Below are 57,671 nucleotides of genomic sequence, written 5' to 3' on the forward strand. Positions count from 1 at the left end.
CCCATATAAATTCCATTTTTTCATTTTTAAAGGCTTTCTCCTGAATAGATTTAGCTGCCCTTAATTCATCTCTTCTATGAACAACTATTACTTTTCTGGCAAATTTTGTTAAATATATTGCTTCTTCAATTGCTGAGTCTCCTCCACCAATTACAAACACCTCAAGGTCAGTAAAGAAATCCGCATCACATGTAGCACAATATGATACTCCCTTACCAGTTAATTTTTCTTCTCCAGGTACCCCTAATTTTCTTGGAGTCGCTCCTGTTGCAATTATAACTGCCTTACCCTTATACTCTCCATTTTCACATTTTACTACTTTAATTTTTCCATTTAAATCAACTGAAACCACAGCATCGTTTTTTCTCTCTGCACCAAACTCTTCGGCTTGCTCTACCATCCTTGCAATAAGGGTTGGTCCAGTTGCTTCTTTAATTGAACCAGGATAATTTGCCACTTCATTGGTAGTAACAATTTGTCCTCCTGTTTTTCCCTTTTCCAAAATAAGGGTTTTCATTTTAGCCCTTGCAGAGTATAAACCTGCAGCAAGACCCGCTGGTCCACATCCAACTATTATAACATCATATACATTTTCCATTTTAAAAACCTCCCTAGCATTTAGTTAATAATGAATAATTAATAGTAAATAATTTTTATTAATTATTAACTGTTAATTATTAATTAGTAGAACTGATCCATGCTTTCTATAGCTCCATCAATCAGATATAAATCAATAATTCTAAAATCATCTAATATTTTTGGATTCCAATTTGGCGTTTTCTTCTCTTTAATAAATTTGTTAGCTACCATAATACTTTCTTCAATTATTTGAAGAGATTCTAAATCAAGTTTCCCTTTATTAAGTTCAATTGCAGTAGTCTTAAAGGGAGTTTCATTTGGTTTTACACTTCCTGATAAAGGATGGGTTAAAAGCTTATATCCTTCATGGATTTTATCCCTAGTAAATTTTAGAACCTCTAAATAACTATCTCCTTCTAAATAGATTGTATCCATTTTCTCGTTATATTTATCATGTACTAAATTGTTATTAGTTATTATCATTTTTTTCAATTTTTTCACCTCTATAGGTTTTATTAAAAATAACACAATTATTAAGCTGATTTAAGATGGTATTACACAAGGAAAACGTTTTCACAAATTAACTGTTATTGTCCTTTTTTCTAGATATTTTAGCCTATTTCCAAAATATATACAAAATAAATTTGTGAAATTATAGATATTTTTTCTAATCTTATACTTATATCTATGAACTTTTCCCCTAAATTTCATGTATGTAAAAAGGAGCAAATGACAAATAGTGTTTGCCAATTGCTCCTCTGTCTTTCACCTGAGAGATTCTTCCAAAATTGAAATTGCTCCTTCGGTGCCATAAGGCTTTCCAGAGTACTGTCTGGGTACGGTCCTTTTGCCTGAGAATTTAGCTGTAGCAGGCATCGCTACAATTTATACCTTCGGCGGTTAACAGTGAACTCTCTCCCGAACCCTTCATCCAGTAATATATAAATTTTAAAAATGCATTGATCTTTTATATTATTTTTATCTATACCCATTATATAACATTGTCAAAAATTTTACAATAGATTTTTATTTAAATTTTGTTATATTATTTTAATATTACTCAGCAATAAAATAAATAGCTAAAACTCCAGATCCAGTATGAGTCCCAATAGTACACCCAACCTCTGTTTCGATAATCTCAGATGGGCTAATTTCTTCTTCTATCAGGCTTCTCAGCGTGGAAAGTCCTTCCCTATTGGCTGCATGCCCTAAGCCTATTTTGGCTCCTTTCTGCAATCCTTTTTCTTTACAAACCTCAATTAATCTCTTATATAATTTTTTATTTCCCCTTACTTTATCAATGGGCTCTACCTTTCCTTCAATAATGGCTAAAATTGGTTTTACATTCAATAGCGTCCCAAGAGCCATTTTTCCTGTACTAAGTCTGCCATTTTTATGTAAATACTTCAGTGTATCCACAGAAAATATTTGTTGAGATCCATCTATCATTTTTTCTATTTTTTCTAAAATTTCACCTAAAGGTCTAAAATCATGGGCCATCTTTGCAGCTTCTACAACAATCATTCCACATCCATAAGCTAATGCTGTAGAATCAAAGACATAAATACTTTCCCTATTTATTTCCTCTTTTGCTATTACTGCAGATTGGTGGGTTCCACTTACTTGTCCAGAACCATTAATAATAATTACACTATCATATCCCTTATCAAATGCTTCTAGGATAGCCCCTTTGAATTCCACCGGTGTGACTTGAGAAGTTTTGGGCATTTCTTCTACTTCTTCAAGCTTTTTATAAAACTCTTCTGTTGTTAAATCTATTCCATCTTTATATTCCTTTGTGCCAAATCGAACCGTTAGAGGCATTACAGAAATATCATATTTAACTGCAATATCTTTAGGGATATCCGATAAGCTATCAGTAATAACTTTAATTTTATCCATAAACAACACTCCCTTTCATACTTTTAGCTTTATAGGGTTTGCATAGTAAAACTCAATTTATACACGTGCAAACATTCAGAGTTTTTGGAAGCTTTGAACATATATAAATTGAAGTCTTTACTTAAATCCCTATACTATCTTTTAGAAACAATTATATATCATTCTAAGTCACAAAAGCTATAGCAATACACCCTGGCCCAGCATGAGTTCCTACTACTGCTCCTGTCTTAGATTCAATAATTTCATTAATATCATTATTCTTTACTACTTCTTCTCTCAAATCCATTAAAAATTCATAATTATCAGAATGAAATAATCCTACAGTTGTTTCCTTTAAATTATAATTATTCTTCCTAATCCAATTTATTACCCACTTTATTGCTTTTTTCTTACCTCTAACCTTATCTTCATATATCAAGCTTCCATTATTCATAGTAAGAATAGGTTTTATATTTAATAGCTTACCAATCAACGCCTGACTGGGAGTAAGTCTTCCCCCTTTTTTAAGATACTCTATATCATCTATTATAAATTTACATTTCATATTTTCTCTCATATAAAGTACTTTGTCTATTATCTCAGTTTCGCCATAACCTTTTAAGACCATTCTTGCAGCTTCTACTACCAATAGTCCTTGGGGAAATGTTACTAATTTAGAATCTATTATTGTAATATTTTTTCCTTTTAAATAATCCTTTGCAGCTATGGCAGAATTATATGTTCCACTGAGTTTAGATGACATCAAAATAGCAATTATATAATCACCATCATCTACCAAAGGCCTAAATACTTCTATGAAATCTCCAGGAGAAATTTGAGACGTCGTGGGCAGCTTTTTACATCTGGAAAGTTTTTCATAAAATTCCTCTTTAGTAATATCAATTCCGTCTTTAAATGACCCATCTTCAAAATTTACAGTCAAAGGCAATACTTTAATACCTAATTTATTGACAATTTCTTTTGGTATATCAGCCACACTATCAGTTATTATCTTTATTCCCATTTTTATCACCTTTCAAAACCATTATATTTTATCCTTAGCCTCACTGTCAATATTTGTTAATTATTTTTTCATATTGAGTACCTTATGTTGAAAAATATAGCAATTTTTACATATAAAAATAATACAACTAATTTTAAATTTTTACAAGTGAGCAAATTGCATAATCACCTTCTCAAAAACTAAATACTACATATTATTTTGAAATCTTCGAAGTCATACTGTATATATTATGTAATTTTAGAATAATGTGGATATTTATATGAATTTTATGATATTTACTAAGAACAGATAGGTTTAATTGTTATTAGTAGAGACAAAAAGGGGTTATATAAGAAAGGTTTAAAAAACTTAGCAGATACCTTCATTTCTAAAGTTTTAGAAGAAAAAAGACAAAGAACTTTTCTATAAACTTCTTTGTCTTCTTAAGTAATTTTTATTTGCTATAATCCAATACTGCTAACGCTATGTTAGATGCATGATCTGCAATTCTTTCAAGATTACTAATTATATCTAAAAATACAACACCAGAACCTGGTATACATTGCTGTTTATTTAGTCTCCCTATATGGTTTGCCCTAAGGGTCTTCTCCATAAGGTCTATTTCCCCTTCTCTTTCAATAACTCTTTTAGCCGTTTGATGATTCCCGGTTTTTAAAGCTGTTAAAGCTTCTTTGTATGATTTAGTCACTCTTTCATACATAATTCTTAATTCTTCTAATGCCTCTTCAGAAAACTTCAACTTATTTTCTATCCTATATACAGATAACTCTGCTAAATTATCTGCATGATCCCCTACTCTTTCTATATCATTTATAGTATTAAATAAACCATCTATTATTTCTCTTTGTTTACTAGAAATTTCAGTATTAGATACCTTTAATAAATATCCCCCAATTTCTTTCTCCATATTATTAAGGACTTTTTCGATTTTAAAGGTTTCATGGGCAAACTTTTCACTTTTCTCAAAAAACGCCTTAATAGATGAATTGTATGATTCCAACGCAATATTTCCCATGTGTAATACTTCTTTCATAACCTGTCCAAGAGCTATTGATGGAGTTTCTAATATTCTGTCATCAATATATTTAATGCCTTGAATTTCCTTTTCCTCATTGGGATCATAAGGTATAATTCTATTGACAATTCTTACTAATATAGGAGCAAAAGGAAGTAAAATTAAGGTGTTTGTGATATTAAACAGTGTATGAGCATTTGCCAATTGTCTTTCTGCAATATTAGAAGCTTGCATAACAAACCATAAAGTCGGTTTCGCAAATAGTATAATAAATAAAACAGTACCTATTAAATTAAACAATAAGTGCACAAGTGCCGCTCTTTTTGCAGTTTTATTAGCTCCAACACTTGATATCATAGCTGTTACACAGGTACCAATATTAGTTCCTAATAATATTGGAAAAGCTGATTCTATAGGTAATAACCCCTGACTAGCTAGTGCAATAAGTAAACTGGTTGTAGCACTACTGCTTTGTAAAATAGCTGTTATCCCAAATCCCGTTAAAATTGCTAAAGTCTTGTCAAAAATATTATCATTTCCAAAGCTCCTAAGAAGATTTGTAAATCCCTCATATTCCCTTAATGGCTTTACAGCCTCCTTCATCATATCCATACCTAAAAATAATATACCAAATCCTATTATGATTTCTGCGAAGGTCTTTACCTTTCTATTAGAAGAAAAAAGCCATATTCCAACACCTATTCCTACTGCAATAGGAGCAATTTGAGTTAATTTAAATGAAACTAATTGAGCAGTAATGGTTGTCCCAATATTAGCTCCCATTATAACGCCTACTGCTTGAGTCAATTTCATTACTCCTGCGTTAACAAAGCCTACAACCATTACAGTAGTTGCACTACTACTTTGGACAACTACCGTCACCATAGCTCCAACAATTACCCCCATAATACGGTTGCTGGTTAAAACCTCAATGAATCTTTTCAAATTATCGCCAGCAGATTTTTCCAAACCCCCTGCCATTACATTCATTCCATAGAGAAATAAGCCCAATCCTCCAATGAGGCCAAAAGCTATTCCCATATACTAACCGCCCCTTCCTCCCCTTCTATATATGTCCATTTTATTTACAGGTCCGCTAAAAGACCCATTATATATAATACAATATTCTTCACACAGTTTTGTTAAATCTATGTTAAATGTTAAGAATAGGTTAATTTTATGTTAATTTAAACTAGGAAACCCAAGCTGTCTTAAAGCTTCATATACTATTATAGAAACAGAATTGGAAAGGTTTAATGATCTAGCTTTTCTATCTTTAATCATGGGTATTTTTATACGCCTATCTTTAAATCTATCATGTATTTCTTCAGGAAGCCCTGCGGTTTCTTTACCAAATATTATAAAACATTCATCTTCATATTTTACATCGGTATAGTTTCTATTTCCCTTTGTAGTTGAAATATAAAAATTACCATTACGATGTTTTGCAAAAAATTCTTCTCTATTTTCATATATACTTATATCTAAAAGATGCCAATAATCCAAACCAGCTCTTTTCAAATGTTTATCATCAACTGAAAAACCCAAGGGCTTTATCAAGTGCAATCTAGTCCCAGTTATAGCACATGTTCTAGCAATATTCCCTGTATTTTGGGGAATATCCGGCTGGTAAAGCACTATATTTATAGACATGAAAATTACTCCTTTACAAATATATTAAGTTCAATTTTTTCTTCATTTGCTTCTAAGGGTACACTTATTACCTTCATTTGATCTGATGAAATAGACAAGTTATCTCCAATCATTAAAGTTGGCGGTGTTATATCAATCTTTATTCCAGCATTAAATAGAAGGGTAGCAGAATTGCCCAAAATCATATTTCCTAGTTCTGATAATGCACTTTTACTGATATCATTTAATTCTGCTATTTCCATTCCCCCCATCATATTTGAAACAACATTTAAAGCCACAGACTTATTCAAATTTATCATTGCTTGTCCTTTAATATCGCCTGTTATACCTATTAATATAACTATATTATTAGCATTACAAGGAGAAGATTTGAGAGTGGGTTTGCCTACTTTATATTCTACATGGGTCATTTGTGTTAATATATCCTTACTTGCTTTTATAAATGGATTTATATATTCTGCCTTCAATTCATATCCCTCCAGTAAATTAGTATGATACTTTTTAAATAAATATACCCAAATAAAATTTAAAAAGCATAATTAAAAATTTTGTCTAATTTTGTTGTATTGTATGTTATTATACCATAAAATAGTTAAAACAGTAAAACCTTCAATTAATCTAGTGAAAATAAACTATATTAATTAAAGTTCTATAGTCTTGCCAATAGCTTCATAATTATTGGCCGATAAATATCAACTGCTTTTACTGGACAAAGCTCTTGACAGCAGAAACATCTTATACATCCATTTAAATCTACTACAGGTTTCTTACTAGTCATATCTATTACATGAGGGGGACAATTTTTAGCACAATCACCACAGCCAATACATCTTTCATGAATAAATTTTGGCTTGGGTTGCATTAATCCATTCACTATATTCCTTACAAATTTAGGTAGTTTACCTTCCAATAAATCCAGGCTTCTTATGTTGGGAACAATAAAATCGTTAATTATGAATTTTTCTATTCCCTCTCCCTTTAATTCTATATCTTCTAAATTCCCCTTGCATAGTCCTCTTTCTACACATCTTTGAATAGTTGGTACTTTAGTTGGCTCTAAGCCTATTATGGATGTTGCTACTACATCCAAATGGTATGGACTTGTTGAAGCAATAACAGCGCCTATCTTTCTTGGATCACCGGCACTTGGTCCAGCACCCTCCATCCCTATTATACCATCCATAAAAGACAAAACTGGATTAGCTGCTAGACATATGTCAACCAATGTATTTGAAAAATCTTCTATCTTAGGCATTCTCACATGGTATTCTGCCTTTTCCAATCCTGCAACTATGCCAAACATATTCTTAACTGCTCCAGTAAACATCATCATTCCATGGGTTTTCAATTTTGATACAGATATAACCTTGTCTACTTTATTTAAAACTTCAATAGTCGTTATTCTCTTTAAAATTAATCCCTTTTTATTTTTTATGTTTACCGAATTGGTATTATAATTTAGTTTAATATTTAATTCCTCAGCAATTTTTTCAATACCACAAGCCCTGTAAACACCTTTTAAAGCTGAAGTATTAAAGGGGCCTCCAGGGCTATCAGCAATTATGACATCAGCTCCATATCTTATTAATATTTCTGCCAATGCCTTTGCAAATATAGGATGGGTAGTTGTAGCTTCCTCCGGTCTTTTCTTCATAAGTAAATTGAGCTTAAGAAGAACCTTATCTCCATATTTAATATATTTTTCAACTCCACCAAGATTCTGAAAGCTTCTTTCAATCGCATTTTTAACTAAATCATATTCATAATCATGACATTTTACCAAAGAAACCTTTTGCATATATACACCTCATTTGATTTCAGTTAAGGTTTAAGGATTATAAAATAAATCCAATTGTTATATAATACATAACATTATGCCACCAATAAAACTACTACTCCAAGAATTATTCTATAATATGCAAAGGGAGATAGATTTCTTTTTCTTATATAATTCATAAAAAAAGCAATTACAAAATATGCCACTATAAAAGATATAAAAGTCCCTATTCCCAATATAAACCATTCATAATTTGTAAAATCTAATCCCATCTTATATATTTTTAGCACTGCGGCTCCAATTAATGTAGGAATAGCTAAAAAGAAAGAAAACTCTGCTGCAACCTTCCTGGAAAATCCTATAAATAAACCTCCAATAATTGTTGATGCTGAACGTGACATTCCTGGCCAAAGAGCCATGCATTGTGCCACACCTACTACAAATGCTTGCTTATATGTAATATGATTTTCTGATACAACTTTAACTTTCTTTTGACTCTTTTCTCCTAAAAGCAAAAGAACTGCACCGAAAATTAAAGCCATAGCAACCGTAGTTGGATTAAAGAAATGTTCGTCAATATAATCATCAAAAAGCAATCCTAAAATTACTGCTGGAATCACGCCAACAGCAACCTTTGTCCATAACGAAAAATATTCTTTCATTCTTCTTTTATTATTAAACTTTGGAAAAACTTTGTCTTTAAAATAAAGAACCACTGCAAATATAGCTCCAACCTGAATAATAACTGCAAAGGAATTTGCAAAATCCCCTGTGAAGTTTAAATACTTATTTGCAATAATCAAATGTCCCGTAGAAGAAACCGGTAAAAACTCCGTTAGCCCTTCAATGATTCCAAGAATAATTGCCTTAATTATCATCTAATACCTCCATATAATGTTTAGTCTTAAAGACCTTTATTTATTAACAATCTGCTAATATATTTTAGTTAAATCTTTAAGGCTACAAATTTAAAATTATGTAATTTCCCCACTTAGCTATTATATTGCGTAAAGGCAATTTTTTCAACTAACAAAAATGTCATAATACTATTTATCTAATCCTCTTTAGTGCATTATAATTAGCTTTAATTGTCTTTTCTATATCTTTTATAGTATGTTCAGCTGAAATGAATGAGGTTTCAAATTGGGATGGAGCTAAATAAATTCTCTGCTTTAACCAATAAGCTATCAGAATGTCCATGAAAATTTCCAACAAACTTAACAATCAAATTCCTTGCCATTTTTTATAAATGGAGGATTAACTGTCTTCAATCTATTTTTCTAAAATCCATCTTGCTATATCCTTTGCAAAATATGTTATTATTATATCTGCACCAGCCCTTTTAATGCTAGTTAATATCTCTGTTACAACGGCTTTTTCATCTACTAATCCTGCCTTGCTAGCTGCTTTAATCATTGAGTATTCACCGCTAACATTATAAGCAGCAATTGGATAATTAAAATTATCCTTAAATCTTCTTATAATGTCCATATATGATAATGCAGGCTTCACCATTATTACATCAGCACCTTCTGTAATATCAAGCTTTGCTTCTCTTATTGCTTCATCAGAATTTCCCCAATCCATTTGATATGTTCTTCTATCACCAAACTGAGGAGTTGAATTGGCTGCTGCCCTAAAGGGACCATAAAATGCTGAAGAATATTTTGCACTATAGGCCATAATAGCTATGTTTTCAAATCCATTATTATCAAGCTTTTTTCTTATTGCTCCAACTCTACCATCCATCATATCCGAAGGAGCAACCATATCTGCCCCCGCCTTAGCATGAGATAAAGCAGTTCTGGATATATATTCTAGGCTTAAATCGTTATCAACATGTCCATCTTTAATTATTCCACAATGGCCATGGTCTGTATATTGACACATACATACATCAGTAATGACCAACAAATCCTTTGTGATCTCCTTTATCCTTCTTATTCCTCTTTGAACTATTCCATCTTCGGCATAGGCCTCACTACCTAATTCATCTTTTTTATTAGGTAATCCAAATAACATTACCGCTTTTATTCCTAAATCAATTAATTCCTCAATTTCTTCCTTAAGCATGTCTACAGAGAAATGATAGTTATTTGGCAATGCAGAAATTTCTTTTTTTATATTATTACCCTCAACTAAAAAAATAGGATAAATCAAATCATTGACATTAACCTGTGCTTCTCTAACAAGACTTCTAATATGTTCATTTGCTCTAAGTCTTCTTGGTCTATTTACTAACATTCTTGCACCTCCATAAATTTTTATCTTCCTTTTATATTTTTCTTTGCAATTAAAGTAGAAAGATAGTTATTTTTTATTTCTCTTCTTTTTTCTATATTGTTTTCTATAACTTCATCATCTAATCCAAGTCTTGAAACAAACACAGAACCTTCTTTATGACCAGTCTCTTCAAGTTTATCTATCAATTTATCAATATTACCACTTGCCTTCATAAAAACTACATTATTAACACTATCAAGTATTTTATTTAACTTCTCATCTCCCTTTTCATAATAAACAGAAGGAACTATAGCTATTGTTTCTTCATTTTCTCCAAGGGGGATTCCTGCCCTGCTGGCAATAGCGCAAAAAGATGTTATTCCTGGTACAGTTTCTATTTCAATATCCTTATCCTTTAATCTTTCAAAAAGATAAATATATGTACTATAAACCATAGGATCACCAAGGGTTAAAAAAGCAACCTTATTGCCTCTATCTACAAGATCTTTAATTAATTTTGCAATCTCATCATAAGACTTATTTAAAACCTCTATATCGTAAGTCATTGGAAATTTTCTTTCAATAATTTTAATGTTCTCATTTAAATGGGGCTTGGCTATATTTAATGCAGTGCTTCCCTTTCCTGTTTTGGTTTCAGGTGCAAGAATAATATCAACTTCATCAAGTATTTTTTTTGCCTTAATAGTTATTAAATCAGGATCTCCCGGTCCAACGCCTATACCATAAAATTTACCCTTCATAATTTATCCCCCTAATATTTTAAATTTTTATCGTAATAGTAATTGATAATAGCTTCAACTAATCCATCAATTGTATATTCTTTAGCCTCTATTTCAACATTCATCCCCAGTTCCTTTGCTGTCTTGGCAGTTATTGGTCCAATAGCAGCTATATTTATATTATCCAGTAGATTTAAATTTTCTTTACCTAGTATCTTAAAAAAATTTCTAGCTGTAGATGAGCTAGTGAATGTTATTATATCTATTATTTTATTCTTTAAAATATTTGCAAGCTCTCCCCTTTCATACCGGGGAATTATTGTATTGTACACAGCCACATTGTCCACATTAGCTCCCAGCTTTATTAATTTTTCTTCTAAAACTTTCCTTGCTATATCAGCCCTGGGAAGAAGAATATTATCACCTTCTTCTATTCTATCCTTTAATATTTCTATCAACCCTTCAGCTTTATATTCTTCAGGTATATATTCCACTAAAAATCCCATTTCATTTAATTTACCAGCAGTAGCTGGACCAATAGCGCAAATCTTTGCACCTTTTATCGTCCTCACATCAACTCTTAACTTTTTCATTCTATTTAAAAAATACTTTACACCATTTACACTTGTAAATATAATCCATTTATATTTTCCTATTTCGCCTATTGCCTTATCCAGTTTCGTATAATCATCATTTGGTGTTATTTCAATAGTAGGAAATTCTATGGCTTCCCCACCCAGAGCTTCAATTTTTTCAGATAGTTTACTGACTTGCAGGCGTGTACGGGTTACTAAAACCCTCTTGCCAAACAACACTCTTTTATCGATCCAGCTAAGACACTTTGATAAGTTTACTACATCACCAACAACAATTATAGCAGGATTTTTTAAATTCTTTTCCTTCACCCTGTCAGCAATATTTTTTAAATTGCCAGTTACTATTTCCTGCTCAGTCGTAGTTCCCTTTCTAATTACTGCTACTGGCCTCTTTGGTGATTGACCATTTTTTATTAGATTTTCACATATATTTTCAATATTCTTTACTCCCATTAAAAAAATAAGGGTTCCCTTTAATTTGCCTAAAGTTTCATAATTTAATGAAGATCTTTCCTTTTCAGGGTCTTCATGGCCAGTTATTACATGAAAGGAAGAACTTATATTTCTATGGGTAACAGGAATTCCTGCATAGGCAGGGACAGAAATTGCTGATGTTATTCCAGGAACGATTTCAAAATTTACATTATTTTCAGCAAGTAATAGAGCTTCTTCTCCACCTCTACCAAAAACAAAGGGGTCTCCTCCCTTTAATCTTGTAACCACATTTCCTTCAAGGGCTTTATCAAGAATAAGCTGACTTATCTCCTCCTGAGAATAGGAATGGGCATTAGGGGCTTTACCAGCATAGATGATTTCAGCCTTTTTCTTTGCATATTTTAAAAGCTTAGGATTAATAAGCCTGTCATATAAGATCACATCAGCTTTTTCAATACATTCCAATCCCTTTAAAGTTATGAGCTTATAATCTCCAGGTCCCGCACCAACTAAATATACCTTGCCACTCATTTATTCACCATCCTCTAATGCTTTTAATATTTCTCTTCCGCCTTTATTCAACACTTTAACAGCTATTTCCTCTGCCAGTTTTTCATAGTTTTTGATATCATCTTCATCATAAGCCTTTATTATTTCCTTTCCATCAATGGATGCAACAACACCTTCCATCTTAACCTTACCATCCTCTATAAAGGCATATGCTCCAATTGGAACATGACAACCTCCATTTAATACCTTCATAAATATTCTTTCGGCCTTAACAGCAATTTCGGTGTGTTTATCATTTATTTTAGATACTATTTCTTTGATTAAGCTATCATCTACTCTAGTCTCAAGTCCCAATGCTCCCTGACCAACAGCAGGTACAATATCCCTTTCATTAAAAAAATATGATATTTTATTTTCCAATCCAGTTCTAATAAGACCTGCAGCGGCTAAAACAACGCCATCTAAATTCATTTCCTTCATTTTTCTAATTCTAGTCTGAACATTGCCCCTAATAGGAACAATTTCTACATCACTTCTAATACTCCTTAATTGTGCTCCTCTTCTTAAGCTGCTTGTTCCAATTACAGCTCCTTCCTTTAAATCAAAAAGACTTTTATCTTCCTTTGTTATTAGTACATCTCTAACATCTGCTCTCTTAGTTATTGCAGAAATCTCTAGACTTTGAGGAAATTTACTAGGTACATCTTTCATACTATGGACAGCAATATCTATTTCTCCTTTTAACAAAGCAGATTCTATTTCCTTTACAAAAAGCCCCTTACCACCAATTTTACTAAGGGTTTTATCAAGTATCTTATCTCCAATAGTTTTTATTTCCCTTATTTTGAAATTTGTTTCAGGATAATATTTTTTAAGTTCATCTATGACAATATTAGTTTGAATAAGTGCCAATTTACTTCCTCTACTGCCTATTGTTATTTCCCTTCTTCCCATTTATATCAGCTCCTTGCAGTCCATAATTATAAAAATACATATCATATAAAGCCTTTTTTAAATCCGTCAATTCTCCAATTAAATATCTTTTAAATACATCAGAATAGACCAAATCATGAAATATTTCTCTCCGTTTACTAATATCCTTTATTTCTTCCTTTACTTTTTCCCTAATCTCTCCTATAATTTCTAAATATTCTTTATATTCTTCTGGAAATATTTTTTCAAGTTCTATTCTAATTTTTTTAGAGAGCATTGGACTTTTTCCATTTGTAGAAATACTTATATTTAAATCTCCTCTTCTAATATTTGCCGGCACTATAAAATCACACATATTAGGCTGATCTGCAACATTAAGAAGTATTTCATTATCCCTACATTCCTTTATACAAATTTCATTTATTTCCTCGTTATCAGTGGCAGCATAAACCAAGTAACCGCCTTTCAAATCCCCATATTTATAATTTCTTTGTACTAATTTAATTTTACCTTTTTTATAATACTTAAAGAGCTTATCACTAACAAATGGACTAATAACCTCTACAATAGCTCCACACTCCAGTAAAGATGTTACTTTTCTTTCAGCAACCCTTCCTCCACCTATCACCTTACATTTTTTATTCTTTATATCTAACATAATTGGATAATATTTATCCATCTATTTCACACACCTTATCTACCAGCTTATCAATATCATCAAAAACTACCTCTCCGGTTATTTCAGGCCTTAATATTATCATTACAGGTATATTCATTTCCTTTGCCGCTTCAATTTTTTCAATCGTTCCACCGGCTTTACCGCTATCCTTTGTTACAAGTATGTCTATATTATATTTTTTTATTAATTCAATATTCATCTCCTTAGTAAAGGGCCCTTGCATTGCTATTAGATTAGAAGGTTTAAATCCAAGATCTTCACATTTTTTTAAAATACTGCTTGTAGGAAGTATTCTTGAATATAATCTTTCAGGTGATATTTTACTTGTAAAAACATTTAGAGTTTTACTGCCAGTGGTTAATAAAATATTTCCTTTGGTTTTATACAACTTCATGGCAGCATCTGCATATCCACTTACCCATTGAACCCTATAATTTAGTTCATCTATGCTACTTTTCTTTCTTTGATACCTAATACAGGGAATTTCCGTATCATTACATGCCCTTGAAATATTGTGGCTAACCTTATCTGCATAAGGGTGGGTGGCATCAATCACAAGGCTTATTGAGTTTTCTTTTATTACTTTTACCATTTCATTATAATCAAGTCTTTGACTAATAACCTTTAGTCCCTTGTCCTCATTATAAAGGGATTTTCCGTATTCTGTTGCAGTGGTAACAATTAAGTCAAAGTCCCTGTCTCTAAGCTTATAAACTATTTCCCTTCCATCCTTTGTACCACTTAGAACTAATATCATTTAAAATAACCCCTAGGTGTTATCATCATATTATTGCTTTCATATGTATTGGAATTTCCTATAATAACTATGGTGAACATATCTATATTATGCTCAAGCATCCTTTCAAGGTTTGTAATTTTAACCTGTTCTCCTTCTCTTTTGGCATTTCTAACTATACCAACGGTAGTTGAAGGTTTTCTATACTTCATAATTATTTCCCTTGCATCTTCAATCTGTGTTATTCTACCTTTGCTTTTGGGATTATAAAGGGTAATTATAAAATCACCAGCTGCAGCACAATCAATTCTTTTTTTTATAACTTCCCAGTCTGTAAGCAAATCACTAAGGGAAATCACGGCATAATCGTGCATAAGTGGTGCACCTAAAGAAGCTGCTGCTGCATTTGCAGCAGTAATTCCCGGTACTATTTCTACTTCTACATCACTGTTTCTTTTATTAACCAGTTCTAAAACAGCGCCAGCCATGCCATATACTCCCGGATCTCCACTACTTACTATTGAAACAATTTTCCCTTTTTCTGCTTCATCTATTGTAATTTCACATCTTTCTACTTCCTTTTTCATACCAGAGTTTATAATTTCTTTTTCTTTAATAAGATCCTCTATTATATTTATATAGGTTTTATACCCTACTATAACCTCTGATTCTTTAATTGCCTTTAACGACATTAAGCTCATTTGCTCCCTATCACCTGGTCCAATTCCAATTACATATATTTTCCCTTTATTTTTCATTTTTTCACCTACTTTTAGCTTTTTTTACAGGAAGCATCCATTAGTCCAAAAAGTTCTTTTGCAATTTTGGCATACTTTTCTCCCTGTCTATCTTCACCTGCTCTTTTTAGCTCATGTATCGGGGGTTTAAATAATTTCTCAACTAAACTTTTCTATATTTTTTTATCTAGATAAAAAAATTTTTCTATAGATAAGTCAAACTACAACGATATCCATTTAAGCTCCACCCTCTTCTGCAATAGCTATTGTGATACCATTATATTTTGTTTTTTTCATAATCAGCCTGCCTTCATTAGATGACAATACTGAAACTGGCTCAGCTACAGCGCCAACACCTATAGTTCTTTTGACAAAATCCGAAGCTTCAAATTTTTTTTCTATTTTTAACACTTTTTCTCTTTCAATAATTACTAATGGAACATTATAATAATTAGCAGCATCTACTATTCCCTTTTCATTCCTTTTAACGTCAATAGTTGCTATATGCTTTATAGATAAATGGCTTCGCTCTATTTTATCCAGTGAAACACTTATAGCTTCTACTATCTCTTCTCTTGTCTTGCCTTTTTTACAGCCAACACCTATAATAATATTTTTAGGTCTTAAAACTACTGTGTCTATCAGGGATCTTGTAATTATCTTTTTATTTGTAATTATGATAATTCCCTTAAATCCATCAGTAGTTTTGTTATTATCTAAAAGAATCATATTATCAGGTAAATTAATATTTAAATGTATTTTACTTACTATTCCAACTATTTCCTTATTGACTATATGGGCAGTTACTTTTGTGGCATCCTTAAGATTTTCAATTGCACACCCAGTTTTCATGGCCAATGTATCCACAGCTAAGGTATTATTTATATCAGAGGCAGTAGTAATAACGGGATTACCATTTAATTTTTTAGCAATATCCAAAGTTATTTCATTTGCGCCTCCCAAATGTCCCGATAATAAAGAAATGATATTTTTTCCCTTTTCATCCATTACAACTACAGCTGGATCCAATGCTTTATTTTTTAAATAGGAAGCTATAGCTCTTACAACTATACCTGTGGCCATAATAAATATTAAGCACTCATATTGTTGAAATATTGCCCCTGTTAACTTATTTATGCCTTCTTCAATCTTTTTTACCCTTTCATGGTTAATATCAAATTTTCTATTTACATATAAAACTGAATCTTCATATTGATCCAAAAGCTTTAGTCCCAGCTTTATACCACCTTTAGTAAGGGTAATTATTGCTTTATTCACTTTTTGCCCTTCTATATTCGTGACTGAAGTTTTTATCATATAATTTTGATAATTCATATTCATCACCTAAAAAGTCTCCCACCAATATTTGTGCTGTTTTTGTTATTCCAGCTTCCTTTACCTTTTCAGCTATATTATCCAAGGTTCCAATAACAATTTTTTCGTCCTTCCAAGATGCCTTTTGAATAACACAGACGGGGGTATTTTTAGGATAAGAGATAATAAGTCTTTCCACCAGCTTTTCTATCATATGAACAGATAGGAATATACACATTGTTGCTCTATGCTTTGCCAAAGATTCTATACTTTCATCCTTAGGCACAGGTGTTCTTCCTTCCATCCTAGTAAGTATTACTGTCTGGGAAACCCCAGGCAAAGTAAATTCTTTTTTTATGGCAGCCGCTGAAGCCACAAATGAACTTACTCCAGGTATTACTTCATAATCAATTTTCTTTTTATCTAAAATATCCATCTGCTCCCTTATTGCTCCATAAATACTAGGATCTCCTGTATGAACCCTTGCAATAATTTTTTTATGCCTGATTCCCTTATCTATAACTTCTATAACTTCATCCAATGTCATTGATGCACTATTGCAAACCACAGCATTTCTTTTTCTTGTATCAATAACTTCCTTATTAACCAGTGAACCCGCATAGATGATTATATCAGCTTGTGCTATTATCTTTGCACCCTTTACAGTAATCAATTCTGGATCACCTGGCCCAGCCCCTATAAAATACACCTTCATTTTATCCCTCATTTCTTATTTTTGCCACTTATTATATATATTGGATTTAAACCTTCCATCATTGTATACCTGCCAACACTTTTACCCTTTGCAACAGATATTGAAGTCACATCGATATCACAATATGATAATTCCTCTAATATCTTTATAGATTTATATAAGGTTTCTATTGTTATGGAATTTATAACCACAATACCTTCATCAGTCATCTTTTCCCTACAAAGTTTTAATATTTCCTCAAGCTGTCCTCCACTTCCACCTATAAAAGCCCTATGGAAAAATTTAATGTCTCTTAAAGCTTCTACAGCTTCACTATGAATTACTTCAATATTATTAACATTGAATTTTCTTGCATTTTCAATTATAAGTCTACTTCCTTCAATATTCTTCTCTATAGCTGTAACTTTGCCACAGCTGCAAATCAACCCAATTTCCACTGACACTGAACCAGTTCCAGCGCCTATATCAACTACGTGAAAATCTTCTTTTAATCTCATCTTTGATATGGAAAGAGCCCTTATTTCTTCCTTAGTCATAGGAACCTTTCCCCTCACAAACATATTATCGGGAATACCAGATGTCTTATAATTCCAACCTTTCATAACTCTCAATCACCACCACCGACATACTGAAGTTCTTTATTTTTGCAATCCTTTCTGGTGTATCAATAATAATTCTTTCATTTTCATAGGATAGATTTTCTCCTATTATTATCCTTTTGTTCTTAATTTCTGATTTAATTAAAAGATCAGCAATCCTTGAAGGAGAATTATTATTATCAGTAAGTAAAATAACACTGTCATACTTTTTTACAATATTGATAATATCAAGCTCTCTTCCATGAACACTACCTACAAAAGAATTATGCCATGATTTTTTAAGCCTGCCCATTAGATATTGATATGAGCTAATACCAGGAATAACTTCAATTTCACGATCTTCAAAATGTTTTTTCAGATAATTAAGCATACTATAAAATCCTGTATCTCCCGATAACAACAGAGATATTTTTTTCTTATTCTTATTATCTTTTATATATTCAATAATTTTACTTAGTTTGCTATCTATATATATTAATTCTTGTTTCCCATCCTTAAAATCAGCTAGAATTCTTTTGCCACCTATTAAAACATCACTTTCTTCTATGATTTTTGAAGTAATTGGAAACACATAATCCATATGTCCTGGACCCATGCCTAAAACATAAATTTTACTCATTAGAACTCCTCCAAAATTTCTTTGGCTTTATCCCCTATTGCTAAAAGCCCCTTTTCCATAGAAAACATTACAACTCCTATTTCAAGGTTTTCATGGGTATAGCTTATACACCTTTCTTCTGCCTTCCTACATAATATCCCATATACTTCATGGTATTTGTATTCCTCTATAAGATTAACTGCCCCTTCCGTTGTAACACACTGAAAAACTTTTTTAATAACTTCTTTAGAAGCACCTATTAAAGCTAAATTGGCTGCAATAATCTCCAGTCTTCCATCTGCAACTCTACTATGGGTATTAAATATACCCCCTGCAAGCTTAACAAGCTTACCAATATGTCCGATTAATAAGACTTTTTTTATTTTTTTCTCAATACATTTATCAAGTATAAATCCAATAAAATTACTAATCTTTATTATATTAGCTTTATCTATACCAAATAACTTCTGGGCATTTTCTTCTCCATAATTTCCAGGAACTAATACTAATCTATCAAGTCCATTATTTACAGCCATATTAAGCTCAATAATAATTGATTCTTTAAATGCTTCATCAGACATGGGCTCTACGATTCCACTTGTACCTAAAATAGATATTCCTCCCTGTATACCTAACTTGGGATTAAATGTTTTTTTTGCAATTTTCTCACCTTCAGGTACTATAATAGTAATAATTGCACCCTTATTATCAGGTAAAACCTTTAAAACTTCACTTCTGATCATTTCCAGGGGAGCAGGATTAATGGCCGGCTGTCCTACAGGAAGGTACAAACCTGGTTTAGTAATTTTTCCAACCCCTTCCCCTCCTTTAATAATAATATCAGGTGTATCAATTATTTCTACATCAGCTCCTATTAAAATCCCATGGGTTATGTCGGGATCATCTCCCGCATCCTTCTTTATAAAACAAAATGCCGATTGCCCTTTTATTTTAATGGCTGGCTCAATTACATCCAATGTTAAAATCCAGCCCTTAGGAGTTTCTATATTTATTTTATCTATAATCTTATTTTTCAATGCCATATATGCAGCAGCCTTTGCTGCAGCTGCAGCACAGGAACCAGTTGTATATCCATATTTCATTTTCTTACCATTTTTAACAACATATTTATCAAGCATTGTATTCCCTCGTTTCGATGGTACAAAAGCATCTGGCGACACATTTGTAGTTCTAAGTGATAAGTTCTAAGATTCATATCATTCTATTATGTCTTTTCTCAAAAATTAAGAAAGGAAGTAGACTCTGAGGTTTCCTTCCCCGCGATTTTTATAACACATAGGAAATTATAAACTTATGAAATTATAATAATACATATATATCTAATTAATCATATAAAGAATGGCATTAATTATAGCCGCAGCCACATTGCTTCCACCTTTTCTACCCCTCGTAAGTATATATGGTACATCAAGCTTTAAAAGCTCTTCCTTTGACTCAGCAGCCCCTACAAAACCTACAGGAACTCCTACTATCAGAGATGGGTTAACATTACCTCCTCTTATTTGATTTATTAGCTCAAATAAAGCAGTAGGAGCATTTCCAATAACAAATATTCCATTGGGATTTTCCTCTACAGCCTTCCTCATGGCTATTATAGATCGGGTAACTCCTTCTTCCTTAGCCTTTAAAGCAATGTCTTGATCTGAAACAAAGTTTAAAACCTTTCCTCCAAATTCAGATAATCTTTTTTTATTTATTCCAGACATAGCCATTTTTGTATCCGTGTAAATATTTTTCCCAGACTTTATCCCCTCTTTAGCCTGCTGTATAGCCCCTTTACTTATAATAGTAATATCAGCAAAACTAAAGTCAGCTGTAGTATGTATAATTCTTTTAACTACTTTACCTATATCCTGGGGAAAAGTCCTATCTCCTAATTCTTTAGTAATAATTTCAAAGCTCTTCTCTTCAATTGCATAGGGATTCTTTATATAATTATTCATAAAACCCATCCTTTTCTATTTTATGATTCTAACTCCACCCTTTATCATATTTGCAGAATATATTTTAGTATAATACTTAGTAATTTTTCTTTTTCCAATAATGTATTTAAACTCATTTATGTCCATTTGACTTTCATCATATAATATGCCTATTACCGTACCACTATGGGCCACATTTACACCGTAAGCCCCTAATTTTATAGAAATATCTAAAATCTCATCAAGCTTTGGCTTGTATAATATTTCCTGATTCATTAAGGAACTAATAGTAACAGCCTTTCCTAGAAGCCTCTTATCCTTCATTTTACAACCCGACGAAAAAATTCTATAGGCCTTCTCAATTTGATTTTTATTTTTAATTCTAACATCTGAATAGTCAGTTCTTCTAAATTCCTCAGTATTCACAATTCTATCCATTTCCAGGATTAACACCTTGATTTTAGGATTCCAATCATATTCCTCAATAATCCTTCCATTTATATGATCAAACAATGTTAACCTTTGAAATATAGTACTATCTGTAGGCTCAATTTCACAGCACAACTCACCAAGCTCCTTAAAACTAATTTCTTTTCCTAAAAATCTAGCGGTAGCAATTACAGTAGCCGCTATATCTGCTGTACTACTAGCCATCCCCTTAGCTATAGGTATACTGGAATCTAGGGATAAAGATATATTTTCCATATATTTTTTAGAGATATGGAAATATTTGAAGGTTTTTTCCAGTGCCAATCTCATTTTCACTTTCTTTGTTTCCAATTTTGGCTCTTTAGTTTCACACAAGGTAACCTGCGAATAAATATCAATAGGAAGGGATATAAGTTTCTCACCGTCTCCTACTAAACCTTGAATTAGTTCGCCGCAGGAGGCGGGACATTTCACCTTAATTATCATATAGTACCTCTTTTAAGCCTTCAATTAATTTTTTGTTGGAATCTCTATCCTTAATAGCCACTCTAAAAAAAGAACCATCTAAATTCACATAATCAATACATTGTCTAATTAATAATTTCCTTTGAATTAGTTCTTCCTTTAAATCTATATCTTTACTTATCAATTTAAAAAATACATAATTGGCATAGGGTTTAAATACTTTTATGTTTCTTATTTTTTGAAGTTCTTCATACATATATTTTCTTTCTAATTCAAAAAACTCTTTACTTTTTTCAATATATTCTTTATCTTCAAGTAAAGCCTCTCCAGAAATAGCGGCAAAGCCATTTATGGTCCAAGGCTCTTTTCCATCTATAATTTTTCCCTTTATCCCCTGATTTGATATAAGTCCATAGCCTATTCTAAGACCAGGTATTGCAAAAAATTTAGTTAATGCCCTTATTATAAACAAATTATCAAAATCATATAAAGAACCAATCAGACTATGGTTTTTTTCATCTTTTACAAATTCAATAAAAGCCTCATCAATCATAAAATTTATTTTTCTTTTCTTACACTCTATTAATATTTCTTTTAATATATTCTGCCCAATAATTTGACCAGTAGGATTATTGGGATTGCATAATACTATAAAGTCTATATTATCCTTTAGTTTTTCTAATAATACATTTTTATCTACATTAAATTGAGTATCTTCATCTAGTAGATAGTACACTACATCACTACCAACGCTTTTTAATGCTCTTTCATATTCTGAAAATGTTGGGGCTAGTAAAAGGGTTTTTTTAGGCTTTATTGCTTGTACTATTTTAAAGATTATTTCTGTCGCTCCATTTCCAGGAATTACAAAATCTTCATGGATATTGTTGTATTCAGCTATGGCTAATACTAACCGTTTATAATCTGGATCGGGATAATTCTCTATTGTTTCAATATTGGAAATTATAGTCTCTTTAAGCTTATATGGAATTCCAAGGGGATTAATATTTGCACTGAAATCAATAATATCCTGTTCACTGATTCCATATTTTTTTGCCGTCTCATATATATTTCCACCATGCTTTGCTCTCAATCTTATCCCTCCTTTTAATCAAAAATGTCTAAGAATACTTTATAGTTATAGGTTGATATTTAAAGTTAATGCATTTCTTTAAGTATATTGATATCTGTTGAAATTCCTAGATTATATAATTAAGGTTAAGCTTTAACTTTAATTTGTTTAAATTAACTCGTTGTGCCAGTTCTTATAATGAAATATTAAAACCATCTAAATCCTATTTAAAATTAAATATTTAATAATTCCTAATAAGCAAACTCCCAAAAATGATGTTACATACATTATTTTTATTGTTCTATTTATATCTTCAATTTCTATATTTCGTAAATCATCTCCAATTGTAGGCTTATAAACTGACTTTCCAAAGTAAATACTCGTTCCTCCAAGCCTAATATTAAGAGCACCTGCAACAGCTGCTTCAGGATAACCTGCATTTGGGCTACTGTGTTCTTTTTTATCTCTTAGCAATATTTTTATGGAATTCTTTATGTCATATCTCAAAAATACAGTTGATAGTACAATCAATAATCCCGTTATTCTAGCAGGTATAAAATTCACTATATCATCAATTTTTGCCGACGCCCACCCAAGATCTTTGTATTTATCATTCTTATAACCAACCATTGAGTCCAATGTATTTACAGCTTTATAGGCCATCCCCAAAGGGGCTCCTCCAATAAAAATATATAATAATGGGGCTATAATACCATCAGAAATATTTTCTGCAATGGTTTCAACGGTGGCCCTTGTTATTTCTTGCTTATGTAAATTATTAGTGTCTCTACCTACTATATAAGATAAGAACTTCCTTGCCTTGAAAATATTCCCCTCCATCAGTGGATAGTAAACCTTTCTGCTTTCCTTTGCAAGGCTATTGGATGCCAATATTTGAAAAATCATAAAGATTTGGACAACCTTTCCCAATCTGTGGTCAATTCTGTTCAAAATAAATAAAGTAGAAAAGGTTATTAAATATGTGGCACCTATAATCCCAATAGCTAATAATATCCCACCAGACTTTAGCTTTGATTCTTGGCTAAAGATTTTTCTTATGTAATTTTCAAATTTACTAATTCCTTTGCCTATAAATCTAATAGGATGAGGAATCCAATTAGGATCACCGAATAATAAATCTAAACAATATCCTATAAAAATAAGCTCCATATCTAATCACCATTTACAATTTCATATATTTTTTTCATATCAATATTATTTCTGACTATTTTAGCAAGCTTTTTATATTCTATTTCTTTGAACTCATTAAAACTCTCTACACTACTTTCTATTTTCTCAAGACCCTTTTCCTCTCTGACTCTGTTTAAAATATCCCTTGTAAAACTAATATTGTCAAAAATACCATGTATATATGTTCCAAATACATTTCCTTTTTCATTTACTCCACCATCAAAAACTTCTACCTTATCATTGAGTCGTTTATCTATCTTTATAAAGGGTGATGTGCCTTCTAAAAGCTTTGTTTGTCCCATATGTATTTCGTATCCTGTAACTTTATAGGAATTTATCTTTTCTAAAATGCCATTATTCCCCATAAGAATTTTTCCTTCAATTTGAGTCGTAGTTTTGTTCTCTTCAAAAATTGTTTCGGTATTTAAAAGTCCTAAACCATTTATTTCATCTATACCACTTTCCGTTTTATGGGGATCTTTTATTTTTGTTCCCAATATCTGATATCCACCACAGATGCCGACTATTATCTTTCCCTTTTTATTTAATCTAAGTATCTGTTCCTCAAGTCCTGAATTCCTAAGATATACTAGGTCTTCTATAGTATTTTTAGAGCCGGGAATTATTAAAATATCAGGATTTCCTATGCTCTCCCCCCGCATAACATATCTTAGATTAACATCTTTCTGGGTTTCAAACACATTAAAATCAGTAAAGTTTGAAACCCGTGGAAGATATAAGACCTCTACATTTATTTCTCCTTCACCTTCTCCCCTTCTTCGGAACCTTTCTGCAAGGCTATCTTCGTCTTCTATCTGAATATCCGTATATGGGACCACCCCCAAAACAGGTATATTTATCAAATCCTCTAGCATCTTTATTCCTGGTTTAAGTATTTCTACATCTCCTCTAAATTTGTTTATTATTATGCCCTTCACTCTTTTTCTTTCTTCTTCAGTTAATAACATAATAGTCCCATATATAGAAGCAAAAACCCCTCCACGATCTATATCACCAACTATTATTACCGGTGAATCAGATATTTCCGCCATTCCCATATTTACTAAATCATTTTCTCTAAGGTTTATTTCTGCAGGACTGCCCGCACCTTCCAATACAACTATATCATTCTCCTTAGATAATCTATCATATGTATCTTTAACCAACTCCTTAAGCTTAGGTTTGAAATTATGATACTCAATCGCTGAGAGATTACCATAAACCTTTCCCTTTAAAATAACTTGACTTTTCTTATCGGTAGTTGGCTTTAGCAATATTGGGTTCATCAAAACACAGGGTTTCTGACAACTTGCTTCCGCTTGAACTACTTGAGCTCTTCCCATTTCTAGCCCTTCTTCGGTTATATAGGAGTTGAGGGCCATATTTTGGGACTTAAAGGGTGCAGTCTTATAGCCATCCTCCTTGAATATCCTGCAAAATGCAGCAGTTAATATACTTTTTCCAACAGAAGAAGCTGTTCCTTGCAACATTAATGATTTATTCTTCAACCTCATCACTTCCTTTTTTAAATGTTTTGCAGTTATTAATAAAATTAATAGCCAAATCTTTCTTAGCATAAAAGTGAATATGAGCATATGCTCCTAATGTATTATTTTTTATAAGCCCACATTCCCACGATTTTAAAATTTCACCTTCTCTTATCTTATTTACTTTATAGGCATAATCTCCCCTACTTACTTCATTTAAAGCTGATCTGTGGAACTCATGACCTCTAACTCTATCATCTCCTTTAGAAATAACACAGGGTTTATTTATACTTACATCTACATATCCAAATCGCTGTAATCGCTTTGTCATTTTAGCTTCTCTATTAAAAACCCCAACCATTTCATATTTTCTATTTTCCAGAGTTGTAATGGAGTTTGTTAAAAACATTAACCCTCCACACTCAGCATATATGGGCATTCCATCAAGGGAAGCCTTTCTAATACCTTTTCTCATTTCTTTGTTTTCTTCAAGCTCCTTTGCAAAGACCTCCGGAAACCCCCCACCAATATACAGTCCATGTATATTTTGAGGTAAGCTTTTGTCCTTCAATGGGCTGAAGTATATTAGATTTGCCCCTAACTCTTCAAGAAGGTCTAAATTATCCTGGTAATAGAAGTTAAAGGCTTTATCCAATGCAACTCCAATATTTATATTTTTTTTATTACTTATACTAGTTTGGACTTCCTTTTTTAGCTCTGAAGTCTCCTTGGCTAATTTTATAATTCCATCAATATCTATGGTCTCTTCCACCATATTAGCTAACTCATCTAATTTCTTTTCTAGATTTTCTACTTCAACACTTGGAACTAATCCTAAATGTCTGCTTTCCAATTTTACATTTATATTATTCTTTAAATAGCCAAAACATCTAATTCCCGTATCCTTTTCAATTGCCTTTTTTAATAATTCATAATGCCTTTCCCCTGATACATTATTAACTATAATACCTTTTATATTTACATCTTCATCATACTTCTTATAACCAAGAACTACAGCTGCTGCGCTAGATGACATGCCACTTCCATCTATAACCAAGATAACTGGTGCATTTATAATTTTAGATATGTGGGCACTGCTTCCCATATCCTTTTCCACACCAAATCCATCATATAAACCCATAACACCTTCTATTATAGAAATCTCTTTATCGAAGGAGTTTTTTATAAACAAATCTCTTAGGATTTTTTCATCAACCATCCAGCTATCTAGATTTCTAGATTTATTACCTGTCACAAAGCTATGAAAGGCAGGATCTATATAATCTGGACCTACTTTAAAGGGCTGAACATTAATTCCTCTTAAAACAAGTGCCCGCATAATCCCTGTAGATATTGTCGTCTTTCCTACACCACTTTGAGTTCCCGCTATAACTATTCTAGAAGATTTCACATTTATCACCCAACTTATTAATATTGTAATTATACAAAAAAACCTGACATACACCGATGTCAGGTAAAAATACACATACATAATTTATAAATATGTATACTTCCCTTCCCACCGAAGGTAGTTTACTTAAGCTGCGTCTTATTTACCAGGCAGGTCTCCTGACTTATGAATCATTTTACTCCCAGCACCTTCCCCAAACATAAGATTTGAGTGGCTTTTCTCTGGTTTCATCCTCACTTACAGTAGCGGGGGCTGTAACGGCTTTTCACCGTCTTCCCTTTTAAGTTACATGAACACCTGATAAGACATATTAAATTACAATTTCATTTTATCAGAATAACAATCTATTAACAATGACTTTTCTTATGAATTCATTGATTTATTCCAGATAATATTGGAAAACCTTCTGTAATCTGAAGTCTAGTTATACCACAGTTTTCAATTTTAAACTTCCAGTAGCCATCTATACTTCCAGTTATCTGCTCAGACAAAATACTTCTAATAACTCCTCCATGGGTAACTATGAGTATTTTTCCTTTTTTATATTTATTAATAATTTTCTCAAATGTATTATTGACTCTTTCATGCATTTCCATTAAACTTTCACCTCTGGGAATCTTAAAATTAGTAAAATCTTCCGCCCAATATTTGGCCTCTACAGGAAATTTATTAATAATTTCATCATAACTAAGGCCTTCCCATATACCAAAGTTTAGCTCTTTTAAGGAGCTTTCCTTTTCAATCCTTTTTCTGTGGTCTTTATTTATTATTTCTGCCGTTATAAAACATCTATTTAAATCGCTACTTATAATTAACTTAATTTCTTCACCTGCTAATTTTTTTCTGACAGCTTCGGCTTGTTTAACTCCCTTATCAGTTAGAAAAGAATCTGTCCATCCACAATATAAACTTTCCTTGTTCATTTTTGACTCCCCATGTCTTACAAAGATTATCTCAAGCATTTTTAAATCTCCTAACGTGTTCTAGTTTATTACATAAGCAAAAAGAAAATATTAAAACTCCTGCTATGATAACTAGCATAATAAGTTAAATTAAGGGCAATATTCCCATATGCAATTTTCTCACCTAAATAGAATAACTATAAATAAAAGGAAAGCCACTTCAGATAATTCAGATAATGATCCTAAAGTATCCCCTGTCATTCCATCTATTCTATTGCTTATATGTCTAACATATAATATGGAAAATATTAGCATAAGTCCTATAACAGGAACAATTTTAAGGAATATTAGTGACGGTATTATTGCAATAATAAATGCTATTAAAAATTGTCCTGTACTTACTTTTCCAATAAAAAGATTTCCCATTCCCTGTTTTCTTGCGGGACTGGCTATTCGTGATGCAAGGACAACATTCAACTTTGCAAATATTGGCATCAAAAGCAACACAGCATAAACATCTGGTACTTTAAGGCTATTTATTAATACAATCTTCAAAATAAGCAGCACAAATAATGCTAATGCTCCATTAGTTCCCAATCTACTGTCCTTCATTATTTCTAAAATCCTATCCTTTTGTCGATTACTATATACACCATCAAAGGTGTCTGCCAATCCATCAAGATGTAGCCCCCCTGTTATAAACACTTCTATTATAACAGCAAATACAGCTCCTAATAGCTTATCGGATAATATAGTCCCTATATAATAAAAAGCCACTACAAACATTCCTATAATTAGTCCTACAAGGGGAAAATATATAACCCCTTCAAAAAAATCATCTTCATTTACATCTAAATTCATATTAATTGGAATTCTTGTTAAAAACTGAAGCATAAGTATAAATCTTTTCATAATCATTTTCTCCTCTACTTTATCTTCATGGGTATGCCTGAAACTGTAAAGTATACCTCATCTGAATTTCCTGCTATAAACTGATTAATCCTCCCAGCAATATCTCTAAATATTCTAGACAATCTATTCTCAGGAACAATTCCCAGCCCCACTTCATTAGTGACTAAAACACAATTAATTTCTACAGCTCTTATTTTTTTTATAAGAAGACTCACTTGCTCTTTTATATACTCTTCTATTTCAGAAGCTCTTTCCATATTAATATCATCCCAACCGAGATCACTATTTTCAAACATTAAATTTGTTACTAAAATAGTAATGCAATCTAACAAAATCACATCATGTTTTACAGAAATCTCATCTATGTATTTATATATATCCTTGTAAATCTCATAAGTAGTCCAATAATTCGGCCTTGATTCTCTATGCTTTTTTATCCTATCCTTCATTCCATCATCAAAGGGTAAAGCCGTTGCTATATATGCCACATTCTCACTTAATTTGGCCGTAAGCTTTTCTGCAAATGAACTTTTCCCACTTCTTGCTCCACCAGTTATTAAAATAATTTTTGAATTCATATTGGCTTCTTTACATTTTTCATTTTCTATCATAAAGTTTCCTCCATCTTTCCTATCAAAATAGGGTAATGTAAAAAATAATGCCCTAATCCTAGGACATTTTTTATTATATAAACAAATATTCATAAAATCAACAGCATTAATAAATGAAGAAATTGCATAATACATGTGAAATTTTTTTAAATACAAAATGCAGTAGAGAAAGTTAAGCAAGTTATCTACATATTGTATTTTAAAATTAACAATGTTAATTATGCAAGTTTCTCAAACATAACCCAAACCTATTATTTGATTTTAACCGCTGTACCATATACTAATAATTCGGCAGCTCCCTGCATAATAGCCGATGTGGCAAACCTTATATTGACAATTGCATCAGCCCTCTGACTTTGAGCATCATCTACCATTCTTTTAATAGCAATTTTTCTAGCTTGCTCTAACATCTTTGTATATTCATTAATCTCTCCACCAACTATTGTTTTTAAACTTGCTACAATATCCTTTCCGATATGTTTTGACTGAATAGTACTACCTCTAACTAAGCCGATTACCTCGGTTATTTCTCTACCGGGTATATTGTTAGTATTTACTAGAATCATCCTCTTCATTTCTCTCCTTTCTTCTAATAATTATTAAATTAAGAATCATTGTAAATATACCGATTACGATTAATATTATGGAAATTTTTATTGGCATTGGCATAGAAAAATCTAAAAGCACTATATAAATACCATATATAATCATAATTAGAATACCCAGCAAAACAAAAAAATAACCAAGTCTCACCATTAAACCACCTCAGCCTTCCTTTTCTTATACTCTTCCCTTGCCAAGCTCCATTGATCTCTAGCCTTTAGCTCTATATGTCTTTTCCTTTTTATCTGGGGATTGCTTAAGGTTTTATCAAACCAAATTATAGACTTCGAAAACTTTTCTGCTCTTCTATTAAGTTCTCCCAATAAATAAAGCACTATCACTTCCTCATCTTCATTACCACTAATTCTCTCGCCGGTATATGCTTTTTCAAAAAAATTTATTGTAAAATCAATAAATTTTTTTTCTTCTTTTTCATTTTTGTATCTATAAAACCATGCTAAACGCAAACAAAGCTTCCCTTGTATGCTGCTTTTTTCATTTAATACATCACAACATAATAGTGCTAATTTATATGCTTCAATGGCTTCGTCAATATCTCTTCTTCCACCATAGCTTCTTGGATTCCATTTTGGAGAAATAGTATTTAAAATTTTTTCTTTATTTTCCTCTGGTTTTGTTATGGAAAAACCTCCTTCAAGAGCAGCATAACCACAGTGTTCGCACACAAAAACCCCATAAAACAACGGATTTTCCCCTTCATAATATGGACAAAAATCTGTATCTCTTTTTGAAACTCTTATTGCTGAAGTTTTTACCTTTTTAGTGGTAAATTTATTATTACATATAGGACAAATAATATTTTTTTCATATAATCCATCACTCATTTAAAACACCTCTGCTATAAATTATTAATGTCTAATTCACCAAGTTCGCCTTGATTTTTTTCAATATTATTATTTTCTTCAATATTATTATTTTCTTCCATCTTATTATTTTCTTCAATAGGTTGTTTTGTCCCCTTCTTTATTATTTCCTTACGTGGTCTGTAATAATCTTTAGATATTAGTTTCTTCTCAACAAATTTTCCATCTTCATAGATATGAATATATGATGATACTCTATAACCATTTCTTCCTTTATCCGCTATTATCTCATCTCCTATTAGTATATTTTCATCAAAGACTACTTCAGTATCTTTTTTAATGACTTTATCTATATTACTAGTTAATTTTATTTCCCTATTTAAATTGTTTTCACCAAAAATATTGATAGTTATTTTGTTCTTATTGATAATTGATTCTATATATATAGGTGCATCTGTGGTATTCTTAAACTTAAAATCCAATACTCCATAGGAAACAGTAGCATCTAATCCAATAGGAACATAGGTAGAAGGAATACTGTGATTAGTTCTTTCTAAAATACCCAATTGACTAAATAATACAGTATTATAAAGAGTACTTGAAACTTGACATACTCCTCCTCCAATACCATCTACTAATTCTCCTTTAAATATCACAGGAGCATTTTTATAACCACTTTTCACATTTCTTGGTCCAACAACATCATTAAAAGAAAAAATTTCTCCTGGTAAAAATATTTTTCCATTAATGGCTTCAGCAGCTAATTTAACATTATAGCTTCTCCCTCTGTTTCCTAAGTTAAACTTTGTTGTATAGGAACCCAGTAAATGTTGAATTCTATTAAGCATATCCCATGTATATTTGGGAGCCACAGTTTCCACATCCATATCAATTTCAACAACATTATAAAAATTACTATTTAATAGCTCTTTAGAGATTTTTTCTGCAGTTTTTTCCTTATTTAGCCTTACTCCAAAGGATTCTTTACTAACAACAAATTCTTCTTTTTCCCTTTTAATAGTGGCATCTATACTTGGGCGATTTATATCCTTCTCTATTGTATTCAATAAATTGTTTATTTTTTCCATATCTATTGAAGCTTTAAGAGACATATTATAAGGCTCTTTTAAAAGGCCAGCCATTGTATATATACGGTCAAAAAAAGTACCTCTTCTTCCAATCAAATAGGCATCATTTACAGCCTTTAAAAAATCATATTTCATTCCTATATCTTGCGGCTTTAGTTCCCATGAATTATCTTTATATCTTAATATTATCTTTTCATTATCTAAAACATTCTTAAGGCTTTTTTCAATTTTTTCATTGGCTTCCACAATAGTAAGTCCACCAATATCAATTTTTTCTATATGTATGCCACTGTGAATAGAATCTTTATAGATAAGCATCACAGAAATCACAGCAGATATACTACTAAATAAAAGAAAGCCAATAACAATTATTGTTATGCTTAGCAATCTTTTTTTCCCTTTAGATTTATTATTATTATTTGTCATAATTGCCTCCAAAATAATATATATGATTGAAAGTTGACAGGTAAATTTTATTATTTCCAAAATATCTCAATATCATCTCCTTCTTTAAGAATATCTGTATAGCTAGCTCTATTACCATTTAGCTTAAGCTCTAATATTCCCTTAGGAGTATTTATATCAAAGTCTATATAATTAAATATTTCTACAAAAATTGGATTTTTATCATCTCTATTTAACTTTATTTTTTTCCCATTTACATTTACTATAATGTAATTTAATTTTTCTTTTACATCCTTCTTATCTAAATCCTTATTATTCAAATCCTTCTTATCTAAATCCTTATCTTTTTTCTCAATCTTTTCTATACTAATAACATCTCCATTACTTAATATATGATTCCTATTAACATTCATATCATTTAAAAAAATTCTTTTTTCATATAAATTTATATTATGGATTTCCATTAGTTCTTCAATATTTTTAATCTTATCAATATTTACTTTATCATTGTTCTTCAATATGTAATCTTCATGGGATTTCTCTCCATTTACACTTATGGATTTAATTAGATTTACATTTTCACCATTCACTATAATAGTTTGGGTAAAATCAACAATACTCTTTAACTTTACCCTTGGTGCTTTTCCTGGGGTTGCCTCTTTAATAACGATAGAATCCTCATGTTTTATTTTTGTATCTAAACTTGCTAGTTTTCCATTAAGATATATTTTTGCCACTTCTCCATAACTACCATGTAATATTCTCTTATTACCATTTACTTCAATAGATATTGATTCACCTTTTTTTGCTATTAATTTTCTAGCATTAAAACCTACTAATAATAAAGCATCAGCAACAGAAAGCTGCTTAGAATTAAACAATCTTATCAGTTTATCATTTACAGTAACCTTAAGAAAATTCTGTTCCTTTTCTTTAAATGCTGTATATCCTATTCCTATTGGTGTAATAAACTCTGGCCCTTTAAGTTCATCACATAGGAAACCAAGTTTTTCTAAAACCTTCGTTCCACGTACTACTACACGTTCCTTAGGAATTTCTAGTTTTTCAGACAAATACTTTGTTAGCCTTGGAATTTGACTTCCTCCTCCTATACAAAATACTGCACTAGGAGAATTCCCATTATTCTCAACTATCTTTTCAGCAATTTTTTCACTAAGCTCCCGAATTACATCATCTATCTTTGATACTATATCCTCCGTTGGCAAATCATATTCTATCCCAACTATATCAGTAAACCTGTGATGCTTTTTATTGTTTAACTGGCTTTTTAACTTTTCTGCGGTTATAAAGTCTAATAAAAAGGCTCTGGAAATAGCCTCGGTTATTTCATCACCTGCAAAGGAAACCATAGCATAGGAAGATATTGTTCCATTTCTGGTAATAGCAATATCAGATGTTCCAGCTCCTATATCCACAAGAGCCAAATTCAACAATCTAAATTTAGGGGGAATAGCAATATTTATAGCGGCTATGGGTTCAAGAGTTAAATTAATAACTTCAAGTCCCACATTATGAACCACTGTATATAAGCTGTCTATTACAACATAGGGAAGGAAAGTGGCCAAAACCTCAGCTCCAATTTTTTTACCTTTATGGCCTTTTAGATTAGTAATAATACTATCATCCAAATAGTAATTCACAACTGTATATCCAACACAATAATATTTAGATTCCTTATCATTGCATATCTCTTCTAATTCCTTTTGTGTCATCTGTATTCCATGGAGTTCTAAACTATCAATTAAAGGTTTTTCTATTACAGCAGTAGAATCTATTTCATTTTCAACAAAAACCTTCTGAGTCTTTAATGCTCTACCAGCTGCAGCTATAGATACATATTTAAGACTGATCCCATTTCTACCTTCCAATCTTTCTTTTACTTCCCTGGCAACCTGAGAAACTTTTTCTATATCATGTATTTGGCCATCGTACATCGCTCTATCAGGATGCTCAATTATCTCATAATCAATTACGGTATAAACTTCCCCTTCCATTTTTCCAAGTATACCAACTACACTTCTGGTTCCTATATCAAGAGAAAAAATGACGTCTCCCATTATATCCCCCCTTTTCAACATTATCTCATTCCATCTAGATTTCTAACTATAGTATTTTAAAACAAAATATATTAATATATTATAAAAAAATTTTTCTAATAACATTATACGACAAATATTTATTTAAGTATATACATCCAATTAGTAAAGGAGCATTTAGAATCCTATTCAGGTGAAGTATAATTCTATCTGAAGCTTCAATGTTCTACTTTAGCAGCTAGAATCACTCAGAAATTTTCTTGTAATACAAACAATAGCCCGTAAGGGGACACAATTCACATTTCGGCTTTCTCGCTTTGCATATCCTTCTTCCATGAAAAATAAGCCAATGATGGGCATCGGACCATAGATTTTTTTCAATGTTTTTCATTAACTGATCTTCTGTAGCAAAAACATCCTTGCTATTAGCTAAACCAATTCTATTCGAAACTCTAAAAACATGGGTATCAACTGCAATAGCATCTTTCCCAAAGGCATTACTTACAACTACATTTGCAGTTTTTCTTCCTACTCCCGGTAAAGTCATAAGCTCTTCTATAGTACTTGGAACTTGAGAATTGAATTCTTCTATTAGAATCCTACATGTATTTAAAATATTTTTGGATTTCATCCTATAGAAACCACAACTTTTAACCAAAGCTCCCAATTCCTCTTCACTCAATTGCAAAAAATCTTCAGGAGTATTATATTTTTTGTATAATTCATTCGTTACTTTATTTACACGTTTATCTGTACATTGGGCCGCCAATATTGTAGCAATTAAAAGTTCAAAGGGCGAATTATATATCAGTTCAGATTCAGCTTCTGGATATAAATCTTGTAAAATCTTTAAAACTTCCTTAATTTCTTTTTTTGAAAGCATCTTTTTACTTCTAGCCATATAAAAAATCCTTTCTATCTATAGATAAACACCATTGTCATTTAAAATTTATTAGACTTTAAAGTTGCTTATCTTTAATATTTTTTTAAATTATTTCAAATTTACATTCTATTATTTCTACCCTGCCATCATTTTCGATAAACTTAATTACATTGTTGAGCATCTGATTGGCATGTTTAGTAGAAGTGGTTACACATACCAAACCAATTACTCCCCTTCTCCAAATATCATTCAAATCTACTTCAGCTATTGATACATTATACCTTGATTGTATTCTTTTGAGTAAGCTTTTAATCACTTGTCTCTTTTCCTTTAATGAATTAACCTCAAATATTACTAGTTTAATTTCACAGCTTCCAATAATCATTTTATTCCTCGCTTGTCAATTTAATTTGTAATAATTAATTTAACCCATTGTGCCAGTTTTAAATAAACGTTCCTTTTATTAATTTTTAAAATCACATATCTATAGTCAGCATAACTTTACATACTTACAATTATATAATAAAAAAAAGGGGGCTTCAATATTACAAAGAGAATTGGCTAATTATAGAAAATGCTATTTTTAGAAATATACATGTGAAATTTAACATTAAAATAATAAAAGGCTATTTCTTCACCAGATATACTTTGTTTATTTAGCTGACAGCTGCTACTCATTAGCTGTTAGCTTTATAAATTCAATACATCAAGGAAAAAACAACCTTATAATTAAATATAAATAATTTTAGTCATTCTCTTTTATTTAAGTATTTTCATTTCCTCTCCAACTTTCTTAAATACTGACACCGCTCTTTCAAGCTGTTCTTCAGTGTGAGCTGCAGTTACCATACATCTTACCCTGCCTGTTCCTTTAGGTACTGTTGGAAATACAATTCCAGATACAAATACACCATTATCAAATAACTTTCTAGAAAATTCCATGGTTTTTGCTTCATCACCAATTATAACTGGTGTTATTGGAGTCTCACTATTTCCAGTGTTAAATCCTAACTCTCCTAATTTCGCCTTGAAAAATTTAGCATTAGACCAAAGTTTATCGGTATATTCACTGGATTCCATAAGCATCTTAACAGCTTCAGTTATGGCACCTACTGCAGCTGGTGGTAGTGAAGTACTAAATAATAAAGGTCTACCTCTATGGCTTAACCATTCTTGCATCGTAGAACTTCCAGCAACATATCCTCCAACTACTCCTATTGCCTTTGATAAAGTACCAATACTAAAGTCCACTCTACCATGTAATCCAAAGTGATCTACTGTTCCACGACCATTTTCCCCTAAAACTCCTGATCCATGGGCATCATCGACATAGGTCATTGCTTCGTATTTTTCTGCAAGCTTAACAATTTCAGGTAGATTTGCAACATCCCCATCCATACTGAAAACCCCATCAGTAATTACAAGGATATTTCTATATTTATCTCTATTCTCCTTTAAAACGCTCTCTAAACTATTCATATCATTATGCTTATATATTGTTTTATTAGCCTTTGAAAGCCTAGATCCATCTATTATACTTGCATGGTTTAATTCATCGGATACAATTAAATCTCCTTTTTCTGTTATAGCCTGAATAGCTCCTGCATTACAATTAAATCCAGACTGGAATGACATAACAGCTTCTTCTCTTTTAAATTCTGCTAAGATCTTTTCCATTTCTTCATGTATATCCATATTACCAACTATGGTTCTAACAGCTCCAGCTCCTACACCGTACTTTTCTACTGCAGCTATAGCTGCTTTTTTCAATCTTGGATGGTTGGCAAAACCTAGGTAATTGTTTGATGATAAATTAATAACTTTTTTTCCATTTAAAATAACCTCTGCTTCATTTGCCCCTTCTAAAACAGGAAGTTTTCTATAAACCCCTTGATCCTTTAAGTCTTTAATTTTCTCCTTTAAAAACGTTAATTCATGAACATTTGCCATTTGAAAATCTCCTCCTTTTAAAAAAAGATATATTATCTTACATCCATCGACTTATTATGTTAACTAAAAAACAAACAACACTAAATTATATATTAAGCTTTTCCTTCAACTTTTCTAGCATATCTGTAGTCATTGTTTCAAGATTGTATTTAGGCTTCCATCCCCATTCATTTCTAGCTGCATTATCATCTAATGAATTAGGCCATGACTCAGCAATTTTCTGTTTAACAGGATCAACATCATATTTCATTGTAAACTCTGGTATTTGTTTTTTTATTTCTTCATAAATTTCTTCTGGTCCAAAACTCATAGACGCTATATTGAATGCATTTCTATGCTCAAGCTTAGAAGCATCAGCCTCCATTAAATCTACTACAGAATCCAATGCATCGGGCATATACATCATATCCATTTTGGTACCTTCTTTAATATTGCATGTAAATTCCTTTGTTTTCAATGCTTCATAGTAAATATGTACAGCATAATCAGTGGTTCCACCACCGGGTAAGGCTTTGTATGATATTAAGCCCGGAAATCTTACCCCCCTTGTATCAACACCAAATCTTTCATAATAATAATCACATAATAACTCTCCTGACACTTTAGAAACACCATAAATAGTTGTAGGTCTTTGAATTGTATCTTGAGGAGTTAAATCCTTTGGAGTACTTGGACCAAAAGCTGCTATAGAGCTTGGAACAAATATTGCACAATTATTTTCCCTTGCAACTTCCAAAGCGTTGTATAATCCATTCATATTTATATTCCAAAGTACATGGGGTTTTTCTTCTCCTACTGCTGAAAGAATAGAAGCTAAATGAATAATAGTATCAATATCATATTTTTTTGTTATATCTGCAATCTGCTGTGGATTTAAAACATCTACTATTTCAAAAGGACCTGACTCAATAATCTCTTTACTGTTTTCCTTTCCTTTACCTGTACTTCTACTGCTAGCCACTACATTTTTTTCTCCATAAATATCCCTAAGCTTTAAAACTAGTTCTGAACCAATTTGCCCTAAGGCTCCTGTAACTAATATTTTTTTCATTTTTATCACCTCACATTATTATTTGAGTAAATTGCATAATTACCTTATGTAAAAACCATGTATTATATACATCTTTGAAACCTTCGAAGTCATGCTATCATATATTATACAATTTACTCATTTGTATTAGAATTGTATTAAAATTTGCCTAGATAAGTTAAAATAATATATGTATTACAATTTCAATTTAATTACATTTAGAGTTAGCGGCTAATTTAATAGTGTGAAAATTCTAGAAACGGATAACGATGAGAATTGTAAATTCATATGGATCTCATCTTTAGTTCTAAACTTTTAAATTCATCATTAAGCTTTTGATCATCTCTCAAAGTCATTTGTATTTTATTCGCAAACAAAATAATGTTTTCATAGAATTATTGTATTCATATGGCGTACATTAATTAATTTAAGTATACTACAAAAAAATAAATAATCAAGGGTAAATGGTAAAAAATTTAAATTTCTTTGTTTCTTAAAAAATATATGACAGATCAAAAATTTGACCTGTCATATTTAAGGAAAAACTATCAATTTCAATTTTCATATTTATTCATTAATTGACTATAGGAGTTCAATTTAGTTTGAACCACATTACATATTTCTTTAAAGCTCATGTCCGTTAATATTTCTATTCCTTCTTCTATTTTAGATACAGAATAAATGCTGAACTTTCCGCTTCTTACTGCTTCAATAATCTCATCCTCTAAAACTAAATCATCCAAATTCTGAGAAGGTATAATTACACCTTGATTACCAGTCAAGCCAAAATATTTGCATATATCGTAAAATCCTTCAACCTTCTCCGTTATACCACCAACAGGCTGAATTTCACCTTTTTGATTAACTGAGCCAGTTACAGCTATATTCTGCTTTATAGGAATATTCCCAATACTAGATAAAATTCCATAGAGCTCAGTACTTGATGCACTATCTCCATCTACTCCATTATAGGATTGTTCAAAACAAATTTTTGATGTAATATTTAAAGGTTTATCTTTACAAAATTTTTCATTAAGATATCCTTCCAAAATCATTACACCTTTATCATGTATATTGCCGCTAAGCTCTACTTCCCTCTCTATGTTAATAATTCCTTTAGTACCAGCATAGGATGATACAGTTATAACCATTGGCCTACCAAAAACATAATCTCCGGTATTTATCACTGAAAGACCATTTATCTTTCCAACCTCACTACCTTTAACATTTATAATAATCTTACCATCTTTATATAGATCGTCGATTCTATCTTCTATTCTATTATTTCTTTTTCTTTTTTCACGAACTGCTTTTTTTACATTATTTTCAGCAATATATCTATTTCCTTCATATTTTGCCCAAGCATCTGCTTCTATTAAAATCTCAATTATATTATTAAACATTGTAGTTAACTTACTTTGGCTTCCAGCTATTCTATTGCTGTATTCAAGAACTTTAAGTACGCCATCTTTAGTAAAATGTCTTAGATTTTCTTTTTCACAAAAAGAATTAATAAAACAAGCCATTTTATATTGATTTTCAAGGGTATTATCCATAATGGAATCAAAATCCGCTTTAATTTTAAATAATTTATTAAAATCTTCATCATATTGATAAAGCAAATTATAAATTTGGGGATTTCCTATAAGTATTATTTTTATATCTATTGGTATAGGCTCCGGTTTTAACGTAGCTATATCAGTAATACCCAACTGATGCCTCAAACTTTCAATTTTTATCTTTCTATTATATAGTGTACGCTTTATAGCCAGCCAAGAATGAGAATTTCTTAGGAGTTCCAATGCATCTATTATTAGAAAGCCACCATTTGCCTTATGAAGAGAGCCTGGTTTAATCATAGTAAAATCAGTTCTAAGGGAGCTATTTTCACTTTCATATTCTATTACTCCCATAAGATTATTAAAAGTTGGATTAGTTTCAACAATCACTGGAGCTCCCTCTACTTCACTATTGTCTACAATTAAATTAACATAGTATCTTGGTGCAAACTCCTTTACATTACTTTTAATTGAAATATCCTCTTCTGCTATAGCTTCAAAATCAGAAACATTCTCTATTACATCTTCTTCAATTTCCCCAATATATTCAATAACTTCATTAATGGCTTTATATTTCTCAATAATAGTTTCGCTAATTGGTTTCACAATAAAATGAGCTGTCATTTTCTGAAAATCAATTAGCTCCCTTTTAGACTCCTTTTCTAATATCTTTACTTTTCTTAATATTTCTATAGCTTTTAGCTGTATTTGCTCACCATTCTTTTCGTAAATATTCTTTTCTTCTTCTTCTAGATTATCGAATTCTTCATCACTAATTTTTTCTCCATCTTTAATTGGTACAAAAACTAATCCAGTTGAAATATTTTTTATTTCAAATCCTAATGTTTTGCTATACTCAATTAAGAAATCTAACAATTCATTCTTCTTCTCCTGATAACTTTTCAATATATCATTTTTTCTTTTTTGATATTCTTCACTGATAAATGTCTTTGGAACCTCAGATATTAATTCTCTAACAAAATAATCCATATCCGCCTGAAATATCTTGCCTGTACCGGCAGGAAGCCTAATGCTCTTAGGTCTATCCGGCTCATTAAAATTATTAACATAGCACCAATCGTATTTTTTTTCTTCCCTTTTTGCCTTATCTTTTACCTTAGAAATACAATAGGTAGTTTTTCCAGTTCCCTTCAAACCAGATATATATATATTGTACTTAGGATTTTTTACATTCAAACCAAAATCTAAAGCCTGTGCTGCTCTTTCTTGTCCCACAATATCATTAAAAGCCTCTAAATCCTTAGTGGTTTTAAAATTAAACTGTCTTGGATTATATGATTTTTTCAATTTATAATAATTTAGCTTATTCCTTTTCTTCACAAAATCCCCCCTTGTTGGAAGTTATATTCTATATTATTCATATAACCAGTCTTTGCTTCATAAAATTTGAGGATTTTGTGTCTACCTTTTTTAAAAAACTGCTAGAAGTATTGTTTTCTAGCAGTTTTCTAAGAATTGAGGAAATTTCATAAAACATGTAAAAAATTTAAAATACAAAATATAGTAAAAAGATTCAAGGGAGTTGTCTACATATTGTATTTTAAAATTGATAATGTTAATTATGTAAATTTCTCAGATAATAATTATACAATTTTTTAATTTCTTCATTCATTTCAATATCTTTTTCCTTTTCTAAATGCTTATCAAGAATTTTTTTGCCTTTCTTTCTATCTAATCTAATTATTGCCCAAGCAGTATATTTTTTTATCATTATTGAAGGACTATTTAAATATTCTACTAGATACTTTACCATATCCTTATCTCCAGAGTTACCTAAAGCGATTAAAGCATTTCTTTTAATTATTTTATTTCCTCTCCAATTTAAAGCTGCTTTTTCAAATCTTTTCTTAAATTCTTTATTTGATAGTTTAAGTAAACCTAAAAGATTAGGTTTATAATTATCTCCCACAGGTATAAATTCTTTATGGGTTGTTGTTTTATTTGAATTATAAGGACATACCAACTGACAAATATCACATCCATATAAGCTCTTTCCCATTTTTTCTCTAAGTTTATAATCAATATCCTCCTTAGTTTGAGTTAAATAAGATATACATAGCTTTGGATTATATAGTTGGTTTTCCATTAATGCTCCTGTAGGACAAGCTTTAATGCAATTATTGCAATTTAAGCAACCTTCATTTTTACTTTCTTCCATATTTATATTGATTTCTAAATTGCTTAATATATATCCTATAAAAATCCATGAACCATATTCTTTTGTTATAATACAGTTATTTTTACCATACCATCCTATCCCGGCCTTATATGCTAAATATCTATCTACTAAAGGTCCAGTATCTGTGAAGTATTCATACTGAAAATCTTTGGTCTTTTTTTCTATATATTCTACAAGCATTTTCATTTTACTCTTTAATACTAAATGATAATCTCTTCCCCAAGAACTTTTGGAGACATTCCCCGTAGGTTTATTAGAATCTTTACTTGTAATATCTCCTTCATTTACATAATAGGACATTCCAATGACAATTATAGTATGTGAATTCTCTAAGGTTAGATGGGGATTGATTCTCTTATCAATATTTTGCTCTTCAAATCCAGATAATAAATTCTTCTTTTCTCTTTTCCTAAGTATTGCTTCTAGATCATGAAAAATCTCTGATTCTGTAAAACCAATTAAATCAATACCTATTTCCTTTGAATATTTAATTATTTCTTCTTTAAAAATCATTTTAATCACCAATTATTTATTTTATCAAATTAAAAATGCGTACAATGACGCATTTATTTTTTCATATTCTTTATTTATTATAACCATATTTTAAAAGCTTTATTTCTCTTTCATATCCTTGTATATCATTAGGAGTCTCTAAAAATATGGGAATTCCCTTTAGTTTCGGATGGTTTATAAAATTAAGTATACCACTTAATCCCAGTGTTCCCTCACCAATACATGCATGCCTATCTTTTTTACTGCCCAATTCATGTTTACTATCATTTAGATGTACAACCTTTAGTCTTTCAATACCTAAAATTTCATCAAATTCTTCAAGCACATCATCTAAATTGTTGATAATATCATAACCTGCAGAATATGTATGACATGTATCAAAACATATTCCAATTTTCTTATTATATTTTATTCTATTAATAATTTCTTTCAGCTGACCAAATCTATAGCCTACTTCAGTACCTTTACCCGACATAGTTTCTAATAAAATCATAGTGTTTTCATTTCCTTCTAGGACTTGGTTAATCCCTTCAGCTATTCTTTGTATTCCAAATTCCATTCCTTCTTTAATATGATTACCGGGATGCATGACTAGATAGTTACAAATGCTCAAATGAGAAAGCCTTTCAAGATCATCCCTTAATAGTCTTTTCGCAAGCTCCCAAGTTTTTTCTTTATTTGAAGCAAAATTATAGGTGTAGGGTGCATGGGCCAAAAGTGAAGCAAATTTGTTTTGAATCCATATTTCTTCTGCTTTCTTAATATCGTCTAAATTTAATTTTTTTGCCTTTGATCCCCTAGGGTTCCTTGTGAAAAATTGAAAGGTATTTGCTCCAATACTAACAGCTTGCTTAATTGCATCCTCAAATCCCTTAGATATAGATAAATGTGAACCAATAAACATTACTCCATCCCCTTCAACCTAGATTATTCATAGAAACTTTAAAAACACCGATTCTTCTGTAATTTTTTGAGATGTATAAATTGTCATTTGAATTTGTTTCACTATTTTTAAAAATTGTTCATTAATAATTCAAGTGTCAATTTACATAATATTATTGTTTTACCCTACTTTTATTTATTATAAACAAAATAATTTATAAAAAAATACTGATGACTATAGTCATCAGTATTTTAATTGAGATAATTATACAATTTTCTTAATCAATTACTTGATTAGAAAATTAAAAAATAGAAAACATAATCCAATAAGAAGAGCAACAAGTAAAAATATTGGCAGCAGAACTTGAAAAGCTGCAATTACCATAGCTATTATATCCTTCCATCCTACATTTAATTTAACATCTTTATATTCCTCCGACAACTGCTTTTCACGTGTTCTTACCCATTCCCTATGCCTATTATTTCGCCATATGGCACGCCACAAAATGTTTATCCCCTAATTCTCTAAATTCCGGTGAAGCTTCTTTACATATATCCATTACATAGGGACATCGGGTATGAAATTTACAGCCACTTGGAGGGTTTACATTGCTCGGAATATCACCTTTTAATATTACTTGTTTCTTTCTCTTCCTTGGATTTGCCTCTGGTATAGCAGATAATAGAGCTTTTGTGTATGGATGTTTTGGACTTTCAAATAAGTCCTTTTTACCTGAAAGCTCTACTAATGAGCCTAAGTACATAACACCAATTCTATTACTAATATGTCTAACAACACTGAGATCATGGGAAATAAACAAATATGACAGTCCAAGTTCTTCCTGTAAATCCATCATAAGATTTAATACCTGGGATTGAATTGACACATCTAGGGCAGATACTGGTTCATCGGCAACTATAAAGGATGGATTTAAAGTTAAAGCCCTGGCTATACCAATTCTTTGTCTTTGCCCCCCTGAAAATTGGTGGGGATAACGATTTGTATGGTAGCTTGCAAGACCACATTTTTCTAATAATTCTTTTATCCTTTCTTCAAGTTTTTTTCCATTTTTCATTATCCCATGTTGTACTATAGGCTCACTAATTATTTGTCCTACAGTCATTCTTGGATTAAGAGAACTATATGGGTCTTGAAAGACAATTTGCATTTCTTTTCTCAATTTTTTCATTTCATTTTTTGAAGCCCTAATTACATTTTTCCCTTTGTAATATACTTCTCCAGAGGTTGGCTCATGTAATCTTAATATACTTCTACCTATAGTTGATTTTCCACAACCGGATTCTCCAACTAACCCTAAGGTTTCTCTTTTCTTTATCTCAAAGGAAATATCATCGGCAGCCTTTACATACCCTATTGTTTTTTTGAAAAAGCCTCCAGTTACCGGAAAATATTTTTTTAGATTTTTTACTTCTAATAAAGGCTCATTCATTATACCACCTCCTCATTTACTACAAAACAGCTTACTTTATGATTAGGTGATATTTCCTTTAACTCAGGCCTATATTTCTTGCATTTTTCAGTTGCATTAGGACACCTGGGCTCAAAATAACATCCCTCAGGTAAATAAAGAGGATGGGGCACAATCCCCTTTATACTGTCTAATCTTTTTTTATTGTCATCTAAATTGGGTATTGATTTCATCAGCCCTTTAGTATAAGGATGTTTGGGATTTTCGAATAATTCTTCAACTGGAGCATCCTCTACTACTTTTCCACAATACATGACTATTACATAATCTGCCATTTGTGCAACTACGCCAAGATCATGGGTAATAAGCATAATAGCAGTTCCAAGTTTTTCTTTTAAATCATTCATTAAATGTAAAATTTGAGCTTGAATTGTAACATCAAGGGCCGTTGTTGGTTCATCGGCTATAAGTAAGCTTGGTTCACAGGCCAATGCCATGGCTATCATAACTCTTTGTCTCATACCTCCACTGAGCTGATGGGGGTAATCATCTACTATCCTTTCAGCTCTAGGTATTCCAACAAGTTTTAGCATTTCAACGGCTCTATTCCTTGCCTTTTCCTTCCTCATTTTTTGATGGAGCATAAGTACTTCTGTTATCTGATCCCCCACTTTAAAAACAGGATTTAATGAAGTCATAGGTTCTTGAAATATCATAGATATTTCATTTCCACGAATTTTACGCATTTCTTTTACCGACTTTTTAAGTAGATCATCCCCTTTAAATAAAATATTTCCCTCTACTGTTTTTCCAGGCTCCTCAACTAACTGCATTACAGACATAGAAGCAACGCTTTTACCGCTTCCTGATTCTCCAACTATTCCTAATGTCTCACCTCTCTTAATCTTAAAATCTATACCATCTACAGCTCTTACAACACCTCTATCTGTAAAAAAATGAGTTTTAACATTTTTTACATCCAATAAATACTTTGACACCTCTATCCCCCCCTAATGATTTGATTTTGGATCAACTGCATCCCTTAAGCCATCGCCAATTAGATTAATGCTCATCACTGCAATGAATATACAAAGTCCCGGCGGTATCCAAAGCCATGGCATATTTTTTAATACATAGGATCTTGTTGCGTATGTAACCATATTGCCCCAGGATGGTATAGGTGGACTAACTCCAAGACCTAAGAAGGATAATGAAGATTCAGAAAGAATGGCACCGGCAACACCTAATGTAGCATTTACAATTATATAGGCAAAGGTATTGGGTATAAGATGTCTAAATATTTTTCTTGTATCTGATATTCCAAGGGCAGTTGCAGCCTGCATAAATTCCTGCTCCTTTAGGGTAAGTATTTGTCCTCTAATCATCCTGGCAAGGGATGGGAATCTTAAAACACCAATAATCACCATAACCATGTACATTTTATTCTCAACCGAAACCCTTACCCCAATAATAGCCGAAAGGGTTATGGCCAAGGGTAAAAAAGGGAAAGAATAGATTATTTCTGCAAAGCGCATTAAAATATTATCTATCCAGCCACCATAATATCCTGAAATTCCACCAAATAGTATTCCTAAAATCAGGGAAACCCCTACAGAAATTATACCCACCGTGAGAGAAATACGTCCTCCATATAATATACGAGTAAGATAATCCCTTCCTAATTCATCTGTTCCCAGCCAATGCTTAAAACTGGGAGGCTGCTCGGCATTAATAAGGTTTGTTGCATCCCTATCATAGGGAGTTATAAAATAGGAACCAATGACCATTATAATTAATATAGAAATTGCCACTAAACCAAAAAGAGCCAGTTTATTTTTTTTAAAATTATTCCACACCATCTTCCACAGCCCTATAACTTCCTGCTCTTCATTTTTCACCTGCTCCTCAGTCTTTTTAATTGCATCGGATTTCATAAGCATAACCCCCCTATTCTACCTTTACTCTTGGATCAACAATAGCATATCCAATGTCTTGAAGTAAATTTCCCATGAGCATTAATGTGGCAAAAAACATATTTAATGTCATCACTATATTATAGTCCCGCATTATAACACTTTCGTATAAGACCCTTCCAATTCCTGGCCAGACAAATACTTGTTCTGTAATAACAGATCCCGTAAATAAAAAGGGAATATACATACCAATTAAAGTAACTATAGGAATTAATGCATTACGAAATGCATGCTTATATATCACAATCTTCTCGGCTAATCCTTTAGAACGGGCTGTTCTTATATAATCCTGCTTAATAACCTCAAGCATACTGTTCCTGACATATCTGACAAGACTGGCCAGACTGCTAATGGTAAGAACAACTGCAGGTAATGCCATATGCTTTGCCACATCTAAAAAATAAGCTAATCCTGTATAATCTGCTCCCGGTGTAATCATGCCGCTGATAGGAAATATCTTTATATTTACTGCTAAGGCAAAAATTAATAATAGGCCAAAGAAAAATGATGGCATAGAAATGCCTATTAGTGAAAATACAGTCCAAAAGCTGTCGGTCTTGGAATATTGTTTAACTGCACATATTATCCCTACAGGTATAGCAATACCAAAAGATAAAATAAATACTACTATATTAAGTAAAAAAGTATTCCATAGAAAATTACCTGCCACTTCACTTACAGGTCTTTTATATTGAATTGACTCGCCAAAATCCCCTGAAAGCATACGTTTTAGCCATACTAAATATTGAATATGTATCGGTTCATTGAGACCTAGTCTCTCTTTGAGATTTTCTCTGACCTCCTCGGGAACTTTACTATTAACACCTAAATAAGCCTGAACAGGATCTCCCGGCATGGCCTTTACCAAACAAAACAGAAGAATTGAAATAACAAGTATTACTGGAATCATATGGAGCAGTCGTCTAAGTATATACTTTAACAAGATATATCCCCCTTTTTGTTGATTTTATTAAGAATATTTAATATTTTCCTTTCTATTGAATAATGCCCGGTAAAAACCCGGGCATTATATTTGATTATGGAAAAAATTTGTTTAATCTTCAATATATAAATTAACTACATCATGGGACCAGTTATATATTCCCGTGGGATTATATCCCTTAACTCTATTATTTACCATATCTGTATAAAGGTTAGCATATAAAATCAATATAGGAATTTCATCATTTATATTAACTGCCCAATCGGAATAGAGCTGCTTTGCTTCTTCTCTATCAAACTCTTTTCTAAGCTCTTCTAAAAGCTGGTCATTCTTTTCATTACGAAATTGAGCTGTATTGTCTCCACCGGGCTTGTCGAATTGAGAATGCCATGAACTATATAAATCCTGTGCTGGATCAGGTGTATAAAAAGAAACTGCCATACTATACATATTAAAGCCTTCTCTTTCATCATAGACCTTGCTCATAAGGGAATTAAAGTCCATCTGGCTTATTTTTAAATCTACACCAATTTGCTTATAATTATCGGCCATTAGTCCTGCAACCATATCCCACATTTCTGCTTCAGAAATCGATGCTATGTGTATAGAAAGCTTTTTACCATCCTTGTATCGATAGCCATCATCTCCCATCTTCCAACCTGCTTCATCAAGGAGCTGCCCGGCTTTTTCAGGACTAAAGTCATAGCTTGTAAGTTCCTGCTGGAGCTCCTTTGTATATCCCCAGGCAACCTGAGGCATAGGAACATCCTGAACACTGGCTAATCCTTTAAAAAAGGTATCTACAAAGGCCTTACGATTGAATCCATACACTAAAGCCTTACGAACATTTTTATCATCGGTAGGTGCTTCATTGCAATTAAATCTAAGATATCCATATCCAGCCCTAGGATATTGATAAAAATCAATAAAACCTCCTTCTTTAGCTATTTCTAAATTATCCGGGTCTATTTCTCCAGGAGCCATATCAATTTGACCTGCCACCAGCTCTTCTGTTTGAGTTGCCATCTGGGTTTCTTTAATAATAATTTTAGGAATCTGGGGCTTCTTTTCACCAAAATATTTTTCATTTATAACCAATTCTACATATTGTCCAGGTTCAAACTTGGATAGCTTATAGGGGCCACTGCCCAGTATCTTATGCTGCTTATCCTTTAAAGCCTGAGTATTACCCTTTTCAAATTTATAGAAATGCTCAGGAAGAATGTATAATTGTCCAATAAAATTCTCCATGTTGACCCTAAGGGCTTCTTTAAATTCAAAGGAAATTGTGTGATCATCAATTATCTTTATACCTTCCATTGACTTGATTTTACCTTCCATATCATTATTATACTCTTCAAATCCAACTATATCCTTGACAACGGCAGTATGACGACCATCATAGCTTGGATCAGCTATTGTATTATATGTAAAAGCAACATCTTTAGCTGTAAGTGGTGTACCATCGGAGAACACAACATCATCTTTCAAATGAAATGTAAAGGTCTTCTCATCCTCTGAAACCTCATAGCTTTTCGCCAGAACATTTTCGATTTCATTTTTATTGTTATATCTTAAAAGTGGGCTAAAACATACCCTCATAACATTCCCATCTGCCGCTGTTGAATTATATGAGCTTATAAACTGTCCCTTAAAACCATCGGTTTCTCCTACAATTAAAATATCACTTGAGTTTCTTGTTTTAGCTGGGTTTAAAGCAGTTTTATCACTTTCCTTTTTCTGTACATCCAGAGCATCTTTTTGCCCTTCTTTATTAATTTGCTCTGCAAGATTTTTTCCTTCTGAATCCTGTGAAGTATTGTCTACTTCTTTACCACATCCAGATAAAGCCAAAGTAAAGATTAAACATAACACAAGAGTAATTGCTAATGATTTTTTAAACAATTTAAATCCCCCTCATTTTTTTAATAACATTCCCATACCAAACTTTATATGTTTAAAAAAATACCCCTTTCCTTTAGAAACTTTTTTACCACCTCCTTTCAAATTAATATTTGTAAATATTTCGATATTCTTTGACAAAAAAATTTTTATGTATAATTTTTTTTATATAAAAAGCTATAATTAGCCTATAATATGAATTAAAAAGGTACTATATATTCAATTTTTTCTTGTAAAAACAATTGATTTTCTAAGATTTTTTGATATTTTTAGACAAAAATTTTAATATATGATTTTTTTTATATGGCAAGGTACAACTATCCTTCTTACAAATTTTAAAAGGATAGTATAAATGATTAGATAATTAGAGTTTTACTATTTCTTTTCCTTTAACTTGGGCAGCATTAGAGAAGATATTGAATATTTTTTCGTATTTGATCTTGTTTTATCTTTTTTACCTTTTAAGTATTCCTTTAGCACTGATTCTAATTTATCCTGCAGCTCATTAATTTCTTCTAGAGTTAGATAATAATCATAGTAGTATAAGAACTTTTTAGGATATTCTTTTTCGTCTCCATATTCTACTGCTCTATAAAAATCCCTAGATATATTTTCAAATATAGATATTGAAGCTTGTGTTAAGGATTCTAAAACATGCTTTTCACTTGTATTTAATATATTTCTGTCTATAACAAAATTTTTAGCTGAAGGCCTATAATATTTTTCAACTATTCCAAGCTTCACCTTTTCTTCAACTAATTCCAGTATTCCCACCTTAAGCAAAGTTTTTATGTGGTAATTTACTTTGGCATGGGGTTCTTCCATTTTATCAGCTATTTGTTTTGCCGTTGCAGAAGCTTCTTCAAAGGATTCAATGATTTCCAATCTGTACGGATGGGCAATTGCCTTTATTTGTTCTAATTCCCTTAATACTAAAATTTCTTTCATAATCAAAACTCCCTTTTTTAATGACTAATGCAATTATAAATACTATAATAAATGAATTTGATAACTTGAAATTTATATATATTATATTATTTTTATGCTAATTAGTCAATATTTGTAATTTATTTCATTATAAGGTTCCAAGTTCAGATATAAATTTATACATTAAATTTTCCTAGTTCAGCTTATTGAAATTTTAATAGATTAAAAAATATATATTTTAAATGACAATGTTATTTATCTATAGAACCCTATAGTATTTCCATAATAAAATAAGTAATATCATCATCAAAATCTTTTATAGAATTTTCCAGTTTCTTTAATATGTAATTATTTAATTTTTCACCACTGCTTTTACTATTTCGCACCAAAATATTGAGTAGTTTTTTATGATCTATTGAAGAATTTTTCTGCACATCTGTTAAACCATCTGTATAAAATATTATTTTATCTCCCTCTTGAAGCTGAACCTTTGCACTTTCATACTGTGGTGTAAAAAATTCACTGAGCTGACATATTGGAAATCCTCTGCTCTTATCCAATAATTCATACTCCCCTGTTCTTCTAATGAGAATAGGATAACAATTCATTCCTGCTGAACAATATGTTAAAACTTTATTAGGCTTATTATATGTAGCAAAAAAGGTTACTATGTGCATTTCTTCAGGAAAATTTAATTTATTAAATTCTTCATAAAAATTTTTTAGATTTTTATGGGGCTTTAATCCTCTATACCTTTTAATTATCTTTTCATTTGACTTTACATTATTTATACTAAACATTGTGAGTAATGCTGCTGGAACACCATGACCAGTAACATCTAGTATATACATTGCTATATTATTTTTATTAATTTCATATATATCATAAAAATCTCCACTTAACTTTTCACAAGGTATATATTTTGAATTAAACACAACATTTTCAAATATTATTTTCTCAGGTGGTAAAAGAGATTGCTGAATAACTTTAGCATAGTCTAATTCTTTATTGAGCTTTTCATTGGCTTTTCTAAATTCTTCTGTTCTTATATTAACTATTTTCTCCAAATTATCTGCATATAAGCTTACCTTGCCTTGGGCTTCCTTAAGCTTCTTATAGGGCAAATCTATATTATATTTGTAAATCGAATGGTATATTAAATAAACGCCCCAAACTTTATACACATGACCTAAAAGATTGAATGTATCATATACACTTCTATAAAGTGTAAAAAGTCCTTCACTAAATGTCATTAATATAAGACCTGAAGATAATATAATCAAATATGTATTTGAGGTCTTTTCATAGGTTTTAATAAAGTTAATTATTGAAAGTATTTGTAAAGCCACTATAAAATATTCAAGATATATTTTAAGGCTTGTCATACCTTTCCCCTGAATAAATAATGGAGGCAAAACATCTATTTTATATGTAACTATATGAAATATTATAAAAATTAATAATATATTTAAAATTATTGCTGATTTTTCATTAAATTTACTCTTCTTATAAAATGGAATAATTGAAGATATGAAAATCCCTACAGCCATTATTAGTCTTGCAAACACCCAATATGTAGTTGCCATTTCTACAGAACTTTGCGCAAAAGTAAAAGGCATACCTTCATAGGATAATGTATGAAGAAAATCTATAGACCCTACTATAAAGAATGTTGATGCTAATAATAATAATCTTACCCTCTTAGTATGTTTATAAGAGTAGTAGCAATTATTAAATATGATAAAGGCAAAAATAACACTAATAAACTCTAAAATTGTATGCCAGGTTAGAAAATTTACTACACTAAAAATAATATATATCTCATATTCAAAAACCATAGAAAGATAAAATACCAAAGAAGTTATTACAAGGATTATTATAATATATAAATAGTCATTCTTAATTCCATATACTTTATTTCCCTTTTCTAAAATCATTTCAGCACTCCAATTCAAAATATATTTTACCTATGGACAAATGCTCCACAGACCCTTTTAACTAAAAGTCAACTACTTTTGATTTCTATATAAAGTATTATTAAAATAAGAATTAAATATATATATTCTATAAAGGCACTAATTATCCTGCTTTTTTATTATACTTCGGTACATAAGTCCCGAACAAAAACGTTTAATGGTGCTTTTTGTAGTTCTAAGTAACAAATTCTAAAATTTAATGCTAACGATAATGAAAAGTCATTGTTTTTTTATTTAAAAATATAGCTCCTTTATCTAATTACTATATAAAGAAGCTATATCAATATCATATTAATACAACCTATTCATTTACAGTTTAAAAAATTAAAATATACTCAGTTTTAATTCTTTTGACAAATCTTCTAAAAGCTTAACACCTGCTATGCTATTTCCCTTGTAATCCAATGCAGGCCCTATTACTCCTATTCCCATTTTATTGGGAACCGAAGACATTATTCCACCACTTACTCCACTTTTGGAAGGGACTCCAACATTAATGGCAAACTCACCCGATGCATCATACATACCACATGTAACCATAAATGTTTTCACAATTTGAGTTAAATATTTAGGTACTAGTCGTTTTTTACTTTCATTATCAATCCCTTGATTTGCTAAAACCATACCCATATTAGCAACATCCTCACAGGTTACTTCAATAGAACACTGCCTAAAATACAAATCCAGTATATCTTCAACATCTCCTTCCAATATACCTATATCCCTTAAGAAATATGCTATTGAACGATTACGATCTCCAGTTTTCTTTTCACTTAAGTAAACATCCATATTTATATCAAGCTTTGGATTTTTTGATACTTTCCTAAATAAATTAATTATTCTTTTAAATTTCTCTTCCTTTGTTTTTCCCTTTACTAATGATGTAACAGCTATAGCACCAGCATTAATCATTGGATTAAGGGGTTTAGAAGGATTTAATGTTTCAAGCTTTATTATTGAATTAAAAGCATCTCCTGTAGGTTCTTTACCCACTTTTTTAAAAACTTCTTCACCATTATCAAGTAAAGCCAACAATAAAACTATAGGCTTTGACATGCTTTGAACAGTAAATTTAGTTTCATAATCACCAGCTCTATAAATTTTACCTTTTACATCTACAACTACTATTCCAAGTTTATTGGGATCCTTTTTGCTTAATTCTGGTATATAGCCTGCCACCTTTCCATAATTTGTCCAAGCTCTATTTTTATCGACTAATTCATTTAATAAAAACTGCATGAATTTCATCTCCCGTTTATAGAATATCATTACAGCTTTTACTTTAAATCACATTTCTCTATTAGTCAATATTAAATTCTTTAAAACCTCTAAACTCTATACCCATTCATTATTGTTCTACAAAACAGCTTTCTCCAATAAATTCCTTTAATATAGATGTCTGAAGTATATATTTATCATCATCAATTGATTTAAAATATTTTAAGAATTTAAGAAGTCTCTTGGCTTCAGCATATTCCGGCTGATTATTATCTATTTCTTTTAGAAGTGGTACAGCATATTTTTTCAGCACTCCTAATTCATATACCAAGGCAGAATTAAACATAATATCAGCTTCCTCCTGAAATGGAAAGATATTCTTTTCTTCTCCCCTTCTAACAGATTTCCACAGTCTTAATGTGGCCAAAGCTGAATGACCTCTATACTTACTGTCTCTTACAATTCTTCTTATAAGCCTTGTATCAGTTGTAGGGATTCTATTATGATGGTCAATATTTAACTGTGTAAGGGCGCTTATGTATATTTTGAATTTTTTATCATGGGGTATATATTCAGTTAATTTTTCGTTTAGTCCGTGGATACCTTCAATAATTATAGGCTGGTCTTTATCTATTTTTAACTTATCCCCTTTATATTCCCTTTTTCCCGTTATAAAATTGAAGAAAGGAATATTAACCTCTTGTCCTTGTATCAATTTAGTTATATGACGGTTAAATAATTCCACATCTACTGCCTCCAAAGCTTCAAAGTCATAATTTCCCTCTTTATCCCTTGGGGTAAATTCTCTGTCAACAAAATAGTCATCTGTAGATAATGTAACGGGATGAAGGCCATTTACCTTAAGTTGAATCAATAATCTCTGAGCAAAGGTAGTTTTACCAGAAGACGATGGCCCGGCAATTAACACAACCCTTTTATTTCTTTTAGTTATCTCATCAGCAATTTGTGCAATTTTCTTTTCATGTAAAGCTTCTGATACTCTTATTAATTCAGGAATTTTATCTTTTTCTATAACTTCATTAAGATAGGCAACATGGCCTACATTCAGTATGTTTCCCCATGTTTCTGCTTCACGAAATATTGAAGCCAGCTTTGGTTGCTCCACAAATTTTGGTATTTCATTTGGAGTTTCCTTTGTAGGAAATTGAATTATTACACCAGGCAAATAAAACTTAAGTCTAAAATTATTTAAATATCCCGTTCTAGGCACCATATATCCATAGAAATAATTCTTCAGCCATCCGCAGCTATAAATATTTATAGAATCCTTTTCTCTATATTTAAGCAGTTTTTCCTTTGCTTCCATTCCAAATTGTTTGAAAATTTTTCTAGCTTCTTCCTTAGGTATAGACCTTTTAATTAAAGGTATGTCTTCATTTATGATTTCTATCATTCTCTTTTCAATGGCCCTTACATCATCTTCATTTATAGGATCTTTATAATGTATTTCACAGTACAAGCCTTTGCTCAAAGAATGTTCTACACTTACTCTACATCCTTTAAACAACTCCATTGCTGCTCTAATAAACACAAAGGATAGACTCCTTTGGTATATTCTTTGACCGATGGACGTAGATAAATCTATAAATTCTATTTTAGCATCACTATCAAGCTCAAAGCCTAATTCTTTCAAATTATTATTGACCTTTGCAGCAACTATTAAAGCTCCATATTCTTTTTGAACCATATCCTTTATTTCTTCTAAGGTAGTTCCCTTTTTGATCTCTAATGCTGTACCATCCTTTAAAAAAACTTTTATATTATCTTTACTAGACATATTATTTATCCCCCTATATCCTTTTTAAGTAAAGTTGATTAGATAATGAATATATTAAATATATACCACTATTATAACAATAAAAACTAAAAGTTCCCGTTTTAAAGGAACTTTTAGACTTTACCTATAAATATTATCTCATTGGTGAGCTAGGCTTTGAAATATCACTTAATGCATCTCCAGCTTCATTAACATAAATATTCTGTGTTGCAAAATCCCCAATAGCCACTATTCCTACTATTCTTCCATTTTCAACAACAGGAAGTCGTCTTATCTGATTTTGTGCCATAATATCAGCTGCTTCATGGACATCTGTGTCTGGAGAAACCGAAACAACCTCTGTAGACATAACATCCTGAGCTCTTACATTTTCAACATTACTACCTTCAGCCACAGATCTTAAAACTATATCCCTATCAGTAACCATTCCAACAACATTTCTATTATTGTCACAAATAGGTATTGATCCAACATCTAGAGTTTTCATACTTTGAGCCACTTCCGGTAAAGAAGCATTAACATCAGCAGTTCTAACATTAGTAGTCATCAAGTCTTTTACTTTCATCCTTATTCCTCCTTAATTTACAGCAATCTTAAAGTATCAATTATAGGATATGCATTTTCAAATAAAAATAAACAAAAAAACCAGAGAAAAATCTCTGGTTAGATTACTAATCAACCTTTCCAATCTTATTAAATGGAAAAAGTCTTACTAAAACCTTTCCCCTTATTGTATCTACATCTACTGTTCCAACTCTGGGATCTCTGCTATCTAGACTAGCTTCTCTATTATCTCCCATAACAAAAACTTCATCTTTATCAACTTCTATTTCAATATCACCCGATGTATAGTCACCATTAATGTAACCTTCCTCAACTTTTTCTCCATTTACATATATCTTACCATTCTTTACTTCTATCTTATCTCCTTCAACAGCTATTACACGCTTTATTAAATCCTTTTCTTTACCATCAGGGGTTGTGAGATGGGATTTAAAAACAACTATATCTCCCCTTTCCGGTTCATGAATCATATAAGGAATTTTATTTATAATCAAATAATTATTAGGCTCTAATGTTGGATACATTGAATGTCCTTTTACCAAAGTTGGTCTTATAAATGTTGTAATAACAAGGGCTATAACAACAGATACTACAATTGTTTTAATCCACTCAAATATTTCTTTAGTCACAAACGCATCTCCCTTTCGTATCAATTAAATATTTTTCAATTTGAAATCTAAGCCATTTCATTAACATATTTAGATTTATTATTGTCATAATTTATACAGTTTAATTCTCTTTTTAGAAAATCATTTATTATATTATATTTATTATCCATCACATTAATATTTAAAAGATTTAAACAGTATTTAAAATCATCTATAATATTATATGGGTTTCCATATACTTTTACAATATCCTCCCTGCTTACACCTCTAAACCCATGACCTACTATAGAATTATGCCTCAATTCCATCAAACTCCTCATTTTTTCAGAATTTAATAGCTTTACTATTTCTACATAATTCGTTTTATAATCTACATACTTGTTTATATATATGCTTATACCATATATAAGATTTGGATTATATATTTTGTATTTTTTCCTTAATATTTTTAATATTCTTCTTTTAGACATGGCATCGATTAAAAAAGAAAACTTATTTCTATTTAAATGCTCTTTAACAAAAATATATTTTAGTATTGCTTCTTTGAATCGATATATTCTTCCTAAAAAGTCTATATATTCTTCATTAACTATCTGAAATTTGATATTATTTATCAATTCAGAAAACAATGCCTGCGGCTCACCTTCTATCAATGCTTTAAGATTTTCTATTAATTTAAGTACTATCTTATGGTTTCTTTTTTCTTCTGATAAAGAATTCAAAATATAGTACGAAGTATTAAAATCAAAATTAACTGCATATTTGCATGATTTTATCATTATTGCTTCATCAGTATTTTTTAAATCCATTTCTTGAAGTATCTCCAAAGCCCCGCCATAATCATATCTATCGATTAATTTTATTATTGCATTATGTGATTTAATCAATTTAAAAGTCATTCCTTTACCTATTTAGATATTTTTTTAATAATTTTTTGTATATCTTTGCTTTCTTTAACAAATTCTTTATCCCCGATAACTAATTTGTATGCATGAAGTACCTGTGTAGTAATACCTTTTATCTTTTTTCCACCGTATTTTGTATCTCCTACAATTGGATGATCTATTTTACTCAACGAGGCTCTGATTTGATGGGTTCTTCCTGTAAGTATTTGTACTTCCAAAAGAGTAAAATCACCGTAATAACTTAAGGGCTTGTATTTTGTGTGAAT

Annotated in this window: 56 protein-coding genes, 1 pseudogene and 2 riboswitches (1 of these 59 running past the window's edge); all 57 genes and pseudogenes read right to left on the bottom strand. The window is 31.0% G+C overall.

The genetic code is table 11. The annotated features are described in order from the left end of the window. Positions 1 to 598: NAD(P)/FAD-dependent oxidoreductase (locus B5X81_RS13850; protein ID WP_139380340.1), on the bottom strand; the 598-nt coding region annotated here is incomplete at its 3' end. Between the two features lie 83 nt (positions 599 to 681). After that, positions 682 to 1,062 carry a GrdX family protein gene (locus B5X81_RS13855; RefSeq protein ID WP_079492921.1) on the bottom strand — a complete coding sequence of 127 codons (381 nt, stop codon included), beginning with the start codon at positions 1,060 to 1,062 and terminating at the stop codon, positions 682 to 684. A 346-nt stretch (positions 1,063 to 1,408) separates the two neighbouring features. Further along, positions 1,409 to 1,510, bottom strand: a riboswitch (glycine riboswitch). A gap of 125 nt (positions 1,511 to 1,635) precedes the next feature. Continuing rightward, complete coding sequence (locus B5X81_RS13860; protein WP_079492508.1) at positions 1,636 to 2,481, bottom strand: DegV family protein; 846 nt, start codon at positions 2,479 to 2,481, stop codon at positions 1,636 to 1,638. A gap of 163 nt (positions 2,482 to 2,644) precedes the next feature. Next, complete coding sequence (locus B5X81_RS13865) at positions 2,645 to 3,484, bottom strand: DegV family protein (RefSeq protein ID WP_079492509.1); 840 nt, start codon at positions 3,482 to 3,484, stop codon at positions 2,645 to 2,647. A gap of 433 nt (positions 3,485 to 3,917) precedes the next feature. After that, on the bottom strand, positions 3,918 to 5,540 hold the full coding sequence (locus B5X81_RS28900; protein WP_079492511.1) for a Na/Pi cotransporter family protein: 1,623 nt from the start codon (positions 5,538 to 5,540) through the stop codon (positions 3,918 to 3,920). Between the two features lie 141 nt (positions 5,541 to 5,681). Then, positions 5,682 to 6,152, bottom strand: coding sequence for a tRNA (uridine(34)/cytosine(34)/5-carboxymethylaminomethyluridine(34)-2'-O)-methyltransferase TrmL (gene trmL, locus B5X81_RS13875; RefSeq protein ID WP_079492512.1), 471 nt, complete (start codon positions 6,150 to 6,152; stop codon positions 5,682 to 5,684). A gap of 5 nt (positions 6,153 to 6,157) precedes the next feature. Then, positions 6,158 to 6,619, bottom strand: coding sequence for a chemotaxis protein CheX (locus tag B5X81_RS13880; RefSeq protein WP_139380341.1), 462 nt, complete (start codon positions 6,617 to 6,619; stop codon positions 6,158 to 6,160). Positions 6,620 to 6,801: 182 nt separating this feature from the next. Then, entirely contained in the window at positions 6,802 to 7,950 is a 1,149-nt protein-coding gene (locus tag B5X81_RS13885) for a DUF362 domain-containing protein (RefSeq protein ID WP_079492514.1), read from the bottom strand. Positions 7,951 to 8,024: 74 nt separating this feature from the next. After that, on the bottom strand, positions 8,025 to 8,807 hold the full coding sequence (locus tag B5X81_RS13890; RefSeq protein ID WP_079492515.1) for an undecaprenyl-diphosphate phosphatase: 783 nt from the start codon (positions 8,805 to 8,807) through the stop codon (positions 8,025 to 8,027). Between the two features lie 394 nt (positions 8,808 to 9,201). After that, positions 9,202 to 10,173, bottom strand: coding sequence for a porphobilinogen synthase (gene hemB, locus B5X81_RS13895; RefSeq protein WP_079492517.1), 972 nt, complete (start codon positions 10,171 to 10,173; stop codon positions 9,202 to 9,204). Between the two features lie 20 nt (positions 10,174 to 10,193). Then, entirely contained in the window at positions 10,194 to 10,913 is a 720-nt protein-coding gene (gene cobI / locus B5X81_RS13900; protein ID WP_079492518.1) for a precorrin-2 C(20)-methyltransferase, read from the bottom strand. 11 nt (positions 10,914 to 10,924) lie between these two features. Continuing rightward, the gene (gene cobA / locus B5X81_RS13905; RefSeq protein ID WP_079492520.1) at positions 10,925 to 12,454 is read right to left on the bottom strand and encodes a uroporphyrinogen-III C-methyltransferase; all 1,530 of its coding nucleotides are present in this window, start codon (positions 12,452 to 12,454) and stop codon (positions 10,925 to 10,927) included. Beyond that, complete coding sequence (gene hemC / locus B5X81_RS13910) at positions 12,455 to 13,387, bottom strand: hydroxymethylbilane synthase (RefSeq protein WP_079492521.1); 933 nt, start codon at positions 13,385 to 13,387, stop codon at positions 12,455 to 12,457. Then, positions 13,356 to 14,045 carry a precorrin-2 dehydrogenase/sirohydrochlorin ferrochelatase family protein gene (locus tag B5X81_RS13915; RefSeq protein WP_079492523.1) on the bottom strand — a complete coding sequence of 230 codons (690 nt, stop codon included), beginning with the start codon at positions 14,043 to 14,045 and terminating at the stop codon, positions 13,356 to 13,358. Before B5X81_RS13915 ends, hemC begins: the two co-directional genes overlap by 32 nt. After that, the gene (locus tag B5X81_RS13920) at positions 14,038 to 14,802 is read right to left on the bottom strand and encodes a cobalt-precorrin-6A reductase (RefSeq protein ID WP_079492526.1); all 765 of its coding nucleotides are present in this window, start codon (positions 14,800 to 14,802) and stop codon (positions 14,038 to 14,040) included. Before B5X81_RS13920 ends, B5X81_RS13915 begins: the two co-directional genes overlap by 8 nt. Then, positions 14,799 to 15,539, bottom strand: a complete 741-nt coding sequence (gene cobJ, locus B5X81_RS13925; RefSeq protein ID WP_079492527.1) for a precorrin-3B C(17)-methyltransferase — start codon at positions 15,537 to 15,539, stop codon at positions 14,799 to 14,801. Before cobJ ends, B5X81_RS13920 begins: the two co-directional genes overlap by 4 nt. 14 nt (positions 15,540 to 15,553) lie before the next feature. Further along, positions 15,554 to 15,679, bottom strand: a pseudogene (locus tag B5X81_RS28810) (hypothetical protein); the annotation flags it as partial. A gap of 76 nt (positions 15,680 to 15,755) precedes the next feature. Next, positions 15,756 to 16,796, bottom strand: a complete 1,041-nt coding sequence (gene cbiG, locus B5X81_RS13930) for a cobalt-precorrin 5A hydrolase (protein WP_170917423.1) — start codon at positions 16,794 to 16,796, stop codon at positions 15,756 to 15,758. Beyond that, on the bottom strand, positions 16,789 to 17,547 hold the full coding sequence (gene cobM, locus B5X81_RS13935; protein WP_208985067.1) for a precorrin-4 C(11)-methyltransferase: 759 nt from the start codon (positions 17,545 to 17,547) through the stop codon (positions 16,789 to 16,791). Before cobM ends, cbiG begins: the two co-directional genes overlap by 8 nt. Positions 17,548 to 17,555: 8 nt before the next feature. Then, a complete protein-coding gene (gene cbiT, locus B5X81_RS13940) occupies positions 17,556 to 18,149 on the bottom strand; it encodes a precorrin-6Y C5,15-methyltransferase (decarboxylating) subunit CbiT (protein WP_079492532.1) in 594 nt (197 codons plus the stop codon). Next, complete coding sequence (gene cbiE, locus B5X81_RS13945; protein ID WP_079492533.1) at positions 18,130 to 18,765, bottom strand: precorrin-6y C5,15-methyltransferase (decarboxylating) subunit CbiE; 636 nt, start codon at positions 18,763 to 18,765, stop codon at positions 18,130 to 18,132. The genes cbiT and cbiE overlap by 20 nt, the downstream gene beginning before the upstream one ends. Then, a complete protein-coding gene (gene cbiD, locus B5X81_RS13950; protein WP_330397382.1) occupies positions 18,765 to 19,925 on the bottom strand; it encodes a cobalt-precorrin-5B (C(1))-methyltransferase CbiD in 1,161 nt (386 codons plus the stop codon). Before cbiD ends, cbiE begins: the two co-directional genes overlap by 1 nt. A 159-nt stretch (positions 19,926 to 20,084) precedes the next feature. Next, positions 20,085 to 20,708, bottom strand: coding sequence for a precorrin-8X methylmutase (locus B5X81_RS13955; RefSeq protein ID WP_079492536.1), 624 nt, complete (start codon positions 20,706 to 20,708; stop codon positions 20,085 to 20,087). 15 nt (positions 20,709 to 20,723) lie between these two features. After that, entirely contained in the window at positions 20,724 to 21,602 is an 879-nt protein-coding gene (locus B5X81_RS13960) for a GHMP family kinase ATP-binding protein (protein ID WP_079492538.1), read from the bottom strand. Further along, positions 21,592 to 22,674 carry a threonine-phosphate decarboxylase CobD gene (gene cobD, locus B5X81_RS13965; protein ID WP_170917424.1) on the bottom strand — a complete coding sequence of 361 codons (1,083 nt, stop codon included), beginning with the start codon at positions 22,672 to 22,674 and terminating at the stop codon, positions 21,592 to 21,594. The genes B5X81_RS13960 and cobD overlap by 11 nt, the downstream gene beginning before the upstream one ends. A 195-nt stretch (positions 22,675 to 22,869) precedes the next feature. After that, entirely contained in the window at positions 22,870 to 23,823 is a 954-nt protein-coding gene (cbiB, locus tag B5X81_RS13970; protein ID WP_079492541.1) for an adenosylcobinamide-phosphate synthase CbiB, read from the bottom strand. A 2-nt stretch (positions 23,824 to 23,825) separates the two neighbouring features. Beyond that, the gene (locus B5X81_RS13975) at positions 23,826 to 25,358 is read right to left on the bottom strand and encodes a cobyric acid synthase (protein WP_079492924.1); all 1,533 of its coding nucleotides are present in this window, start codon (positions 25,356 to 25,358) and stop codon (positions 23,826 to 23,828) included. Next, positions 25,342 to 26,742, bottom strand: coding sequence for a cobyrinate a,c-diamide synthase (locus tag B5X81_RS13980; RefSeq protein WP_244282103.1), 1,401 nt, complete (start codon positions 26,740 to 26,742; stop codon positions 25,342 to 25,344). Before B5X81_RS13980 ends, B5X81_RS13975 begins: the two co-directional genes overlap by 17 nt. Positions 26,743 to 26,873: 131 nt before the next feature. Further along, positions 26,874 to 27,058, bottom strand: a riboswitch (cobalamin riboswitch). Positions 27,059 to 27,113: 55 nt separating this feature from the next. Next, a complete protein-coding gene (cobC, locus tag B5X81_RS13985) occupies positions 27,114 to 27,704 on the bottom strand; it encodes an alpha-ribazole phosphatase (RefSeq protein WP_079492544.1) in 591 nt (196 codons plus the stop codon). Between the two features lie 120 nt (positions 27,705 to 27,824). Then, on the bottom strand, positions 27,825 to 28,556 hold the full coding sequence (gene cobS / locus B5X81_RS13990) for an adenosylcobinamide-GDP ribazoletransferase (RefSeq protein WP_170917425.1): 732 nt from the start codon (positions 28,554 to 28,556) through the stop codon (positions 27,825 to 27,827). Positions 28,557 to 28,570: 14 nt separating this feature from the next. Then, a complete protein-coding gene (gene cobU / locus B5X81_RS13995; protein WP_244282104.1) occupies positions 28,571 to 29,167 on the bottom strand; it encodes a bifunctional adenosylcobinamide kinase/adenosylcobinamide-phosphate guanylyltransferase in 597 nt (198 codons plus the stop codon). A gap of 251 nt (positions 29,168 to 29,418) precedes the next feature. After that, the gene (locus B5X81_RS14000; RefSeq protein WP_079492547.1) at positions 29,419 to 29,733 is read right to left on the bottom strand and encodes a YbjQ family protein; all 315 of its coding nucleotides are present in this window, start codon (positions 29,731 to 29,733) and stop codon (positions 29,419 to 29,421) included. Continuing rightward, complete coding sequence (locus B5X81_RS14005; protein WP_079492548.1) at positions 29,714 to 29,920, bottom strand: hypothetical protein; 207 nt, start codon at positions 29,918 to 29,920, stop codon at positions 29,714 to 29,716. Before B5X81_RS14005 ends, B5X81_RS14000 begins: the two co-directional genes overlap by 20 nt. A 2-nt stretch (positions 29,921 to 29,922) precedes the next feature. After that, a complete protein-coding gene (locus B5X81_RS14010; RefSeq protein WP_079492550.1) occupies positions 29,923 to 30,615 on the bottom strand; it encodes a DUF2225 domain-containing protein in 693 nt (230 codons plus the stop codon). Positions 30,616 to 30,629: 14 nt separating this feature from the next. Next, on the bottom strand, positions 30,630 to 32,108 hold the full coding sequence (locus tag B5X81_RS14015) for a VanW family protein (protein ID WP_079492551.1): 1,479 nt from the start codon (positions 32,106 to 32,108) through the stop codon (positions 30,630 to 30,632). 50 nt (positions 32,109 to 32,158) lie between these two features. Next, positions 32,159 to 34,165 (bottom strand): cell division protein FtsA, encoded by a 2,007-nt coding sequence (locus B5X81_RS14020; RefSeq protein WP_244282105.1) that lies wholly within the window; start codon positions 34,163 to 34,165, stop codon positions 32,159 to 32,161. Between the two features lie 223 nt (positions 34,166 to 34,388). Continuing rightward, the gene (gene nth, locus B5X81_RS14025; RefSeq protein ID WP_170917426.1) at positions 34,389 to 35,045 is read right to left on the bottom strand and encodes an endonuclease III; all 657 of its coding nucleotides are present in this window, start codon (positions 35,043 to 35,045) and stop codon (positions 34,389 to 34,391) included. A gap of 85 nt (positions 35,046 to 35,130) precedes the next feature. After that, positions 35,131 to 35,412, bottom strand: a complete 282-nt coding sequence (locus tag B5X81_RS14030; protein ID WP_079492554.1) for a DUF503 domain-containing protein — start codon at positions 35,410 to 35,412, stop codon at positions 35,131 to 35,133. Between the two features lie 374 nt (positions 35,413 to 35,786). Further along, positions 35,787 to 36,977: a glycine C-acetyltransferase gene (locus B5X81_RS14035; protein ID WP_079492556.1), complete on the bottom strand. Its 1,191-nt coding sequence runs from the start codon at positions 36,975 to 36,977 to the stop codon at positions 35,787 to 35,789. Between the two features lie 85 nt (positions 36,978 to 37,062). Next, positions 37,063 to 38,028, bottom strand: a complete 966-nt coding sequence (locus B5X81_RS14040) for an L-threonine 3-dehydrogenase (RefSeq protein WP_079492557.1) — start codon at positions 38,026 to 38,028, stop codon at positions 37,063 to 37,065. Between the two features lie 533 nt (positions 38,029 to 38,561). Continuing rightward, the gene (locus B5X81_RS14045) at positions 38,562 to 40,907 is read right to left on the bottom strand and encodes a Lon protease family protein (RefSeq protein WP_079492559.1); all 2,346 of its coding nucleotides are present in this window, start codon (positions 40,905 to 40,907) and stop codon (positions 38,562 to 38,564) included. Positions 40,908 to 41,142: 235 nt separating this feature from the next. Beyond that, the gene (gene queG / locus B5X81_RS14050) at positions 41,143 to 42,279 is read right to left on the bottom strand and encodes a tRNA epoxyqueuosine(34) reductase QueG (protein WP_079492560.1); all 1,137 of its coding nucleotides are present in this window, start codon (positions 42,277 to 42,279) and stop codon (positions 41,143 to 41,145) included. Between the two features lie 70 nt (positions 42,280 to 42,349). Beyond that, the gene (locus B5X81_RS14055; protein WP_079492562.1) at positions 42,350 to 43,183 is read right to left on the bottom strand and encodes a deoxyribonuclease IV; all 834 of its coding nucleotides are present in this window, start codon (positions 43,181 to 43,183) and stop codon (positions 42,350 to 42,352) included. A gap of 264 nt (positions 43,184 to 43,447) precedes the next feature. Then, the gene (locus B5X81_RS14060) at positions 43,448 to 43,666 is read right to left on the bottom strand and encodes a hypothetical protein (protein ID WP_079492563.1); all 219 of its coding nucleotides are present in this window, start codon (positions 43,664 to 43,666) and stop codon (positions 43,448 to 43,450) included. Further along, positions 43,641 to 44,612, bottom strand: coding sequence for an ABC transporter ATP-binding protein (locus B5X81_RS14065; protein WP_079492565.1), 972 nt, complete (start codon positions 44,610 to 44,612; stop codon positions 43,641 to 43,643). The genes B5X81_RS14060 and B5X81_RS14065 overlap by 26 nt, the downstream gene beginning before the upstream one ends. Continuing rightward, the gene (locus B5X81_RS14070) at positions 44,612 to 45,589 is read right to left on the bottom strand and encodes an ABC transporter ATP-binding protein (RefSeq protein WP_139380343.1); all 978 of its coding nucleotides are present in this window, start codon (positions 45,587 to 45,589) and stop codon (positions 44,612 to 44,614) included. The genes B5X81_RS14065 and B5X81_RS14070 overlap by 1 nt, the downstream gene beginning before the upstream one ends. Positions 45,590 to 45,601: 12 nt before the next feature. Continuing rightward, complete coding sequence (gene opp4C / locus B5X81_RS14075; protein ID WP_079492568.1) at positions 45,602 to 46,525, bottom strand: oligopeptide ABC transporter permease; 924 nt, start codon at positions 46,523 to 46,525, stop codon at positions 45,602 to 45,604. Between the two features lie 13 nt (positions 46,526 to 46,538). After that, complete coding sequence (locus B5X81_RS14080; protein ID WP_079492569.1) at positions 46,539 to 47,507, bottom strand: ABC transporter permease; 969 nt, start codon at positions 47,505 to 47,507, stop codon at positions 46,539 to 46,541. Positions 47,508 to 47,618: 111 nt separating this feature from the next. Next, on the bottom strand, positions 47,619 to 49,412 hold the full coding sequence (locus B5X81_RS14085) for an ABC transporter substrate-binding protein (RefSeq protein WP_079492571.1): 1,794 nt from the start codon (positions 49,410 to 49,412) through the stop codon (positions 47,619 to 47,621). A gap of 372 nt (positions 49,413 to 49,784) precedes the next feature. Next, positions 49,785 to 50,357, bottom strand: coding sequence for an ArsR/SmtB family transcription factor (locus B5X81_RS14090; protein ID WP_079492572.1), 573 nt, complete (start codon positions 50,355 to 50,357; stop codon positions 49,785 to 49,787). 248 nt (positions 50,358 to 50,605) lie between these two features. Further along, positions 50,606 to 52,273, bottom strand: coding sequence for an MASE3 domain-containing protein (locus B5X81_RS14095; protein WP_079492574.1), 1,668 nt, complete (start codon positions 52,271 to 52,273; stop codon positions 50,606 to 50,608). Positions 52,274 to 52,636: 363 nt separating this feature from the next. Further along, on the bottom strand, positions 52,637 to 53,551 hold the full coding sequence (glsA, locus tag B5X81_RS14100; RefSeq protein ID WP_079492575.1) for a glutaminase A: 915 nt from the start codon (positions 53,549 to 53,551) through the stop codon (positions 52,637 to 52,639). Between the two features lie 109 nt (positions 53,552 to 53,660). Continuing rightward, a complete protein-coding gene (locus B5X81_RS14105; RefSeq protein ID WP_079492577.1) occupies positions 53,661 to 55,328 on the bottom strand; it encodes a nucleoside kinase in 1,668 nt (555 codons plus the stop codon). A 133-nt stretch (positions 55,329 to 55,461) separates the two neighbouring features. Next, a complete protein-coding gene (locus B5X81_RS14110) occupies positions 55,462 to 55,893 on the bottom strand; it encodes a CBS domain-containing protein (protein ID WP_079492578.1) in 432 nt (143 codons plus the stop codon). Between the two features lie 106 nt (positions 55,894 to 55,999). After that, complete coding sequence (gene lepB / locus B5X81_RS14115) at positions 56,000 to 56,521, bottom strand: signal peptidase I (protein WP_244282106.1); 522 nt, start codon at positions 56,519 to 56,521, stop codon at positions 56,000 to 56,002. A gap of 47 nt (positions 56,522 to 56,568) precedes the next feature. After that, entirely contained in the window at positions 56,569 to 57,387 is an 819-nt protein-coding gene (locus B5X81_RS14120; protein ID WP_079492581.1) for a hypothetical protein, read from the bottom strand. Between the two features lie 20 nt (positions 57,388 to 57,407). Continuing rightward, positions 57,408 to 57,671, bottom strand: partial view of an RluA family pseudouridine synthase gene (locus B5X81_RS14125; protein WP_170917427.1) — the 3' end only. The gene runs 639 nt beyond the window's last position; only the last 264 of its 903 coding nucleotides appear in the window; its start codon lies off the right edge, out of view — the gene reads right to left on this strand; the stop codon is at positions 57,408 to 57,410.

Origin of the sequence: Maledivibacter halophilus (assembly GCF_900167445.1) — a bacterium.
GTDB lineage: Bacteria > Bacillota > Clostridia > Peptostreptococcales > Caminicellaceae > Maledivibacter > Maledivibacter halophilus.

Bases quoted from the DNA above. Each gene is read 5' to 3' on its own strand.
- B5X81_RS13855 (WP_079492921.1), bottom strand. From the start codon at position 1,062: ATGATAATAACTAATAACAATTTAGTACATGATAAATATAACGAGAAA.
- B5X81_RS14090 (WP_079492572.1), bottom strand. From the start codon at position 50,357: ATGAAAGAAATTTTAGTATTAAGGGAATTAGAACAAATAAAGGCAATT.
- opp4C (WP_079492568.1), bottom strand. From the start codon at position 46,525: ATGAAATCCGATGCAATTAAAAAGACTGAGGAGCAGGTGAAAAATGAA.
- B5X81_RS13860 (WP_079492508.1), bottom strand. From the start codon at position 2,481: ATGGATAAAATTAAAGTTATTACTGATAGCTTATCGGATATCCCTAAA.
- B5X81_RS13915 (WP_079492523.1), bottom strand. From the start codon at position 14,045: ATGGATAAATATTATCCAATTATGTTAGATATAAAGAATAAAAAATGT.
- cobA (WP_079492520.1), bottom strand. From the start codon at position 12,454: ATGAGTGGCAAGGTATATTTAGTTGGTGCGGGACCTGGAGATTATAAG.
- B5X81_RS13890 (WP_079492515.1), bottom strand. From the start codon at position 8,807: ATGATAATTAAGGCAATTATTCTTGGAATCATTGAAGGGCTAACGGAG.
- cobI (WP_079492518.1), bottom strand. From the start codon at position 10,913: ATGAAGGGTAAATTTTATGGTATAGGCGTTGGACCGGGAGATCCTGAT.
- hemB (WP_079492517.1), bottom strand. From the start codon at position 10,173: ATGTTAGTAAATAGACCAAGAAGACTTAGAGCAAATGAACATATTAGA.
- glsA (WP_079492575.1), bottom strand. From the start codon at position 53,551: ATGCAGTTTTTATTAAATGAATTAGTCGATAAAAATAGAGCTTGGACA.
- cobU (WP_244282104.1), bottom strand. From the start codon at position 29,167: ATGATAGAAAATGAAAAATGTAAAGAAGCCAATATGAATTCAAAAATT.
- B5X81_RS14095 (WP_079492574.1), bottom strand. From the start codon at position 52,273: ATGATTTTAGAAAAGGGAAATAAAGTATATGGAATTAAGAATGACTAT.
- B5X81_RS14010 (WP_079492550.1), bottom strand. From the start codon at position 30,615: ATGAGTGATGGATTATATGAAAAAAATATTATTTGTCCTATATGTAAT.
- queG (WP_079492560.1), bottom strand. From the start codon at position 42,279: ATGATTTTTAAAGAAGAAATAATTAAATATTCAAAGGAAATAGGTATT.
- B5X81_RS13975 (WP_079492924.1), bottom strand. From the start codon at position 25,358: ATGAGGTTGAAGAATAAATCATTAATGTTGCAAGGAACAGCTTCTTCT.
- B5X81_RS28900 (WP_079492511.1), bottom strand. From the start codon at position 5,540: ATGGGAATAGCTTTTGGCCTCATTGGAGGATTGGGCTTATTTCTCTAT.
- B5X81_RS14015 (WP_079492551.1), bottom strand. From the start codon at position 32,108: ATGACAAATAATAATAATAAATCTAAAGGGAAAAAAAGATTGCTAAGC.
- B5X81_RS13865 (WP_079492509.1), bottom strand. From the start codon at position 3,484: ATGGGAATAAAGATAATAACTGATAGTGTGGCTGATATACCAAAAGAA.
- cobC (WP_079492544.1), bottom strand. From the start codon at position 27,704: ATGCTTGAGATAATCTTTGTAAGACATGGGGAGTCAAAAATGAACAAG.
- B5X81_RS14110 (WP_079492578.1), bottom strand. From the start codon at position 55,893: ATGAAAGTAAAAGACTTGATGACTACTAATGTTAGAACTGCTGATGTT.
- cbiB (WP_079492541.1), bottom strand. From the start codon at position 23,823: ATGGAGCTTATTTTTATAGGATATTGTTTAGATTTATTATTCGGTGAT.
- B5X81_RS14035 (WP_079492556.1), bottom strand. From the start codon at position 36,977: ATGGCAAATGTTCATGAATTAACGTTTTTAAAGGAGAAAATTAAAGAC.
- hemC (WP_079492521.1), bottom strand. From the start codon at position 13,387: ATGGGAAGAAGGGAAATAACAATAGGCAGTAGAGGAAGTAAATTGGCA.
- cobS (WP_170917425.1), bottom strand. From the start codon at position 28,556: ATGAAAAGATTTATACTTATGCTTCAGTTTTTAACAAGAATTCCAATT.
- B5X81_RS13885 (WP_079492514.1), bottom strand. From the start codon at position 7,950: ATGCAAAAGGTTTCTTTGGTAAAATGTCATGATTATGAATATGATTTA.
- B5X81_RS14000 (WP_079492547.1), bottom strand. From the start codon at position 29,733: ATGATTCTAGTAAATACTAACAATATACCCGGTAGAGAAATAACCGAG.
- B5X81_RS13955 (WP_079492536.1), bottom strand. From the start codon at position 20,708: ATGAATAATTATATAAAGAATCCCTATGCAATTGAAGAGAAGAGCTTT.
- B5X81_RS14030 (WP_079492554.1), bottom strand. From the start codon at position 35,412: ATGATTATTGGAAGCTGTGAAATTAAACTAGTAATATTTGAGGTTAAT.
- B5X81_RS14020 (WP_244282105.1), bottom strand. From the start codon at position 34,165: ATGGGAGACGTCATTTTTTCTCTTGATATAGGAACCAGAAGTGTAGTT.
- B5X81_RS13960 (WP_079492538.1), bottom strand. From the start codon at position 21,602: ATGATAATTAAGGTGAAATGTCCCGCCTCCTGCGGCGAACTAATTCAA.
- cobJ (WP_079492527.1), bottom strand. From the start codon at position 15,539: ATGAAAAATAAAGGGAAAATATATGTAATTGGAATTGGACCAGGTGAT.
- B5X81_RS14065 (WP_079492565.1), bottom strand. From the start codon at position 44,612: ATGAATGAGCCTTTATTAGAAGTAAAAAATCTAAAAAAATATTTTCCG.
- cbiT (WP_079492532.1), bottom strand. From the start codon at position 18,149: ATGAAAGGTTGGAATTATAAGACATCTGGTATTCCCGATAATATGTTT.
- B5X81_RS13920 (WP_079492526.1), bottom strand. From the start codon at position 14,802: ATGATATTAGTTCTAAGTGGTACAAAGGATGGAAGGGAAATAGTTTAT.
- cobM (WP_208985067.1), bottom strand. From the start codon at position 17,547: ATGAAGGTGTATTTTATAGGGGCTGGGCCAGGTGATCCAGAATTGATT.
- B5X81_RS14040 (WP_079492557.1), bottom strand. From the start codon at position 38,028: ATGAAAAAAATATTAGTTACAGGAGCCTTAGGGCAAATTGGTTCAGAA.
- B5X81_RS14055 (WP_079492562.1), bottom strand. From the start codon at position 43,183: ATGTTTATTGGTTCACATTTATCTATATCTAAGGGATTTGAGGATGCA.
- nth (WP_170917426.1), bottom strand. From the start codon at position 35,045: ATGGCTAGAAGTAAAAAGATGCTTTCAAAAAAAGAAATTAAGGAAGTT.
- trmL (WP_079492512.1), bottom strand. From the start codon at position 6,152: ATGTCTATAAATATAGTGCTTTACCAGCCGGATATTCCCCAAAATACA.
- cbiE (WP_079492533.1), bottom strand. From the start codon at position 18,765: ATGAGTAAAATTTATGTTTTAGGCATGGGTCCAGGACATATGGATTAT.
- B5X81_RS14105 (WP_079492577.1), bottom strand. From the start codon at position 55,328: ATGTCTAGTAAAGATAATATAAAAGTTTTTTTAAAGGATGGTACAGCA.